The sequence below is a fragment of the Streptomyces sp. S063 genome, assembly GCF_002832675.1.
GTDB lineage: Bacteria > Actinomycetota > Actinomycetes > Streptomycetales > Streptomycetaceae > Streptomyces > Streptomyces sindenensis.
On the sequence record NZ_CP021707.1, the window covers coordinates 1,826,514 to 1,882,255 of the forward strand.

At 72.9% G+C, this 55,742-nt stretch carries 48 protein-coding genes, 1 other RNA gene and 7 pseudogenes (2 of these 56 cut by a window edge); 32 read left to right on the forward strand and 24 right to left on the reverse strand.

The features are described 5' to 3' along the window. The 3 genes from CCZ36_RS08170 to CCZ36_RS08180 all read left to right on the forward strand — a co-directional run. On the forward strand, positions 1-776 hold the 3' portion of the coding sequence (locus CCZ36_RS08170; RefSeq protein ID WP_128817344.1) for an SDR family oxidoreductase. 34 nt of this gene lie to the left of the window's left edge; the window shows 776 of its 810 coding nt (coding positions 35-810); its start codon lies beyond the left edge, outside the window; its stop codon occupies positions 774-776. A 185-nt stretch (positions 777-961) separates the two neighbouring features. Further along, a complete protein-coding gene (locus tag CCZ36_RS08175; RefSeq protein ID WP_069742741.1) occupies positions 962-1,441 on the forward strand; it encodes a lamin tail domain-containing protein in 480 nt (159 codons plus the stop codon). A gap of 185 nt (positions 1,442-1,626) precedes the next feature. Then, positions 1,627-2,481, forward strand: a complete 855-nt coding sequence (locus CCZ36_RS08180; RefSeq protein ID WP_069740381.1) for a PhzF family phenazine biosynthesis protein — start codon at positions 1,627-1,629, stop codon at positions 2,479-2,481. A 98-nt stretch (positions 2,482-2,579) separates the two neighbouring features. Here CCZ36_RS08180 and CCZ36_RS08185 read toward each other — a convergent pair whose 3' ends face one another. Both CCZ36_RS08185 and CCZ36_RS08190 read right to left on the reverse strand, forming a co-directional pair. Continuing rightward, a complete protein-coding gene (locus CCZ36_RS08185; RefSeq protein ID WP_069742739.1) occupies positions 2,580-3,602 on the reverse strand; it encodes a hypothetical protein in 1,023 nt (340 codons plus the stop codon). 86 nt (positions 3,603-3,688) lie between these two features. Further along, on the reverse strand, positions 3,689-4,285 hold the full coding sequence (locus tag CCZ36_RS08190) for a TetR/AcrR family transcriptional regulator (protein ID WP_069740100.1): 597 nt from the start codon (positions 4,283-4,285) through the stop codon (positions 3,689-3,691). A 302-nt stretch (positions 4,286-4,587) separates the two neighbouring features. Between CCZ36_RS08190 and CCZ36_RS35605 the strand changes: the two genes are divergently transcribed. The 3 genes and pseudogenes from CCZ36_RS35605 to CCZ36_RS08205 all read left to right on the forward strand — a co-directional run bounded on the left by CCZ36_RS35605 (position 4,588) and on the right by CCZ36_RS08205 (position 7,249). Further along, positions 4,588-5,976 (forward strand): MFS transporter, encoded by a 1,389-nt coding sequence (locus CCZ36_RS35605; protein ID WP_128817346.1) that lies wholly within the window; start codon positions 4,588-4,590, stop codon positions 5,974-5,976. 15 nt (positions 5,977-5,991) lie between these two features. Continuing rightward, a pseudogene (locus tag CCZ36_RS35610) lies at positions 5,992-6,267 on the forward strand (GNAT family N-acetyltransferase); the annotation flags it as partial. Between the two features lie 79 nt (positions 6,268-6,346). Next, complete coding sequence (locus tag CCZ36_RS08205; RefSeq protein ID WP_069742736.1) at positions 6,347-7,249, forward strand: glycosyltransferase family 2 protein; 903 nt, start codon at positions 6,347-6,349, stop codon at positions 7,247-7,249. Here the strand turns inward: CCZ36_RS08205 and CCZ36_RS08210 are convergent. Next, positions 7,242-7,772 (reverse strand): GNAT family N-acetyltransferase, encoded by a 531-nt coding sequence (locus CCZ36_RS08210; RefSeq protein WP_128817350.1) that lies wholly within the window; start codon positions 7,770-7,772, stop codon positions 7,242-7,244. The two genes, CCZ36_RS08205 and CCZ36_RS08210, sit on opposite strands and share 8 nt — an antisense overlap. A gap of 218 nt (positions 7,773-7,990) precedes the next feature. Between CCZ36_RS08210 and CCZ36_RS08215 the strand changes: the two genes are divergently transcribed. From CCZ36_RS08215 to bglS, 3 genes are all read left to right on the forward strand, one after another. Then, entirely contained in the window at positions 7,991-9,004 is a 1,014-nt protein-coding gene (locus tag CCZ36_RS08215) for a LacI family DNA-binding transcriptional regulator (protein WP_069740094.1), read from the forward strand. A 31-nt stretch (positions 9,005-9,035) separates the two neighbouring features. Then, on the forward strand, positions 9,036-10,250 hold the full coding sequence (gene manD / locus CCZ36_RS08220) for a D-mannonate dehydratase ManD (RefSeq protein WP_128817352.1): 1,215 nt from the start codon (positions 9,036-9,038) through the stop codon (positions 10,248-10,250). A 144-nt stretch (positions 10,251-10,394) separates the two neighbouring features. Continuing rightward, positions 10,395-11,174, forward strand: a complete 780-nt coding sequence (gene bglS, locus CCZ36_RS08225) for a beta-glucanase (protein ID WP_069740092.1) — start codon at positions 10,395-10,397, stop codon at positions 11,172-11,174. Positions 11,175-11,248: 74 nt separating this feature from the next. Here the strand turns inward: bglS and rnpB are convergent. Continuing rightward, positions 11,249-11,656: RNase P RNA component class A (gene rnpB / locus CCZ36_RS08230), an RNA gene on the reverse strand. A gap of 57 nt (positions 11,657-11,713) precedes the next feature. After that, the gene (locus CCZ36_RS08235) at positions 11,714-12,283 is read right to left on the reverse strand and encodes a Uma2 family endonuclease (RefSeq protein ID WP_069740091.1); all 570 of its coding nucleotides are present in this window, start codon (positions 12,281-12,283) and stop codon (positions 11,714-11,716) included. A 179-nt stretch (positions 12,284-12,462) separates the two neighbouring features. On the opposite strand from CCZ36_RS08235, the gene CCZ36_RS08240 reads away from it, so the two are divergent. Continuing rightward, on the forward strand, positions 12,463-13,212 hold the full coding sequence (locus CCZ36_RS08240; RefSeq protein WP_069740090.1) for a MerR family transcriptional regulator: 750 nt from the start codon (positions 12,463-12,465) through the stop codon (positions 13,210-13,212). Then, on the forward strand, positions 13,209-14,168 hold the full coding sequence (locus CCZ36_RS08245) for a hypothetical protein (protein WP_128817354.1): 960 nt from the start codon (positions 13,209-13,211) through the stop codon (positions 14,166-14,168). The genes CCZ36_RS08240 and CCZ36_RS08245 overlap by 4 nt, the downstream gene beginning before the upstream one ends. Here CCZ36_RS08245 and CCZ36_RS08250 read toward each other — a convergent pair. After that, positions 14,119-15,546 (reverse strand): RNB domain-containing ribonuclease, encoded by a 1,428-nt coding sequence (locus CCZ36_RS08250; RefSeq protein WP_128819416.1) that lies wholly within the window; start codon positions 15,544-15,546, stop codon positions 14,119-14,121. The genes CCZ36_RS08245 and CCZ36_RS08250 overlap by 50 nt on opposite strands. 222 nt (positions 15,547-15,768) lie before the next feature. On the opposite strand from CCZ36_RS08250, the gene yaaA reads away from it, so the two are divergent. Then, entirely contained in the window at positions 15,769-16,569 is an 801-nt protein-coding gene (gene yaaA / locus CCZ36_RS08255) for a peroxide stress protein YaaA (protein ID WP_069740087.1), read from the forward strand. 99 nt (positions 16,570-16,668) lie between these two features. Next, positions 16,669-17,334, forward strand: a complete 666-nt coding sequence (gene eda, locus CCZ36_RS08260) for a bifunctional 4-hydroxy-2-oxoglutarate aldolase/2-dehydro-3-deoxy-phosphogluconate aldolase (protein WP_069740086.1) — start codon at positions 16,669-16,671, stop codon at positions 17,332-17,334. A gap of 25 nt (positions 17,335-17,359) precedes the next feature. Here eda and CCZ36_RS08265 read toward each other — a convergent pair whose 3' ends face one another. The 4 genes from CCZ36_RS08265 to CCZ36_RS08280 all read right to left on the reverse strand — a co-directional run bounded on the left by CCZ36_RS08265 (position 17,360) and on the right by CCZ36_RS08280 (position 21,493). Continuing rightward, a complete protein-coding gene (locus CCZ36_RS08265) occupies positions 17,360-18,727 on the reverse strand; it encodes a bifunctional RNase H/acid phosphatase (protein ID WP_128817356.1) in 1,368 nt (455 codons plus the stop codon). Next, the gene (locus CCZ36_RS08270; protein WP_199887466.1) at positions 18,727-19,470 is read right to left on the reverse strand and encodes a zinc ribbon domain-containing protein; all 744 of its coding nucleotides are present in this window, start codon (positions 19,468-19,470) and stop codon (positions 18,727-18,729) included. The genes CCZ36_RS08265 and CCZ36_RS08270 overlap by 1 nt, the downstream gene beginning before the upstream one ends. Continuing rightward, positions 19,467-20,303 carry a Nif3-like dinuclear metal center hexameric protein gene (locus CCZ36_RS08275; RefSeq protein ID WP_128817358.1) on the reverse strand — a complete coding sequence of 279 codons (837 nt, stop codon included), beginning with the start codon at positions 20,301-20,303 and terminating at the stop codon, positions 19,467-19,469. Before CCZ36_RS08275 ends, CCZ36_RS08270 begins: the two co-directional genes overlap by 4 nt. Before the next feature lie 146 nt (positions 20,304-20,449). Continuing rightward, the gene (locus tag CCZ36_RS08280; RefSeq protein WP_128817360.1) at positions 20,450-21,493 is read right to left on the reverse strand and encodes an ABC transporter substrate-binding protein; all 1,044 of its coding nucleotides are present in this window, start codon (positions 21,491-21,493) and stop codon (positions 20,450-20,452) included. Positions 21,494-21,706: 213 nt separating this feature from the next. Between CCZ36_RS08280 and CCZ36_RS08285 the strand changes: the two genes are divergently transcribed. Beyond that, on the forward strand, positions 21,707-23,122 hold the full coding sequence (locus CCZ36_RS08285) for a hypothetical protein (protein ID WP_128817362.1): 1,416 nt from the start codon (positions 21,707-21,709) through the stop codon (positions 23,120-23,122). 392 nt (positions 23,123-23,514) lie between these two features. Here CCZ36_RS08285 and CCZ36_RS08290 read toward each other — a convergent pair. Both CCZ36_RS08290 and CCZ36_RS08295 read right to left on the reverse strand, forming a co-directional pair. After that, a pseudogene (locus CCZ36_RS08290) lies at positions 23,515-23,849 on the reverse strand (short chain dehydrogenase); the annotation flags it as partial. 127 nt (positions 23,850-23,976) lie between these two features. Then, positions 23,977-25,422, reverse strand: a complete 1,446-nt coding sequence (locus CCZ36_RS08295; RefSeq protein ID WP_069740080.1) for an MFS transporter — start codon at positions 25,420-25,422, stop codon at positions 23,977-23,979. Positions 25,423-25,556: 134 nt separating this feature from the next. Between CCZ36_RS08295 and CCZ36_RS08300 the strand changes: the two genes are divergently transcribed. Beyond that, positions 25,557-27,278 carry a BCCT family transporter gene (locus CCZ36_RS08300; protein WP_128817364.1) on the forward strand — a complete coding sequence of 574 codons (1,722 nt, stop codon included), beginning with the start codon at positions 25,557-25,559 and terminating at the stop codon, positions 27,276-27,278. A gap of 19 nt (positions 27,279-27,297) precedes the next feature. Here CCZ36_RS08300 and CCZ36_RS08305 read toward each other — a convergent pair. Continuing rightward, positions 27,298-27,972, reverse strand: a pseudogene (locus CCZ36_RS08305) (thiolase C-terminal domain-containing protein); the annotation flags it as partial. Positions 27,973-28,345: 373 nt separating this feature from the next. Between CCZ36_RS08305 and CCZ36_RS08310 the strand changes: the two are divergent. From CCZ36_RS08310 to CCZ36_RS08330, 5 genes and pseudogenes are all read left to right on the forward strand, one after another. Continuing rightward, positions 28,346-29,914 carry an MFS transporter gene (locus CCZ36_RS08310; protein WP_128817366.1) on the forward strand — a complete coding sequence of 523 codons (1,569 nt, stop codon included), beginning with the start codon at positions 28,346-28,348 and terminating at the stop codon, positions 29,912-29,914. A gap of 148 nt (positions 29,915-30,062) precedes the next feature. Beyond that, on the forward strand, positions 30,063-30,650 hold the full coding sequence (locus CCZ36_RS08315; RefSeq protein WP_234427716.1) for a class I SAM-dependent methyltransferase: 588 nt from the start codon (positions 30,063-30,065) through the stop codon (positions 30,648-30,650). 86 nt (positions 30,651-30,736) lie between these two features. After that, a complete protein-coding gene (locus tag CCZ36_RS08320) occupies positions 30,737-31,639 on the forward strand; it encodes an N-acetylmuramoyl-L-alanine amidase (RefSeq protein ID WP_128817368.1) in 903 nt (300 codons plus the stop codon). Between the two features lie 167 nt (positions 31,640-31,806). After that, entirely contained in the window at positions 31,807-32,655 is an 849-nt protein-coding gene (locus CCZ36_RS08325; RefSeq protein ID WP_069740075.1) for a DUF5336 domain-containing protein, read from the forward strand. A 114-nt stretch (positions 32,656-32,769) separates the two neighbouring features. Continuing rightward, positions 32,770-33,053 (forward strand): annotated as a pseudogene (locus tag CCZ36_RS08330) (LLM class flavin-dependent oxidoreductase); the annotation flags it as partial. 80 nt (positions 33,054-33,133) lie between these two features. Here CCZ36_RS08330 and CCZ36_RS08335 read toward each other — a convergent pair. Continuing rightward, a complete protein-coding gene (locus CCZ36_RS08335; RefSeq protein WP_069740074.1) occupies positions 33,134-33,913 on the reverse strand; it encodes a maleylpyruvate isomerase family mycothiol-dependent enzyme in 780 nt (259 codons plus the stop codon). A 122-nt stretch (positions 33,914-34,035) separates the two neighbouring features. Next, entirely contained in the window at positions 34,036-34,170 is a 135-nt protein-coding gene (locus tag CCZ36_RS36405) for a hypothetical protein (protein WP_257791363.1), read from the reverse strand. 90 nt (positions 34,171-34,260) lie between these two features. On the opposite strand from CCZ36_RS36405, the gene CCZ36_RS08340 reads away from it, so the two are divergent. Next, positions 34,261-34,551, forward strand: a complete 291-nt coding sequence (locus CCZ36_RS08340) for a hypothetical protein (RefSeq protein ID WP_079149745.1) — start codon at positions 34,261-34,263, stop codon at positions 34,549-34,551. Between the two features lie 23 nt (positions 34,552-34,574). Here the strand turns inward: CCZ36_RS08340 and CCZ36_RS08345 are convergent, their stop codons facing one another. From CCZ36_RS08345 to CCZ36_RS08355, 3 genes are all read right to left on the reverse strand, one after another. Next, positions 34,575-35,645, reverse strand: a complete 1,071-nt coding sequence (locus tag CCZ36_RS08345) for a prenyltransferase (RefSeq protein ID WP_128817370.1) — start codon at positions 35,643-35,645, stop codon at positions 34,575-34,577. Further along, positions 35,642-36,373 carry a class I SAM-dependent methyltransferase gene (locus CCZ36_RS08350; protein WP_019764966.1) on the reverse strand — a complete coding sequence of 244 codons (732 nt, stop codon included), beginning with the start codon at positions 36,371-36,373 and terminating at the stop codon, positions 35,642-35,644. The genes CCZ36_RS08345 and CCZ36_RS08350 overlap by 4 nt, the downstream gene beginning before the upstream one ends. An 88-nt stretch (positions 36,374-36,461) precedes the next feature. After that, positions 36,462-37,775 carry a glycosyltransferase family 4 protein gene (locus tag CCZ36_RS08355; RefSeq protein WP_069740071.1) on the reverse strand — a complete coding sequence of 438 codons (1,314 nt, stop codon included), beginning with the start codon at positions 37,773-37,775 and terminating at the stop codon, positions 36,462-36,464. A 263-nt stretch (positions 37,776-38,038) separates the two neighbouring features. On the opposite strand from CCZ36_RS08355, the gene CCZ36_RS08360 reads away from it, so the two are divergent. Next, positions 38,039-38,668 carry a TetR family transcriptional regulator gene (locus CCZ36_RS08360; protein WP_128819418.1) on the forward strand — a complete coding sequence of 210 codons (630 nt, stop codon included), beginning with the start codon at positions 38,039-38,041 and terminating at the stop codon, positions 38,666-38,668. On the opposite strand, the gene CCZ36_RS08365 is transcribed toward CCZ36_RS08360, so the two are convergent. From CCZ36_RS08365 to CCZ36_RS08375, 3 genes are all read right to left on the reverse strand, one after another. Further along, positions 38,616-39,305, reverse strand: coding sequence for a 4'-phosphopantetheinyl transferase superfamily protein (locus CCZ36_RS08365; protein ID WP_128817372.1), 690 nt, complete (start codon positions 39,303-39,305; stop codon positions 38,616-38,618). The genes CCZ36_RS08360 and CCZ36_RS08365 overlap by 53 nt on opposite strands. Continuing rightward, a complete protein-coding gene (locus CCZ36_RS08370; protein WP_030707905.1) occupies positions 39,302-39,553 on the reverse strand; it encodes a hypothetical protein in 252 nt (83 codons plus the stop codon). The genes CCZ36_RS08365 and CCZ36_RS08370 overlap by 4 nt, the downstream gene beginning before the upstream one ends. A gap of 71 nt (positions 39,554-39,624) precedes the next feature. Then, complete coding sequence (locus CCZ36_RS08375) at positions 39,625-40,491, reverse strand: hypothetical protein (RefSeq protein ID WP_128817374.1); 867 nt, start codon at positions 40,489-40,491, stop codon at positions 39,625-39,627. A gap of 329 nt (positions 40,492-40,820) precedes the next feature. Between CCZ36_RS08375 and CCZ36_RS08380 the strand changes: the two are divergent. The 10 genes and pseudogenes from CCZ36_RS08380 (at position 40,821) to CCZ36_RS08430 (ending at position 52,572) form a co-directional block, all read left to right on the forward strand. After that, a pseudogene (locus tag CCZ36_RS08380) lies at positions 40,821-41,927 on the forward strand (phytanoyl-CoA dioxygenase family protein). Beyond that, entirely contained in the window at positions 41,909-43,231 is a 1,323-nt protein-coding gene (locus CCZ36_RS08385) for a DUF6271 family protein (RefSeq protein WP_069740498.1), read from the forward strand. Before CCZ36_RS08380 ends, CCZ36_RS08385 begins: the two are co-directional and overlap by 19 nt. Beyond that, positions 43,228-44,997 carry a condensation domain-containing protein gene (locus CCZ36_RS08390; RefSeq protein ID WP_128817376.1) on the forward strand — a complete coding sequence of 590 codons (1,770 nt, stop codon included), beginning with the start codon at positions 43,228-43,230 and terminating at the stop codon, positions 44,995-44,997. The genes CCZ36_RS08385 and CCZ36_RS08390 overlap by 4 nt, the downstream gene beginning before the upstream one ends. 1 nt (position 44,998) lies before the next feature. Next, entirely contained in the window at positions 44,999-46,279 is a 1,281-nt protein-coding gene (locus CCZ36_RS08395; protein WP_069740500.1) for an MFS transporter, read from the forward strand. A 123-nt stretch (positions 46,280-46,402) separates the two neighbouring features. Further along, positions 46,403-46,516 (forward strand): annotated as a pseudogene (locus CCZ36_RS08405) (MBL fold metallo-hydrolase); the annotation flags it as partial. A gap of 315 nt (positions 46,517-46,831) precedes the next feature. Continuing rightward, positions 46,832-48,082 (forward strand): prenyltransferase/squalene oxidase repeat-containing protein, encoded by a 1,251-nt coding sequence (locus tag CCZ36_RS08410; protein ID WP_069740502.1) that lies wholly within the window; start codon positions 46,832-46,834, stop codon positions 48,080-48,082. After that, positions 48,079-48,813, forward strand: a complete 735-nt coding sequence (locus tag CCZ36_RS08415) for an SCO2322 family protein (RefSeq protein ID WP_176735335.1) — start codon at positions 48,079-48,081, stop codon at positions 48,811-48,813. The genes CCZ36_RS08410 and CCZ36_RS08415 overlap by 4 nt, the downstream gene beginning before the upstream one ends. Next, complete coding sequence (locus CCZ36_RS08420; RefSeq protein ID WP_128817377.1) at positions 48,810-49,994, forward strand: energy-coupling factor transporter transmembrane component T; 1,185 nt, start codon at positions 48,810-48,812, stop codon at positions 49,992-49,994. The genes CCZ36_RS08415 and CCZ36_RS08420 overlap by 4 nt, the downstream gene beginning before the upstream one ends. Then, positions 49,991-51,718 carry an ABC transporter ATP-binding protein gene (locus CCZ36_RS08425; RefSeq protein WP_128817378.1) on the forward strand — a complete coding sequence of 576 codons (1,728 nt, stop codon included), beginning with the start codon at positions 49,991-49,993 and terminating at the stop codon, positions 51,716-51,718. The genes CCZ36_RS08420 and CCZ36_RS08425 overlap by 4 nt, the downstream gene beginning before the upstream one ends. 5 nt (positions 51,719-51,723) lie before the next feature. Next, a complete protein-coding gene (locus tag CCZ36_RS08430) occupies positions 51,724-52,572 on the forward strand; it encodes an ECF transporter S component (protein WP_069743395.1) in 849 nt (282 codons plus the stop codon). On the opposite strand, the gene CCZ36_RS08435 is transcribed toward CCZ36_RS08430, so the two are convergent. From CCZ36_RS08435 to CCZ36_RS08445, 3 genes and pseudogenes are all read right to left on the reverse strand, one after another. After that, on the reverse strand, positions 52,569-53,531 hold the full coding sequence (locus CCZ36_RS08435) for an IS481 family transposase (protein WP_164873491.1): 963 nt from the start codon (positions 53,529-53,531) through the stop codon (positions 52,569-52,571). The two genes, CCZ36_RS08430 and CCZ36_RS08435, sit on opposite strands and share 4 nt — an antisense overlap. Positions 53,532-53,670: 139 nt before the next feature. Continuing rightward, positions 53,671-53,844, reverse strand: a pseudogene (locus CCZ36_RS08440) (steroid 3-ketoacyl-CoA thiolase); the annotation flags it as partial. Between the two features lie 183 nt (positions 53,845-54,027). Next, a protein-coding gene (locus CCZ36_RS08445) for a bifunctional glycosyltransferase 87/phosphatase PAP2 family protein (RefSeq protein WP_069738479.1) crosses the window boundary here: on the reverse strand, positions 54,028-55,742 show its 3' portion. 349 nt of this gene lie beyond the right edge of the window; only the last 1,715 of its 2,064 coding nucleotides appear in the window; its start codon lies beyond the right edge, outside the window; the stop codon is at positions 54,028-54,030.

Genomic DNA, 55,742 nt, shown 5'->3' on the forward strand with positions numbered 1-55,742 from the left:
CCGAACGGACCGGGGACGCCGGGCAGGCCGGCCGGAAGGTCGCCGTCGTCACGGGGGCGGGGTCGGGGATCGGGCGGGCCGTCGCGCTCGCCCTCGCGAGCGGGGGCTGGTCGCTCGCGCTCGCGGGCCGGCGGGCCGAGCCGCTGGCGGAGACGGCGGCCGCCGCCGGGGACACCGAGGCGCTGTGCGTCACCACGGACGTGACGGACGCCGACGAGGTGGCCGCGCTCTTCGCCGCCGTACGGGAGCGGTTCGGCCGGCTGGACCTGCTGTTCAACAACGCGGGCACGTTCGGCCCCGGTGGCGTACCGCTGGAGGACCTGGCCGTCGCGGACTGGCGGGCGGTCGTCGAGGTGAACCTGACGGGCGCGTTCCTGTGCGCGCAGGCGGCGTACCGGTTGATGAAGGAGCAGGACCCGCAGGGCGGCCGGATCATCAACAACGGCTCGATCTCCGCCCACGCACCGCGCCCTCACTCGATCGCGTACACGGCGACCAAGCACGCGATCACCGGGCTGACGAAGTCGCTGTCGCTGGACGGCCGCCCCCACCGGATCGCCTGCGGCCAGATCGACATCGGCAACGCGGCGACGGAGATGACCGAGCGGATGCGGACCGGGATCCTCCAGGCCAACGGGGAGCTGGCGGTGGAGCCGGTGATGGCGGCGGCGGACGTGGCACGGACGGTGCTGCACATGGCGGAGCTGCCGCTGGAGGCGAACGTCCAGTTCGCGACGGTCATGGCGACGAACATGCCGTACGTCGGACGGGGCTGAGCCCGGGCGGGGCAGGGGCGGTCCGGGCCGGAGCCGCGCATGATCACATGCGATCACATCTGACCGAACTGGCCAACCAATAAACGGATTTGCGGATTTCGTCATCTGTGGTCGAGTGAGCGCGTCCTGTCCGTATGATCGCATCCTGTTACGCCTTCACCAGAACACCACAGAAGGAACACCGCATGCGCATACGCATCGCCGCGCCGATCGCCCTGGCCGCCGCCACCGCACTGGCCGGCTCGCTCCTCGCCACGGCGGCACCGGCCACGGCGGCCGCCCACCAGGGCGGGCTGCACTTCGGGGCTGTTCAGTTCGACGGCCCCGGCAAGGACGACCGGTCGCAGAAGTCGCTGAACGCCGAGTGGGTGAACATCCACAACAACAGCAAGAAGAAGGTGCAGCTCAAGGGCTTCAAGGTGAAGGACAACACCGGTTACACCTACACCTTCGGCAGCTACACCATCGGCGCGGGCAAGACGGTCAAGCTCCGCACCGGCAAGGGCAAGAACGTCTCGGGCACCGTGCACTGGAACCGGGGCTCGTACGTCTGGAACAACACCGGTGACAAGGCGCGGCTGATCAAGCCGAACGGGAAGCTCCAGGACTCCTGCTCCTGGGGGAAGTCCACGAAGGCCAACAAGGGCGCCAAGAACTGCCACTGACACATCCGGCGCCTTCGGGGGGAGGAAAGGGGAGGGCTGGTCGCGACCGCGAGGGGGGCCGCGGCAGCCCGCTCCCCCAGACCCTGCCCCCTCTACCACGGCCCGGACCCCCCTCCCCCACGGCGCGCCCCCGCCCTTCTCCACGGGCCGGGAATGGCGAGGGCGGTGGCACGGTTGTCTGCTGCATGACACCTGATCACCGGCCCGAGGTCCTGCGCTACACCGCCTTCTCCGCCGATCCCGCGGGCGGGAACCCCGCCGGGGTCGTCCTGGACGCGGCCGGCCTCGACGAGGAGCGGATGCTCGCGATCGCGGCGGAGCTGGGCTACAGCGAGTCGGCGTTCCTGACGGAGCGGACCGGTGAAGGCGCGTACACGATCCGGTACTTCAGCCCGAAGGCGGAGGTGCCGTTCTGCGGCCACGCCACGGTCGCCACGGCCCTCGCGCTGGCCGAACGGGACGGACCGGGCGCACTGGAGTTCGCGACGCCCGCGGGCCCGGTCCCGGTCTCCGTCGTCCGGGAGGGCGACGAGCTCCGTGCCACCCTGACCAGCGTGGCGCCGCACGTCGAGGAGATCACGGAGGCCGACCTGGCGGAGGCGCTGGCGGCCCTGGACTGGCCGGCCGCCGAACTCGATCCGGCCCTGCCGCCCCGGATCGGCTACGCGGGGGCCCGGCATCTGGTGCTGGCCGCCGCCACCCGGGAACGGCTGGCGGACCTGGACTACGACTTCGCGCGGCTGGAGGCGCTGATGCGCCGGCTCGACCTGACCACCCTGCAACTGGTGTGGCGCGAGGGGCCCGAGGTCTTCCACGTCCGAGATCCGTTCCCGGTGGGCGGGGTCGTCGAGGACCCGGCGACGGGCGCGGCGGCGGCGGCCTTCGGCGCATACGCACGGGAGCTGGGACTCGTACCGGAGACGGCCGCGCTGACCCTGCACCAGGGGGCGGACATGGGCCGCCCGGGCACGCTCACCGTCGAACTGCGCGCGGGCGACGCCCGGATCCGGGTCAGCGGAACGGGCACCCGGATCGGCTGAGACCGGCCGGCCTCAGCGAGCCGTGTTCGCGGCCGGGGCCTTTGGCGTACAGGCCGGGGGCACTCGGCGTACGGGCCGATCCGGGCCGGAAGCCGGCCTCAGCCGGTGGCGTTCTTGGCCGGGGAGATATGGGCGTACCAGCGCTCCGTCTCCTCCGGGTCGAGGGCGCGCTCCAGCAGGACGTCACCGCGCATGCCGGGGAGGAAGCGGCCCGCGGGCCAGGTCCGCCGGTAGGACGGCTCGTCCAGGACCAGCAGCCGGACGCCGTCGGCGACGGGTATGTCGGCGGGGACGCCCTCGTTCCAGATCAGTTCGCCGTCCGGCGCGACCAGGTCGAAGGAGCCCACCGTGTCCACCTGGCCGGGAGTCTCCCGGCAGACGGCCGCCTCCTGCGACGACGGCGCGCGGCCCTCCACATGACCGCCGCCGATGAGCGCGTCGGCGAGCAGGGTGTGCAGCTGGAAGTTGTCCCCGATGCCGGAGATCCGCAGGAGGTAACCGGTACCGCTCGCCCGGTGGAGGGCGACGAGCGGTTCGTCGTCCAGCACCAGGAGGGCGTGGGCGAGGGACTTCAACTCCAGGCCGGAGGCCCGCTCCACCGCGCCGAGCAGCCGCAGCGCGTCGCCCCGGGAGCCGGCCTCGCGCCGTACGCCGGGGTGATTCAGCATGGCGACGGCGGCCATCTCCCACTGGGGAAGCGTCCCCCAGCCGACGGCCGCCTCGAAGCCCGCCCGCTCCACGAGCTCCGGGCCCGGTTCGCCGCCGTCCGGGGCGGGGAACGCGCCGCCCCCGGTCGCGGCCCAGGCGTCGGCGAACGCCACGGCCTGCTCCAGGGCCCCTCGCAGCCCGGCGAGCACCGCCGGGGCGCAGCGCTCGGCGTCCGCGCCGCGCTCGACGCAGGCCCCGACGAGCGCGGCGACGACGGCACGCGGGGCCGGCGGCACCTGCTCCAGCACGGCCGCGAGCCGCGGCCCGCCGTCGAGCAGTTCCGACTCCCTGGCCTGCCCGAAGGTCTCCTGCAACCGGACGAACGCCTTGCCGGACCGCTTGGCGTCCTGCGCCGACACCGCCGCCTCGAAGTCGGCGACGGCTCCCCCGAACCCGGCTTTACCGAATATCATTCCACCACTTTATCGACGGCCCGTTCGGTGTGGTGAAGCCGGTCCCGCGCAGCGGAAACCGGCCCCGCGGCGGGCTCCCGTACCCCTCACCGCACGAACGCTCCCGCCCGCGCGGCGGCGACAGCCGCGGCGGCCGACCGGTCGGCGGCTTCCTCGCCCAGCGGGGCGCCACTGGCGAGCAGCCGGTAGTACAGCGGCGCCGACACCGCCGCGATCACCTCGCCCGGGTCCGTCCCCACGGGCAGTTCACCGCGCTCGACCGCCGCTTCGACGCAGCCCGACCACTCCCCGATCCGCACCGCGTAGAAGCGGTGGAGGGCCTCGGCGGTCCGCGGATCGCAGGCGGCGGCCGCGATGACGGCCACGAAGAGGGGGCCCTGGCGGGGGTCGGTCAGCGTGCGGACCACGAGGCGGGCGTTGGCCCGGAGGTCCTCGGCCAGGGATCCGGTGTCGGTGCGCGGCAGGGACTGCTCCGCCATGTCCGTGAGCAGATCGGCGACCAGCCCGGCCGGGGTGGACCAGCGACGGTAGACGGTCGTCTTGCCGACCTCGGCCCGCCGGGCGACGTCGGCCAGATCGAGCCCGTCGAAACCGTGCTCGACCAGCGCGTCACCGGCCGCGCGCAGCACCGCCTCCCGCACCCGGGCGGTGCGACCGCCGGGGCGTACGGTGCCGGGCTCCACACCCTCGGCCCCCACACTTTCGCCTCCCGCGCCTCCCGCCCCGGCGCTCCCGGCCTCAACGCTCCCGGGCTCCTCACCATCAGTACCTTCCCGAATCATAACGGGTCTCCAGTTCCATTAACAACACTCCCCCTGTTACGGTGACACCACCCTAACGGAACCACAGGACCGTTAGGAGTTTCCCGTCTCCAGGAAGGCGCCCTGCCATGCCCACATCCAGTACCGCGTCCTCGTCCGCCGCATCCTCCGGCATTGCCCCCGTGGCGGGCCCCACGGCAGATCCGCCCACCTCCGCCCCTCGCATGTCCGGCCGTCAGAAACTCGTCCTGGCCCTGCTGCTCGGCTCCCAGTTCATGATCGCGGTGGACTTCTCGATCCTGAACGTGGCGCTCCCCGTCGTCGGGGAGGGGCTCGGCTTCTCCCTCGCCGGTCTCCAGTGGATCGCCACCTCCTTCGCGCTCGCCGCCGCCGGGTTCACGCTGCTCTTCGGCCGGGTCGCCGACCTCGTGGGCCGCAAGAACCTGTTCGTCGGCGGCATGGCCGTCCTCGGCCTCTCCTCCGCGCTCGGCGGCCTCGCCACCTCGCCCGAGGTGCTGCTCACCGCTCGCGTGCTCCAGGGCCTGGCCACCGCGGCCGTCACCCCGGCCGGACTCGCGCTGCTGACCACCGCGTTCAGGGAAGGGCCGCTGCGCGAACGGGCGCTGGGGCTCAACGGGGCCCTGATGTCGGCCGGGTTCACCGCCGGGGCGATCCTCGGCGGGCTGCTGACGGACCTGCTCTCCTGGCGCTGGGCCTTCTTCATCAACGTCCCCGTGGCCGCCCTCGTCGTGATCCTGGCCCCGACCGTGATCACGGACTCCAGGCCGGAGGAACGCCCGAGACTCGACGTGCCCGGAGCCATCGCCGTCACCGGCGGGCTGCTGCTGCTCGTCCTGGGGCTCACCCGGGCCGGCGAGACCGGCTGGACCAAGCCGACCACGCTGGCCGCGCTGGCCGCCGGAGCCGTCCTCCTCGTCGCGTTCGTCCGTATCGAGCAGCGAGCAGCGGCCCCGCTCGTCCCGATCCGCGTCCTGAAGCGGCGCAGCGTCGTCTGGGGCAACACCGCCGGGCTGATCGCCTTCGCCACCGAGACCTCGCTGGTGTTCCTGCTGACCCTCTACCTCCAGGAGGTCCTGGGCTACTCCGCACTCGCCACCGGCCTCGCGTTCGGCGTGCTCGGCGCGGGCACGGTCGTCGGCGGTGTGCTCGGCGGACGGGCGGTGGGCCGCTTCGGCAACCGTCGCGCCATCGTCCTCGGCGGCACCGTCCAGGCCGCCGCCACCCTCTCGCTCGTGGCGCTCGGCACGTCGGGGGCCTGGGTCTGGCTCCTGCTGACGGCGACCTTCGTCGGCGGCGTCGGCAACATGCTGATGATCGTCGGCTTCATGGTCACGGCGACCTCGGGCCTGCCGGACGAGGAGCAGGGGCGGGCCACCGGGCTGGCGACGATGACGCAGCAGGTGGGCATCGCCCTGGGCATTCCGGTGATGAGCGCGGTCGTCACCGCCCGGACGGGGGCCGCGAGCGGGCCCGACGCGGTACTGTCCGGCGTCTCCACCGCGATCCTGGTCAACTCCGCCCTGGTCCTGGCAGGCGCCGTGCTGGCCGGATACTTCCTGGCGGGCGGGGCCCGGACGCCGAAGGACGGGTGAGCCTCCGTCGGCTACTGGCTCACCGTCCCCGCCCGGGGCCAGGGCGTCGCCCGCGCCGCGCTGCGTACGGTGACGACGTGGGCCCTGCGCGACCTCGGCGTCCCGCGCCTCCAGCTCTACGTCGAGCCGTGGAACACCGCCTCCGCCCGGATCGCCGAGGACATCGGCTTCCGGCGGGAGGGGCTGCGGCGCGGCTGGCAGCAGGTGGGCGACGAGCGGCGGGACATGGCCGTGTACGCGCTGCTGAACAGCGACGGACCGGCGGATGGCCGGGCGGTAACCGCACACTGAACACCGAGGCGTTACGATCGCGGGCACCGCTGCCGACCAGCAGCCGGCCACCGGCAGCCGAGTTCCAGGAGTACCGACCGTGTCCGCACCGCGCATCGGCGTATCCATCGTGACCATGGGAGACCGCCCGCAGGCGGTCGAGGCGCTGCTGGCGTCGGTGGCCATGCAGGACGTCCGGCCCACCCGGCTCGTGATCATCGGCAACGGTACGGCCCTCCCGGACTACTCCGCCACGCCCGGTCTGGAGGATCTCGACGGCGGGGTGACCACCATCGAGCTGCCGGAGAACCTCGGCTGCCCGGGCGGCCGGAACGAGGGGCTGCGCAGGCTCGCCGAGATCGGCGACGTGGACGTGGTGATCGAGCTGGACGACGACGGGCTGCTGGTCGACAAGGACGTCTTCCGCCGGGTGCGGGACCGCTTCGCGGCCGACGACCGGCTCGGCATCATCGGCTTCCGGATCGCCGACGAGACCGGCGAGACGCAGCGCCGCCATGTGCCGCGCCTGCGGGCGGGCGACCCGATGCGCGGCGGCCCGGTCACGGCGTTCCTGGGCGGAGGCCACGCGTTCTCGATGACGATGCTGGCGCAGACCGGTCTGTGGCCCGCCGAGTTCTTCTTCACCCACGAGGAGACGGACCTGGCCTGGCGGGCGCTGGACGCCGGCTGGAAGGTGGAGTACGACCCCGAGCTGCTGCTCCAGCACCCGAAGACCTCCCCGGCCCGGCACGCGGTCTACTACCGGATGACGGCCCGCAACCGCGTCTGGCTGGCCCGCCGCAACCTGCCCCTCCCCCTGGTGCCCGCCTATCTCGGCACCTGGACCCTGCTCACCCTCGCCCGCACCCGCGACCCGAAGGGCCTGCGCGCCTGGGCGGGCGGCTTCGCCGAGGGTGTCCGCACCCCGTGCGGGGAACGGCGCCCGATGCGCTGGTCCACGGTGTGGCAGATGACGCTGCTGGGCCGCCCGCCGGTCATCTGACCGGCCGCTCCGGCGTCCAGCGGTACAGCACGTCCGGCTCGTTCTCCTCGTTGCGGCCACCGTCGTCGAACGCGACGGCGGTGAAGGCGTGCCGCTCGTAGAAGGCGCGGGCGGCGGCGTTGCGCTGGAACACGTACAGACTGATCGGCCCGTCCACGGCCGCGCGCACCTCGGCCAGCAACCGGCTCCCGATCCCCCGCCGCAACGCGTCGGGCCGCAGATAAAGGTGATCGAGCTCGTCGCCCCCGGCGAGCGCGGCGAACCCGAGCAGTTCCCCGCCCTTTCCGTCATCGCCCGCCTCTTCTGCCACCCACACCGCGGTGCTGGCGGGCAGCACCACATGGGTGATCCACGCGAGGGTGTCCTCGTCGCTGTGGATCCGCGGCAGATACGGCATGGCGGCGGCCCGGGAGTCCAGGAAGACCCGCGTGACGGCTTCCGCGTCCTCGGGTCTCGCCCGGCGCAGCCGTACCGTGCCCGGCGCCTCGGACCCGTCCACGTACACGTGCTCCGCCACCCGCATCACTCCCCGTCTCAGGGCCGGTACGTTCCCGCGTGGGCGCGCGGGGAACTATGGCCGCGGGCAGCAGACCACGCCAAGGGGCCGGCGCGCACGTGAAATACCGGTGCGGCGGAAGACCCTCCGGCCCAGTCCGTGTGACGGCGGGGCCACGCCGCAGGGGCCACGGGCAGGCCACAATGGAAGGGCTTCCAGATCCGTTGCGAGGGAAGGCCGCGTCCATGGCCGAGGAACTGCCGCACCGGCACGTCACGCTCGACGAGGTGGCCGCGCTGGCCGGTGTGTCGCGGTCGGTGGCCTCCCGGGTGATCAACAACGCTCCCCATGTCAGCCGGGCCAAACGTGAGTCCGTCGAGAAGGCGATCAGGAAACTCGGCTACGTGCCCGACCCGAAGGCGCGCGCCCTGGCGACCCGTCAGGCGGGTGCGGCCGCGCTGGTCATCTCGCGGGACGACCCCGAGGTGCTGACGGACCCGTTCTTCGGGCAGCTCATCGCCGGAGTGGCCGGTGCCCTGGAGGAGGCCGACCTGCACATGATGCTGTGTGTGGCCGCCACCCCGCGCGGCCGGGAGCGGGTGGAACGGCTCGTGCGCTCCCGTGCCGTCGACGGGGTGATGCTGACCGCGTCGCACGAGGACGACCCTTTGACCCTGATCGCCAAGGAGGGCCCGCTGCCGGTCGTCTTCGGCGGGCGCCCGGTGGACTTCGAACCGCGCTGGTACGTGGACATCGACAACGTCGGCGGCGCTCGGGACGCGACCGAGCACCTGCTCGCGCGCGGGCGGACCCGGGTGGTCATGATCTGCGGGCCGCTGGACACCGAGGTGGCCAGAGCCCGGCAGCGCGGCTACCGGGAAGCCATGGCGCTCGCCGGTCTGACGCCGCGTCCACCCGGGATCGGGGACTTCTCCGAAGCCGCCGGAGCCGCCGCCATGACCCGGTTGCTGGAAGCGCATCCGGACCTGGACGGGGTGTTCGCCGCCAATGACAACATGGCGGCGGGCGCGTTGCGCGCGCTGCGCGGAGCCGGCCGGTCGGTGCCCGAGGACGTGGCCGTGGTGGGGTTCGACGACCTCGCCGTCGCGCAGCTCACCGATCCCCCGCTCACCACGATCCACCAGCCCATCCGGGATCTCGGGCGCGAGATGGCCCGGATGCTCGTCGGGATCGTCGCGGGCCGTGCCGTCGGCCCGCTGATCCTGCCCACACACCTGGTGGAACGTTCCAGTACCTGACGGGCCGACGTATCCGGAGAGAGCAGCACCCATGAAGATCATCGACACGAAGGTCGTCGTCACCAGCCCCGGCCGCAATTTCGTCACCCTCCGGCTGACGACCGACGAGGGCGTCACGGGCCTGGGCGACGCCACCCTCAACGGGCGGGAGCTGGCCGTCGTCAGCTATCTGAACGATCATGTGGCCCCGTTGCTCGTCGGCCGCGATCCGCACCGTATCGAGGACACGTGGCAGTACCTCTACCGTGGCGCCTACTGGCGGCGCGGCCCGGTGACGATGGCCGCGATCGCCGCCGTGGACACCGCGTTGTGGGACATCAAGGCCAAGGTGGCGGGACTCCCGCTGTATCAACTCCTCGGCGGCGCGAGCCGGGAGCGGGTGCGCACCTACGGTCACGCCAACGGCCGCGACCTGCCGGAGCTCCTCGATTCGGTGCGCGCCCGCCTCGCCGAGGGTTATCCGGCCGTACGCATCCAGTCCGGCGTCCCGGGTCTGAAGGCCGTGTACGGCGTGCACGGTACGAGCGGCGACGGCACCCCGGTCCTCCACCAGCGGGCCCGCCCGCTGGTGGAGGACTGGGACACCGAGGCCTATCTGCGGCACACCCCGGCCGTGTTCGAGGCGGTACGGGCGGAGTTCGGGCCCGAGCTGCCGCTCCTGCACGACGCGCACCACCGGCTCACCCCGGTGCAGGCCGCGCGCCTCGCCAAGGATCTGGAGCCCTACCGGCCCTTCTGGCTGGAGGACTGCACGCCCGCGGAGAACCAGGAAGGGCTGAGACTCGTCCGCCGGCACTCGACGACGCCGCTGGCGATCGGCGAGGTCTTCAACACCCTGCACGACTACCAGACGCTGCTCACCGAGCAGTTGATCGACTACGTCCGCTCCGCGGTCACACACTTCGGCGGGGTCACACCCCTGCGCCGGCTCTTCGACTTCGCCGCGCAGTACCAGATCAAGAGCGCCGTTCACGGCCCCGAGGACATCTCCCCGGTGGGGATGGCGGCGGCCGTCCACCTCGACCTGGCGATACACAACTTCGGCATCCAGGAGTACTCGGGCCACACCCCGCTCACCGAAGAGGTCTTCCCGCACGCCTACACCTTCACCGACGGCCACCTGCATCCGGGCGAGGAGCCCGGGCTCGGCGTGGAGCTCGACGAGGAACTGGCGGCGGCGCACCCGTACGAGGCGGCGTACCTCCCGGTGAACCGGTTGCGGGACGGCAGCGTCCACGACTGGTGAGCAGGCCGGTCCCGACGGCGGACCGTACACCTGGCATCCCGGTAGCGCTTCCAGGCCGACCGGCGCGCTCGATGCCTTGTCGCCTCCACAGGCCGCTGCTACTTTCTGGAAGCGCTCCCAGTTTCTCCGCCCGAGGAGGCCGAGATGCACTCCCCCACGACATCACGCAGGTTCCCCGCACCGCGCTGGCTGCTCGCACCGCTCGCCGCCCTCGCGCTGATCTTCCAGCCGATGACCACCCCCGCGTACGCCGTCGGCGGCAGCTTCACCGACACCTTCGACTCCCACGACAGCGGCCGCTGGAGCAAAGCCGACGGCTGGTCCAACGGAAGCATGTTCAACGTCGGCTGGCGCGCCGACCACACCTGGTTCAACGGCGGTGTCATGGGCCAGAACCTCGACGTCGCGACCTGTCCCGCCGGCTGTTCGGGCAAGCCCTATGCCTCCGGCGAATACCGCACCAACGACCTGTACTCGTACGGTCGCTTCGAGGCCCGGCTCCAGGCGGTCAAACGGGAAGGCGTCGTCACCGGATTCTTCACGTACACCGGGCCGAGCGACGGCCAGCCCTGGGACGAGATCGACGTCGAGATCCTCGGCAAGAACACCACCCAGATGCAGACCAACTACTTCACCGACGGTGTCGGCGGCCACGAGACCGTGATCGACCTCGGGTTCGACGCCGCCGCCGGGTATCACGACTACGCCATCGAGTGGTGGAACCAGGGCACGATCAACTGGTTCGTGGACGGCAGGCTCGTCCACCAGGAGAACGGCTCCCGCGGCCCGCTCCCCACCCGCCCGATGCGCATCATGACCAACCTGTGGCCGGGGATCGGGGTCGACGACTGGCTCGGCCGGTTCACCTATCCGGGCACCCCGCTGACGGCCCGCTACGACTGGATCACGTACACGAAGTACTGAGGGCCGGCGAAGGAAGCGGGGAAAACAGCCAGGAGCCCCTGACCGGCGTTGAACCGGTCAGGGGCTCCTGGCGGCAGACGAGTCGTGCTGTACGCCGGGTTCTGTCTCCCGGTCGCCTCGCGGCGGCCGGGGAGACGGCCATCCATCTAGGGCCGGCATTGCTGCCGGCCTCGTGCGGTCTACCCGCGAACTCGGGCGAGCAGCCCTCGAACGTCCGCGCAGGGCCGTCCCGTCTCCGGCACGCCCCCTTTTGACCTTGCTCCGGGTGGGGTTTACCTAGCCGCCTGAGTCACCTCAGGCGCTGGTGGTCTCTTACACCACCGTTTCACCCTTACCCGCGACCGAAGTCCCGGGCGGTCTGTTTTCTGTGGCACTGTCCCGCGGGTCACCCCGGGTGGCCGTTAGCCACCACCCTGCTCTGTGGAGCCCGGACGTTCCTCGGGAGGATCCAAAGATTCTCACGCGGCCGTCCGCACGGCTCGTCTGCCGTGATCGCCATCCTACCGGTCTGTACCGGCCGACCGCCCTGCCGGTGGCCCTCAGCCGAAGTCGCCGGTTTCCAGATCGAAGGCGAAGGGCTCGGGGAGCGGGAGCGGCTTGCCGTACGGGATCGTGAGGAGCTGCCGGTAGTCGTCGTTCTCCGGATCGCTGAACAGTGTCACCGAGCGGTCGTCGCGGTCGATGAGCAGATAGAGCGGGATGCCGCCACGGGCGTAGCAGCGACGCTTGGCCTCGCGGTCGGCCTGCGGCTTGGTCGAGGTGACCTCGACCACCAGCGCGACGCCCTCACAGGGCATCCAGGGGTCGGCGCCCCGGAAGAGGCGGAGCTCGGTGGGGGCGAAGGTGCCATCGGGGATGGCGTGGTTCTTGGGGCAGCCGCCCCCGCTGCGGAGCTTCAGTCCCTTGTTCCCGGAGAAGTCCATGTCGGTGCGGGACTTCCTCAGCACCTGCTTCAGGACCAGGCTGATGTAGTCCTCATGGTCACCGTCCGGCGGCGGCGTCACGACAATCTCCCCCTCGATCAGTTCCGCCCGGAAGCCTTCCGGCGTATCCAGGGCCAGGAAGCCCTCCAGAAGGACTTCTGCCTGCGTGAGCGGCTCGTGCGCCATGGCAGTCATGTCACGCTCCTTCCTCGGTCGCTCGCCAGACTGGGACATCGGGGGACCAGCCGTCCGTGAGAGGGGAGTTCTTCCTCCGATCGTGGCACAGGACCGCCCGGCGCGGACGAAAGCGCGGGAAGGAACGTGGTGCTTGACCTTGTCGCAGCGTCAACGTTTCTACTGGCCGCATGCGTATCGGAGAGATCGCCGCGCTCGTGGGAGTCACCTCCCGCGCCGTCCGGCACTACCACCACATCGGCCTCCTGCCCGAGCCCGCCCGGCAGGCCAACGGCTATCGGGCGTACGCCGTCCGGGATGCCGTGCTGCTGGCCCGGATCCGGCGGCTGACGGAGCTCGGGCTCTCGCTGGACGAGGTGCGGGACGTGCTCGCCGATGACGCGGGGCGGGAGCTGGCGGAGGTGCTCGCGGAGCTGGACGCCGATCTGGCGCGGCAGGAGCGGGAGATCCAGGAGCGGCGGCAGGTGCTGGCCGTGCTGCTGGAGGCGCCGCTCACCCCGGACGGGCCGCTCTCGCCCGCCCTCGCCGCGCTCCTGGAGCGCGCCCCCGCCACCACCTCGCCGGCCGCCGCGAAGGACCGCGAGCATCTGGCGTTGCTGGACGCGGCGGACGACCCGGCCGGGGCCGCGGTGTTCGCGGCACTGGGGCCGCTGGCCGAGGACCCGGGTGTGGTCGCGCTGTACGAGCGGCTCGACGAACTGGAGGGGGCCGGGGTGGACGATCCCCGGATCGCACCCCTGGCGGCCGAGCTGGCCGCCGCCGTACCGGACGAGGTCCTGGCGGTCATCCCCGAGGGTGAGCCCTCGGCGACGGGGTTCGGGCGGGTGCTGCTCGACGACTATCCGCCCGCGCAGCGCGCGGTGGTGCGCCGGGTGATGGAGGAGCTGGCCGAGCGGGTGCGGAGGAGGGGGACATCATGAGGGGACGCGCGGGGTTCCCGCGGGTCGCGATGTGGGCCGTGTTGCCCGGGGAGCTGGCCCTGGTGGTCTGCCTGGTGGCCGGGGTGCGGATACCCGGCGCCGTTCTGCTGGGGGCCGAGGCGCTGGTCGTGGGGATGCTCGCGCTGGAGGCGTACGTGATGTGGCCCCTGTACACGGCCCGGCGGCGGGCGGGCGACACGCGGCGGGAGGCCGGGCTCGCCGTGGTGCGTGCGGCGGTGCCGGTCGCCCTGCGGCGGCTGATCGCCCATGAGTTCCGGGCGCTGCACAGCCTCGGGCTGTGGACCGTACGGCGGCGCCACCGGATTCCGGAGGGGGCCCGGCCGTTCTCGTACACCGAGCCGCAGACCGGGGTCATGTGGGCGTTCCTCCTCGTCTCCGTCGTCGAGACCGTGGTGCTGGCCCTGGTGATTCCCTGGCCGCTGGTCCACGCGATCGTGCTCGTGGTGGACGTGTACGGGATCGTCATCATCCTCGCCCTGCACGCCGCCTCGGTGACCCGGCCGCATCTGGTGGGCGCCGACGGTTCGCTGCGGCTGCGGTACGGGGCGTTGTTCGACCTCCGGGTGCCCGCCGCTTCCATCGCCTCCGCCCGGGTCGAGCGGCGCTTCCCGGACGGGGGGCTGGTCCGGGTCGGCGAGGACGGGACGCTGGATCTGGCGGTGGGGAGCCAGACGACGGTGACCGTGCAGCTGACGCGGCCGGTGGAGTTCGTGCGGCCGCTGGAGCGGCGCGGGAGGGCGCGGACGCTCCGGTTCCAAGCGGACGATCCGCGGGCGGCCGTCGCCGCGCTCATGGCTCCCGGGAGGGCAGTGGCGCCCGCGCTCACGCCGGAGGGGGCCGCATCGCCCCCGGCGGCCTCGCCGCTGACTCCGCCGGCGCCCGCGCTCACGCCGGAGCGAACAGCACCGTCCTCGCCGCCGGACCCGCCCGCGTGAGCCGGACCCGTAGCCGCTCCCCCAGCGGCAGCGGGGCCGTGCCGCCCTCGATCCGGCCGACGATCGCCGGGTCCCGGAGGTGGACCGTGCCGACGGCCGGGTCCCGGTCCTGGACGTCGACGACGTACGCGTCGAAGAGTTCGCCCTCGCGCCCCTCCAGCAGCGCCGCCTCGACCAGATCGACGCAGGCCCGCTCCACGGTGCCGGCGCGGCGCGTCCCCTCGGCCATCTCCTTCGGGAGGGTGGGGAGGGCCTCCCGTACCCACTCGGGCGCCTCCTCCCCGGCGGTCGCGGCGAGGCAGAGTTCGGACGCGTACCGGTCGACCAGGCGGCGCAGCGGTGCGGTGCAGTGCGTGTAGAGGTCGGCGACGGCGGCGTGCACGGCGGGGTCGGGGAGTTCGCCGCCCTCGAAGACGGTGTAGCCCGCGCCGCGCAGCAGGGTCGTGCACTCCTGGAGGAACGCCGCGTGGTTGCTCTTCCTCGGGTCGAGGGAGCGGACGACCTCGGCGTACGGGACGTGGTGCGGCCAGTCGATGCGCAGGGCGTGGGCGGAGCGCCGCAGCCGGGCGACGGCCCCGTCCGGGGCGAGCGGCAGGGTGCGCAGGATGCCGGTGCCCGTGTCGGCCATGAGACGGGCGGCGGCCATTCCGGTGAGGAGCGAGATCTGCGCGTTCCAGGCCTCGGCGGGGAGTGTGGCGCGGTAGGCGAGGCCGTAGGCGCCGTCGTGCTCGACGATCTCCTGCTCGGGGACGTCGAGCGAGATGCCGCCCCGGGCCACCTCCTGTTCGGCGCGCAGCCGTCCGATGTCCCGGAGCAGGGCGAGGGGCTCCTCGGCGGTGCCCGTGTCGATCTGCCGCTGGACGCCCGCGTAGTCGAGCTTCGCGCGGCTGCGGACCAGGGCCCGCCGTACGTCGGTGGCGACGGCCACCCCGTCGCCGTCCAGGTCGATCCGCCACAGCGCGGCCGGCCGGGTCTCGCCGGGCAGGAGGCTGGCGGCGCCCTCGGAGAGGACTGCGGGGTGGAGGGGGATCCGGTCGTCGGGCAGGTAGAGGGTGGTGACCCGGCGGTGGGCCTCGGCGTCGAGCGCGCCGCCCGGCCGGAGATACGCGGCGACGTCCGCGATGGCGTAGAGCACCCGGTAGCCGCGCCCGTCCCGGCGGCGTTCCAGGTGCATCGCCTGGTCCAGGTCGGTGGAGGCGGGCGGGTCGATGGTGAGGAAGGGGATGTCGGTGGCGTCCAGGTGGACCGGCACATCCGGGGCCCGCGCCGCCTGTTCCGCCTCCGCGAGCACCTCGGGCGGGAAGGCGCCTGGCAGGTCGAGCTCGGTGCGCAGTGCCCGCAGGGCGGCCCCGAGCGAGCAGTCGGCTGCGCCGGTCATACGCAGGTGGCGGCGGGGCATGGCCCGAGCGTAGGCCGCGAGGGGGCGGGCGGCATCCGGGGCGGTCCCCGGGGCCTCGCGGGACGGTTCCCGGGGCCCCGGGGATCCCGGATCCCATCGGCGTACGGGGCCCCCGCCCCGTCCCCGTACCCTTGCCGAGGACCCGGCGAGCCCGCACGCCCACCGGATCCGCGCTCGCCGTACGTACGAAGGAGAACCGCCGTGCTCGTGCTGTTGCCGCCCTCCGAAGGAAAGGCCGCCTCGGGGCGCGGGGCCTGTCTGAAGCCGGAGTCGCTTTCGCTGCCGGGGCTCGCCCCGGCCCGTGCGGCGGTGCTGGACGAGCTGGTCGAGCTGTGCCGGGCGGACGAGGAGAAGGCCCGTGAGGTGCTCGGGCTGAGCGTGGGTCTCGCGGGCGAGGTCGGCAAGAACGCCGAGCTGCGCACCGCCGGGACCCGCCCGGCCGGGGAGCTGTACACCGGCGTGCTGTACGACGCCCTCGGCCTGGCCACGCTGGAGACGGCCGCGCGGCGCCGGGCGGCCGCCTCGCTGCTGGTCTTCTCGGGGCTGTGGGGCGCGGTCCGGATCGGTGACCGGATTCCGCCGTACCGCTGCTCGATGGGGGTGAAGCTGCCCGGTCTCGGCGCCCTCGGCGCGTACTGGCGCACCCCGATGGAAACCGTGCTGCCCGAGGCCGCGGGCAGCGGGCTCGTCCTGGATCTGCGGTCCTCCGCGTACACGGCGGCGTGGAAGCCGAAGGGCGAGGTGGCGTCGCGGACGGCGAGCGTGCGGGTGCTGCACGCGCAGATCGTGGACGGGGTGGAGAAGCGCTCCGTGGTGAGCCACTTCAACAAGGCCACCAAGGGCCGTCTGGTGCGCGACCTGCTGGTGGCCGGTGCGCGGCCCAAGGACCCGGCGCAGCTGGTGGAGGTGTTGCGGGACCTCGGTTACGTGGTGGAGGCCGCGGCCCCCGCGCGGGCCGGGCGGCCGTGGTCGCTGGACGTGGTGGTGACGGAGATCCACTGAGCGGGCGACACCACCACCCGACGAGCACCCGGTAACCATTCGTTGCGCAGCGCGCAACGCTCGTTGCAGATATTGGCGGCAGCGCGGCAGGATGGCCCCATGACCTCCTCCGTGCCGCCCGCCGTGCCCTCCGCCGCAGTCACCCCCGACGCCTCCGTGCTCGATCTCGCGCCCGTCGTCCCCGTCGTCGTCCTGCACGACGCCGCCGACGCGGTGCCGCTGGCGCGGGCGCTGGTGGCGGGCGGGCTCCCGGCGATCGAGGTGACGCTGCGGACGCCCGCCGCGCTGGAGTCGATCCGGGCCATGGCCGCCGAGGTGCCGGGCGCGGTGGTCGGCGCGGGCACGGTGATCTCGCCGGAGCACGTCCGGGAGACGGTGGCCGCCGGGGCCCGGTTCCTGGTCAGCCCCGGGTGGACGGACGCGCTGCTGGAGGCGATGCGGGCGTCCGGGCTGCCCTTCCTGCCCGGTGTCTCGACCACCTCGGAAGTGGTGGCCCTGCTGGAGCGCGGGGTGCGGGAGATGAAGTTCTTCCCGGCCGAGGCCGCGGGCGGCACGGCCTATCTCAAGGCTCTGTCCGCGCCGCTCCCCCAGGCACGTTTCTGCCCGACCGGCGGCATCTCGCTCGCCTCCGCTCCCTCGTATCTCGCCCTGCCCAACGTCGGCTGTGTGGGCGGCAGTTGGATGGTCCCGGGCGATGCGGTGGCGGCGAAGGACTGGGACCGGGTGGCCCGCCTGGCGGCGGAGGCGGCGGCGCTCGCCGCGTAGCCCGCTCCCCCGCCCGGGCCAGCCGCTAGCGCAGGTGCGAGGTGTCGTTGAGCAGGCGTACGGAGGCGTTGCCGTCCCCGTAGTACGCGACGGTGGAGACCGAGGCCGCCGACAGCTCCATCCGGAACAGCGCCTCGGGCGGGGCTCCGAGGGCGAGCCGGACGAACGTCTTGATCGGCGTCACGTGCGTGACGAGCAGGACCGTGCGGCCCGCGTACCGGGCGACGAGCCGGTCCCGGGCGGCGGCGACCCGCTCGGCCACCTCCGCGAAGCTCTCGCCGCCGCCGGTCGGGGCGGTCTCCGGGGAGGCCAGCCAGGCGGTGAGGTCGTCGCCGTACCGCTCCCGTACCTCCCCGAAGGTCAGGCCCTCCCACGCGCCGAAGTCCGTCTCGCGCAGGCTCTCGTCGATCCTGACGTCGAGGCCGAGGCGGGCGGCGACGGCGGCGGCGGTCTCGCGGCAGCGGCGCAGCGGCGAGCTGACGATCTCCTGGACCGTGCCGAGGGCGGCGAAGTGCTCGGCGGCCCGCTCGGCCTGGCCGCGGCCGACGGCGGAGAGCTCGGGGTCGGTCCCGCCGCTGCCGGAGAACCGCTTCTCGGGCGTGAGGGCGGTCTCGCCGTGCCGGAGCAGGACGAAGGTGGCGGGCGCGCCCAGGTCGGGGGCCGAGCCCCAGCCGGTCTGCGGGGTCCCGGCGGGCTGCCGCGTGGCGGAGTGGGCGTCTGTCGGCTCGCCGCCCGGTCCCGTCGTCCCATCGGGCAGCGGCGCTTCCGCCGTCTCCCCGGGCAGGGCGAAGAGCGCGTCGGCCGAGGCAGCCGCACCACGGGCCGCCGCCAGTGCCGCGCGGGCCTTGGCGGCGCCCGCGGCCTGGTCGCCCGGCGGGCCCTGCACGGGCGGCGAAGCGCTCGGGGTACGGGCGGACGGGCCGTCCAGGGCGGCCGTCGAGGCGGACGCCTCCCACTGCCGGCCGTCGCGGCCCGCGTCCATCGCCTCGTTGGCGAGCCGGTCCGCGTGCTTGTTCTGCGCGCGGGGGATCCACTCGTACGTCACCGAGGACGGCGGCAGGATCGCGGCGGCCCGGGCCGCCAGCGGCTTCATGTCGGGGTGCTTGATCTTCCAGCGCCCCGACATCTGCTCGACGACCAGCTTGGAGTCCATCCGGACGTGGACCCGCAGCGCGTCCCCCGCGTCCGGGAACAGCGCCTTCGCGGCCGTCAGACCGGCGATCAGCCCCCGGTACTCGGCGACGTTGTTCGTCGCGACGCCGATGTACTCGGCGGCCTCGGCGAGGGGCTCCCCGGTGGCGGGGTCGATGACGACCGCGCCGTAGCCGGCGGGCCCCGGGTTGCCCCGGGAGCCGCCGTCGGCCTCGACCACCACCTGGCGGGCGACGCTCATTACAGACCCGACTCCGCGGTGCGGACCAGGATGCGGTGGCAGTTCTCGCAGCGCAGGACCGTCTCCGGGGAGGCGGCCTTCACGTCGTTGACCTCGGCCATGTTCAGCTCGAGGCGGCAGCCCTCGCAGCGGCGCTGGTAGAGCCGGGCGGCGCCGACCCCGCCCTGCTGGGCGCGGAGCTTGTCGTACAGCTTCATCAGGTCGGCGGGGACGACCTCGGCGACGACCTGGCGGTCCTTGGTCACCGTGGCGGCCTCGGCGTCCAGCTCGGCGGTGGCCGCGTCACGGCGGGCGGTGGCGTCGTCGACCTTGGCCTGGACCGCCGAGACCCGCTCGGTCAGTTCGGCGACCCGCTCCTGGGCGGCCTCGCGGCGCTCCATGATCTCCAGGACGACGTCCTCCAGGTCACCCTGGCGCTTGGCGAGCGAGGCGATCTCGCGCTGGAGGCTCTCCAGGTCCTTGGGCGAGGAGACCGCGCCGGAGTCCAGGCGCTGCTGGTCGCGGACGGCGCGCTGACGCACCTGGTCGACGTCCTGCTCGGCCTTGGTCTGCTCGCGGGCGGTGTCGCTCTCCTCGGTGGTGGAGGCGACCAGCAGGTCGCGCAGCTGCGCGAGGTCGCTGCTGAGCTGCTCGATCTCGGCGTGCTCCGGGAGCGAGGAACGCTTGTGGGAGAGCTGGGCGAGACGCGTGTCGAGGGCCTGGACGTCGAGAAGTCGGATCTGGTCGGCGGGCGCGGCGTTCAGTTGGGGGCTCCAGAGGAATGGTGGGTGGTCCAGGGGTCGGTGACCTGCTTCGAGACATGGACCCGCAGGTCCCATCCGTGGCGGTCGGAAAGCGCGTCGAGCTGGGCCGCCGCCTGCTCGCACCAGGGCCACTCGGTGGCCCAGTGCGCGGCGTCGACGAGGCCGAGCGGCGAGTGCTGCACGGCCTCGGACGCCGGGTGGTGGCGCAGGTCGGCGGTGAGGAAGGCGTCGACGCCCGCGGCGCGCACGGCGTCGAAGAGGCTGTCGCCGGAACCGCCGCTGACGGCGACGGTGCGGACGAGCGCCTCCGAGTCGCCGGCCAGCCGGATGCCCTGCGCGGTGGCGGGGAGCCGGGCGGCGGCCCGGGCGGCGAAGTCGGCCAGGGTCTCGGGGTGGTCCAGCTCGCAGATCCGGCCGAGTCCGCGCCGCCCGGCGGGGTCGGTGGGATCGGGGACGAGCGGCCCGGTGACGCGCAGGTCGAGGGCGCCGGCGAGGGCGTCGGAGACGCCGGGGTCGGCGGTGTCGGCGTTGGTGTGCGCGACGTGGAGGGCGATGTCGTGCTTGATCAGGGTGTGGACGACCTTGCCCTTGAAGGTGTCGGCGGCGACCGTCGTCGTCCCGCGCAGATAGAGCGGGTGGTGGGTGACGATCAGCTGGGCGCCGAGCTCCAGGGCCTCGTCGGCGATCTCGCGGACCGGGTCGACGGCGAACAGCACCCGGTCGATCTCCGCGTCCGGATCGCCGCAGACCGTCCCGACCGCGTCCCAGCCTTCGGCCCGCTCGGGGGGCCAGAGGGCGTCGAGGGCGGCGATGACTTCAGACAGACGGGGCACGGGGGAAAGGCTACCTGTCCGGGGTGGCCCCCCGCCCCTGGCCGCCGGACCCCGTACGCCGGGACCGGCGGCCGGACACGAATCGTTACGTCGGACCCCTCGGCGGGCCCGCACGGAAGACGTCCGCCGGGCCCGTACAGAAGGCGCTACTTCACCAGGTCCGCGCGGAGGTCGTCGAGGACCAGATCGGCCGAGGTGACGCCGAGGCCGAGGTACCAGGTCTCGTCGGAGACGTCCTTGGCCCGGCCTTCCTTCACGGCCTTCAGGTTCTTCCACAGCGGGTTGGAGCGGGCGGTGTCGCGCTGGGTGGCCTTCGGGTCGCCGTAGACGCCGGTGAAGATCCAGTCGGCGTCCGCCTCGTCGATCTTCTCCGGGCTGATCTCGGCGGCGAGGTCGTCGATCTGCTGGTTCTTCGGGCGCGGCAGGCCGACGTCCTCCAGGATCGTGCCGATGAACGAGGCCTTGGCGTAGAGCCGGAGACGGTCGGGCATGTAGCGGACCATGGAGACGGTCGGCTTGTCGGGGCCGATGTCCTCGCCGAGCTTCTCGGCCTTCTTCTCGTACGCGGCGAGCGCGGTCTCGGCCTGCTTCGTGCGGTCCAGCGCCTGGGCGTTGAGGAGGTAGTTCTCCTTCCAGGTGAAGCCGGGGCGGATGGAGAACACGGTGGGGGCGATCTTGGACAGCTCGTCGTACTTGTCCGCGGCGCGGAGCTGGCTGCCGAGGATCAGGTCCGGCTGGAGGCCCGCGATGGCTTCGAGGTTGAGGCTGTTGATGGTGCCGACGCTCTTCGGCTCGCCCGCGTCCTTCTCCAGGTACGAGGGGATGGCCGCGTCGCCCTCGCTGGGGGCGTAGCCGACCGGCTTCACGCCCAGCGACACCACGTTGTCGAACTCGCCGACGTCCAGCACGACCACGCGCTGGGGCGCGGCCTTGATCTCGGTCTTCCCCATGGCGTGGGTGACCGTCCGGGGGAACTCGCCGGCCTTCGCGTCCGTGCCGTACGAGGCGGTCTTCCTGACCGCGTCCGCGAAGTCCTTGCCGCCCGTGGCGACGGCGGCCTTCTTGCCGCCGCCCGCGTCGGACTTCGCCGCGTCCGCGTCGCCGCCGTCACCGCCCCCGCAGGCCGACAGCGAGAGGGCGGCCGCCACGGCCAGGGCGACTGCGGCGGTACCGCGGGGGCGAAGGGACATCACTTACTCCAGCTTGTCCGCGTGCGTGCGGGGGAGGCACGGACGTTTGGTTAGGGTCGCCTCACCATAGACACGCCCCTCTCCGACAGCACACTCACCCCTGCCACCTCAGGAGAATCCGGGCATCGCCACCCTTATGTGTGAAGTGCGGTGGCTCGTGTTGTTCGGCTGGAAGTGCGAAAACTAGCTTTCGTAGCCGGAGGTGACGAGTCCATGACTGCCTGTGCCATCGAGGGTGGATCCGCCGGGGCCGCCGCGACGGCGAACCCGGAAGCGGAACCCGAACCGGAAGAACCCGGAGAGTCCGGGGAGCCCGGCATGACCGGGCCCGCCGGGGCGGACAGCTCCGGCCCGCTGCCCGCGTCCATCGCGGACGGACGCATCGCGGACGGAGAAGGGGAAGGACAAGCGGACGAGGAGGGCCGGGAGCAGTACGGCGAGCGGTACGGGGGAGCAGGAGCAGCATCGCCCACGGGGACCGACGCGCGGTCGTACGCCGACGGCGCGCCGCCCCCCGGCCGCTTCACGCTCACCGCGGACGGCGCCTATGCCGCCCGGCTCACCGCCGCCCCCGGGCCGCCGGGCGAGCGCGCCTGGTATCCCGAGCGGTGGACGCTGGACGGACCCGAGCCGTACGCGGTGCCCCTCCCCCTCGACCAGCCCGAGGAATCGGACTCCGAGGTGGCCCCGCTCGCCGACGGGCGGGTGCTGATCCGGCGGCGGGTGGCGGACCGGCACATGTTCTCGCTGCTCTACCCGACCGGCCCCGGGACCGGCGAACTCCTGCTGGGCGCGGTCGGGTGCGCGGAGATGACGCTGCTGCCACCGTCACCGGACGGCCGGTGCGTGTACGCGTTGGCGGCCGGTGAGTACCACGCCTCGCTGTGGCGGGTGGCGGGCGGCGCGTCCGGGCCCGAGGAGGTCGCGCGGATTCCCGGCCGCTGCTCGGGCGGGGTGTGGCTGGACCGGGCGGGCCGGATACTGGCACTGGACCGGCAGGAGCCGGGGGGCGGGCCGGTCAAGGCCGTCGCCGTCGACCTCGGGCGGCAGGGCGAGGTGACGGCGCTGCTCCAGATCGCACCGGAAAGCAACGACCGGCTGCTGCTCGCGGACGCCGACAGCGGGCTGCTGCTGCTCCGCTCCGACGCCCCGGGCCACGACCGGCTCGGCTGGGGGGTGCTGGGAAGCTGCCTGCCCGTCAGGTTCCCCGAGTGCCTGCGCCTCCCGGACGTGGCGGTGACGCCGTTCGCGGTGCAGCCGGGCCAGATGCTGATGCCGGAGAGCTGCGCGGTGGCGCTGCGGATCGACGGGGCGCCGGGCAGCTGGGTGGGCGTCTGGCGCCCGACGGGCCGGCGACTGCACCAGTTCGCGGCACCGTTGGGCTGGGTGCCGGGGGCCGGCTTCTGGAGCCGGGACGGCGTGCTGCGCCTGCCGTACGCGAACGGGGCGACGCCCTGCGGCGTGGCGCTGCTGGACGCACCCGAGGACGTGGAGCCCTCCCCCGTGGCCGGCCGTACGGGCGGCGGGGAGGACGGAAGGGAACCGTCCGCCGCCGACACCGCTCCTGCTGTGTGTAAGCCCGTTCCGTTGGGGCAGGCGCCTCTGCACCAGGCCGCCCGACCTGATTGAATTCGGGGCCTGGGCTACGCGACCGTTCCGGGCGGGTACCGACGGCGACCGGGTCGGGCGACGGTGGCGGGGCCGAACGACACACGTAGGTGCGACACACGCAAGCGATCACAACGGGGTGACTTCCCACATGTCCGAAGCACGGACCGACACGACCCAGCAGCGCCCGACGGGGGCGGACGAGGGGACCGGAATCAGGGGTTCCGGAAGGCACCGCGGGGGTGCGTCGACGGAGAACACGTCGGTGCGGCCGCACGGCCGCCACCGCCGGCCCGCGGAAGCGGAATCCGCGGCGGCCTGAGCCGCCGACCGGCGCGGTGCGGGAGGCCCGGACCGGCGGACGTCCGCCGGTCCGGGCCTCCCGTGCGTCCAGGGGTACGGCTACCGCCGTTTCAGCCCAGCACTTCGGCGGCGGCGAAGGTCTCGTTCGGCGGCCGGTCCGCGTAGTACGGGGTGAGCAGCTCGTCCAGCTCCGCGAAGGTGAACGCCTCCTTCGCCGCGCCGAACCGGGCGGACACCCGGGGCCGTTCGACGACGGCGACCATCCCGCCGTGGACGACGAGCCGTTGCCCGTTGACCCCGGCCGCCGCCGGTGAGGCGAGACAGCCGACGAGCGGGGAGACGTGCTCGGCGCCAGCGGGTCGAGGGTGCCGTCCGCCGGTTCCTGGAATCCGGCGAAGACGTCCTCGGTCATCCGGGTCCGGGCGCGCGGGCAGATGGCGTAGGCGAGACCGGCAGGGCACACCCCTTCTAGAACGCGTTCCAGCTGACGCCCGATGACCCATGCATAACGCAGGCCCCGGAAGTCGGGAAGAGTTCTGACTTCTTGTCAAGTCACGGGTGGGGAACGGGTCCTACGCCGTGGGGCGGGGCGCGCGGTGGTTCGGCAGCCAGAGCAGCATCACGATCGCCCCGGCCAGCAGCACCCCGCTCGCGGTACGGAACGCCATGGCGTATCCGGCGGTGATCTCGGCCGTGTCGCCGGAGCCCGCAGTGCGCGCGGCGGCGACGGTGGAGAGCACCGCGAGGCCCAGCGCGCCGCCCATCGTGCGGGAGGTGTTGACCAGGCCCGAGACGAGTCCGGCGTCGCCCGGCTCGGCGCCGGAGGTGGCGAGGGTGGCGAGCGGGGTGGAGGCGAGACCGGCGCCGCCCATCATCAGGACGCCGGGCAGGCAGATCGCGGTGAGGTAGGAGCCGTCCACGCCCATCGTGGACTGCCAGCCGAAGCCCGCGGCGGTGATCAGGACCCCGGCGACGGCGAGGGACTTCGCCCCGGTGCGGGCCATGAGGCGCGGGGCCAGCTTGGAGCCGATGACGACGGCGGCCGAGGTCGGGATCAGCGCGAGGCCGGCCTGCAACGGCGTGTAACCCAGGACGTTCTGGGCGTACACGGTCATGAAGTACCACATGGAGAAGGTCGCCGACCCCATGAGCAGCATCGATACGTTGGCCGAGGAGACGGCCCGTACGGAGAAGACGCGCAGCGGGACCAGCGGGACGGCGGTCCGTGCCTCGACCACCACGAAGGCTGCCAGCAGCGCGAGTCCGGAGAGCAGCGGCACGAGGGTCGCGGCGGCGGTCCAGCCCTCGGCCTCGGTCTGGACGACGCCGTACGCGACGGCGGCGAGGCCCGCGGTGACCAGGACCGCGCCCAGCAGGTCGATCCGGCGGCGGTCGCCGGCGCGGCCCTCGGCGACGCGCAGGGCGGCGCCGATCAGGACGAGCGCGCCGATGGGCACGTTGATCAGGAGGACCCAGCGCCAGGAGAGGGCGTCGGTGAGGACCCCGCCGATGAGCCCGCCGGCCGCGCCGCCGCCCGCCCCGACCGCCATCCAGGTGCCGATCGCCTTGGTGCGGGCGGGGCCCTCGGGCACGGCCGCGGTGAGGATGGTGAGGGTGGCGGGCGCGAGGACGGCGGCCCCGAGCCCCTGTGCGGCGCGGGCGGCGAGGAGCTGCCAGCCCTCCTGGGCGAGGCCGCCCGCGAGGGAGGCGGCGGTGAAGAGGCCGAGCCCGACGAGGAACATCAGCTTGCGCCCGTAGATGTCGGCGGCCCGCCCGCCGAGCAGCATGAACCCGGCGAACGCGATCGAGTAGGCGTTCACGACCCACTGGAGACCGACCGCGCTCAGCCCCAGGTCGGCCCGCATGGAGGGCAGCGCCACATTGACGACGGAGACGTCGAGGACGACCAGGAACTGGCCGGTGCAGGCGGCGAGCACGACGGCCCAGGTGCTGGGACGTATGCGGGAGGAGGCGGGCGGGGCGGAGGCGGGAGCGGAGACATCGGGCATGTCGGCCATGGTCGCAGGCGGCCGGAGGCCCGTACATCGGGCATGGGGCCCAGGTCTCGGGACCCGGTGGCCGCGGCCATGGTCGTCGGTCCCGGCGTGGCACATCACCTACAGCAGGCCGTACGCCACCATAGTGGTGCGCTATGAGTACGGAGAACGCCCATGTGCCCCCCGGCCCCACGGATTCCGGTGCGGAACCCGGTCACGGGGCGGACTCCTCGCCGGACCGGGTGGTGGTGGCCGTCGGGGTGCTGGGCGTCATCGGGATCGTGCTGTGGGCGGCCTTCGGGAAGAAGTCCTTCCAGAGCGCCTCGAGCGCGGCCCTTCCGTGGGTACTCGAAAACTTCGCGTGGCTCTTCGTGATCGCCGCCGACGTCTTTCTGGTGCTGTGCCTCCTGATCGCCTTCAGCCGCTTCGGCCGAATCCGGTTGAACAGGGACGACTCTCCACCGGAGTTCTCGAACTTCCCGTGGATCGCGATGATGTTCAGTGCCGGCATGGGCATCGGACTGATCTTCTACGGTGTCGGAGAGCCCGTCGCGCACTACTTGAGCCCGCCGCCCTCCAGCGGGGCCGAGCCGCAGTCGAACAGCGCCGCGAGCGCCGCCATGGAGTACTCCTTCTTCCACTGGACCCTCACCCCGTGGGCGATCTACGGCATCGTGGGCCTGGCGCTCGGCTACGCGAGCTTCCGGCAGGGCAGGGGCAACCGGTTGAGCGCCGCGTTCGTCCCCCTCATCGGCGCACGCCGGGCGAACGGCGTCTTCGGCAGGGTCCTGGACCTGCTCGCCGTCTTCGCCACCGTCTTCGGCACCGCGACGAGCCTGGGTCTCGGCGCTCTGCAGATCGCCATCGGGCTCGATCTGACGGCGGGCCTCGACCAGAGCACCGGCGTGCAGCTTGTGATCATCGCCGTACTCGGCGCGGCCTTCGTGATCTCCGCCTTCACCGGCCTGCACGGCGGAGTGAAATGGCTCAGCTCGATCAACCTCGTCGTCGCCGCGACCCTCATGGTCTTCGTCTTCGTCACGGGTCCGACCGTCTACCTCCTGGACGTGCTGCCATCCTCGGTCGGCGGCTATCTGGACCAGCTTCTCCCCATGGCCTCACGCACCGGCGCGTTCGGCGGCGAGAGCTGGCTGGGCATGTGGACGATCTTCTACTGGGCCTGGTGGCTGTCCTGGGCCCCCTTCGTCGGCACCTTCCTCGCACGCATCTCCCGGGGCCGCACGATCCGCGAGTTCCTCCTCGCCGTGCTGCTCGTACCGAGCGGGGCGACCGCCCTGTGGTTCGTGGTGCTCGGCGGAACCGGAATCCGTCTCGCCGAAACGGGCGTCGTCGACATGGCCGAGAAGGCGAAGGAGGGGACGGAGGCGACGCTGTTCGCGATGCTCGACGGCCTGCCGTTCAGCGCGGTGACGTCCTGGACCGCGATGATCCTGATCATGATGTACTTCGTCACGAGCGCGGACTCCGCCTCCCTGGTCATGGGTTCGCTGACCAGCAGGGGCGCCCTGCACCCGCGGCGCTGGCTCGTCGTCACCTGGGGGCTCCTGATGGCGTCGGTGGCGGCGGCCCTGCTGGTGGCGGGCGGGCTGGAGTCGCTCCAGAGCGCGACGATCCTGGTGGCGCTGCCCTTCGTCGTGGTGATGCTCTTCCTCTGCTGGTCCCTGCTCAGGGAGCTGCGCACCGATCCCGGCGGCGGCCCCAGGCGCAGCGAGGGGCTGCACGGCATGCGCGACGCCGTGCGGGTCATGGTCGGTGAGGAGTTGAGCAGCCAGCCGGCCCCCCGCCACCGCCATCTGCGCCGCGCGGCCGCCGCCCGTACGACCAGTACCGAGGACGACCGGGACGCGGAGGGCTGATGCCGTGGCGCGGCACGGTTCAGCCGCGCCGCAGCAGCGTGACCACCGCCGCCCCTCCGAGGCCGATGTTGTGGGCGAGGGCGGTCCGGGCGCCGGGGACCTGGCGGACTCCGGCCTCGCCGCGCAGGTGCCAGGTCAGCTCGGCGGCCTGGGCGATGCCGGTGGCGCCCAACGGATGGCCCCGGGAGATCAGCCCGCCGGACGGGTTCACCACCCAGCGGCCGCCGTAGGTCGTGGCCCCGGACTCGACGAGCTTTCCGGACTCCCCCTCGCCGCACAGTCCCAGCGCCTCGTAGGTGAGGAGTTCGTTGACGGAGAAGCAGTCGTGCAGCTCGATGACGTCGAGGTCGTCGGGTCCCAGGCCCGCCGCGGCGTACACCTGCTCGGCGGCGGCCATCGACATCGGGGCGCCGACCGCGTCGATGCAACTGCCGGAGGCGAACGACGCCTCGGTGTCGGTGGTCAGGGCCTGGGCGGCGATCTCCACGGCCCGCTCTCCCAGACCGTGCCGCTCGGCGAACCGTTCGGCCACAACGGCCGCCGCCGCACCGTCGGAGGTGGGCGAGCGCTGGAGCTTGGTGAGGGGGCGGTGGACGGTACGGGCGGCGAGGACCTCCTCGACCGTGTACGGGTGCTGGAACTGGGCGTACGGGTTGTCGACCGAGTGCCGGTAGTTCTTGGCCCCGGCGGCGGCCGGGCTCCCCGCGTCGAGGAGTCCGCGCACCTCACCGGGGGGTGCGGCGCGGGCCAGGCACCCCCGAACGGAGTGCGCCGGCGCACGGTGCTCCTCGGTGATCCCGATGCCGGTACCGACAGCCGTGCCCCTGCCCGTGCCCCTGCCCATGCGCGTCTCCGGCGGTCGCAGCCACTGGAACGGCGCAAGAGTAGAACACGTTCCCACCCGACGGAAGGTCAGGAGACGGGCGGATCCGGCCCGGAAGCCGGAATGCGGAGCCCGGACCGGAGTGCCGGGCCGGGCCGGAATAGAAGCGCCACCCAGAAGCGTTCACCCTGCACACACTTGGGGGGAGCCCGGGTGACCGAAGGCTGCCCGGGAGGCCCCACGCATGCGACGGACGCGACGGATACGGCACGCACAGGAGCTTCCCGAGCCGCCGAAGGCGCGGCGTTCCGGCGGCATCGTGCCCGTCCTCGCGTTCGCGGGCATCACCGTCGCGGTCATGCAGACCCTCCTCGTCCCGGTCATCAAGGACCTGCCGGTCCTACTGGACACCACCCCGGCCGATGCCACCTGGGTGATGACCGCCACCCTGCTCGCGGGCGCCGTCTCGACCCCGATCATGGGCCGCCTCGGTGACCTGTACGGCAAGCGCCGGATGCTGCTCGCCTCGCTGGCCGTGATGGTGATCGGCTCACTGATCTGCGCCTCCACCGACAACCTGATCGTGATGATCACCGGCCGCGCGCTCCAGGGCTTCGCCATGGGCGCCATCCCGCTCGGCATCGGGATCATGCGCGACGAACTGCCGCGCGAGAGGCTCGGCTCGGCGATGGCGCTGATGAGCTCCTCCATCGGCGTGGGCGGCGGGCTCGCGCTGCCCGTCGCCGCACTGGTCGCCCAGCACGCCGACTGGCACGCCCTGTTCCTCGGGTCCGCCGGGCTCGGCCTGCTCGCGATGGCGCTCACGTACGCGCTCGTCCCCGAACCCCCGCTGCGCGCACCCGGCTCCTTCGACCTCCTCGGCGCCCTCGGACTCTCGCTCGGCCTGGTCCTCCTTCTCCTGCCGGTCACCAAGGGCAGCGACTGGGGCTGGACCTCGGCGCCGACCCTGGGGCTGCTCGCCGCATCCGTGGCCACCCTGGTGCTGTGGGGCCTGTTCGAACTGCGCACCCCGGCTCCGCTGGTCGACCTGCGCACCACCGCCCGCCGCGAGGTGCTGCTCACCAACCTCGCCTCGATCATGATCGGGGTCGCCTTCTACGCGGTCTCCCTGGTCCTGCCGCAACTGCTCCAGCTGCCCACGTCGACCGGTTACGGCCTCGGGCAGTCCATGGTGGTCGCCGGCCTCTGCGTGGCCCCGCTGGGCGTGACGATGATGTTCGTCGCCCCGCTGTACGCCCGGATCTCGGCCCGCCGCGGCCCCAGGACCACGCTGATGCTCGGCATGCTGGTCATCGCGATCGGTTACGGGGCCGGGCTCGGCCTGCTCTCCGCCGCCTGGCAGACCGTGCTGATCGCGGTGGTGCTCGGCGCGGGCATCGGCCTCGCCTACTCCTCGCTGCCCGCTCTGATCATCGGCGCCGTCGACCCGTCGGAGACCGGCGCGGCCAACGGCCTGAACACCCTGATGCGGTCCATCGGCACCTCGGTGTCGAGCGCCGTCATCGGCATGGTGCTGGCCAACACCTCCGTGACGATGGGCTCGGTCGAGGTGCCGTCCATGGAGGGATTCCGGATCTCGTTCCTGATCGCCACGGGCGCGGTGCTGATCGGCCTGGTGCTGGCGGCGTTCCTGCCCGCGCAGCGGCCCTCCGCACATCCGGTGCTCCTGGCGAGCAGCGCGGGCACCGGACCGGGCCCCGCCCCCGCCGACGCCCCGGTCGCCGCCACGGCCCCCGCCGAGGCCGTCGGCCGGGCCGTACGGCACGATGGGTCGCCGTCGACCGGCCCGTGAGCCGTCCCGCCCCACCTGGAGGAACCCCGTGACCGCCGAGTCCGCCGCCGCTTCCGCTTCCGCGTCCGCCGCCGGACCCGCCGCACCGACCGGACCCTCCGGCCCCGGGCCGGAGATCCTCGCCGCGTTCGAGACCGCCAAGGGCTTCATGCCGGTCCACGAGGGCCTCGCGCTGTACGCCGCCGCCAGCGAGGCCGGCGCGCTCGGGCTGCCGCTGCTGGAGGTCGGCACGTACTGCGGGCGCTCCGCCATCCTCCTCGCGGACGCGGCGCGGGGAGCCGGGGTGACCGCGCTCACCGTGGACCACCACCGGGGCAGCGAGGAGCAGCAGCCGGGCTGGGAGTACCACGACCCGAGCGTGGTGGACCCGGAGGTCGGGCTGATGGACACGCTCCCGACCTTCCGCCGCACTCTGCGCCGGGCCGGCCTGGAGGACCACGTGGTGGCGCTGGTCGGGCGTTCCCCGCAGGTCGCCGCCGTGTGGAGCGGACCGCTCGGGCTCGTCTTCATCGACGGCGGGCACACCGACGAGCACGCGAACGCCGACTACGAGGGCTGGGCCCCGCATGTCGTCGAGGGCGGACTGCTGGTGATCCACGACGTGTTCCCCGACCCGGCCGACGGCGGGCAGGCCCCGTACCGGATCTACCGGCGGGCGCTGGTCTCCGGGGCGTTCACGGAGGTGTCGGTGACGGACTCGCTGCGTGTGCTGCGCCGCACGGACGCCGGGATCTGAGCCGTACGGCACCGGGCATCCGAGCGGTTCGGGGCCGGGGCGCGGGCAGCGGGCCGCCCGGACGGCCGGGTGGATAGCATCGCCGCGTGCCGTACGACGACAGCCCTCCCCCCACCCGCCGTGCCCGGCCCCTGCCCGTGGCCGCGGCGCTGGCCGCCGTATGCCTGACCGCCGCCGGATGCGGTGGCGGTCCGGAACCCGGCGAGACCGGTGCGGCCTCGCCCCGGCCCGGCGCGAACGCCACCACCTCGGCGGCCCCCACGCCGGCCGGGAAACAGCCGGAGCCGACCGCTTCCGCGAAGCCGCTGCCGAAGGGCGCGCTGACCGGCCGGACCGTGGTGATCGACCCGGGGCACAATCCGGGTAACCGCGACCACACCCGGGAGATCAACCAGCAGGTCGATATCGGCACCGGCCGCAAGGAGTGCGATACGACGGGTACGGCCACGAACGACGGTTACGCGGAGGCCCGGTTCACCCTCGACGTCTCCCACCGGCTGCGGGCGCTGCTGGAGGCCGAGGGTGCCCGGGTCCGGCTGACGCACGACGCGGACCGGCCGTTCGGGCCGTGCATCGACGAGCGGGCCCGGATCGGGAACGAGGCGGAGGCCGACGCGGTGGTCTCGGTGCACGCCGACGGATCCGCGGTGGGCAACCGGGGCTTCCATGTGATCCTGCCCGCCGAGGTCAAGGGCGGCGGGGCGGACACCTCGGAGATCGTGAAGAGTTCCGCCGATCTCGGCGCGAGGATCGCGGGACACTTCGCCCGCACGACCGGAAGCGCGCCTTCCAATTACATCGGCGGACCTACCGGCCTGGACACCCGGGATGATCTCGGTGGACTGAATCTGTCGACCGTGCCCAAAGTGTTCGTCGAATGCGGCAATATGCGTGATCCGAAGGATGCCGCACTGCTCACCAGTGCGAGCTGGCGGCAGAAGGCGGCCCAGGGACTGGCCGACGGCATTACCAGCTACCTGCAGGGGTAGTTGTGCGGTGATATTGGGGGGATACCCGCTCATGGCCCGGGCTCCGGAGCAACCCGCCCGGGCAGACGATAGATTCATCCGTACGATGGGGAGCCGCTCCCGAGCTTCGAGCCGCACCGGCGGCAGCGACGACCGCCCCGACGAGACGACCGACTAAGGACCTTCACGTGAATATCCGATCCCTCACACGAGGCGACGGCGTGGTGATCGGAGCAGCGGTCGTGCTGTTCATCGCCTCTTTCCTCGACTTCTCCAGCTACGACTGCCCGCAGGGCGTCGACTGCTCCCGGTTCGACAGCCCGAACGCCTGGGACGCGCTCGGCATCCTGATGAGCGTCTACCTCGCCGGCGTCATCGCGGCGGCGCTGGTGATCGTCAGCCGTGCGCTGCCGGGCCGCAAGGTCGCCGGGCTGGACCTCGGCCAGTTCGGCGTGGCGCTCGCCGTCTTCGCGCTGTGGACCGCCTTCTGGACGATCCTCGACATCAGCAACGCCGGGGCCGGTATGATCCTCGGCCTGCTCGCCACCATCGTGCTCGCCGGCGCCGCGATCGCCGGACCGCTGGTGCCCTTCCTCAAGGCCCCGCTCCTCAGCCCGGCGAGCCCGGCGCAGGGTGTGCAGGGCGGCCAGCCGCCGTACGGTGCCCAGCCCGGCCAGGGCTACGGCTACCCGGGCGGCCAGCAGGCGCCGTACGGCGCCCAGCCGAGCCAGGGTTACGGCTACCCGGGCGCGCCCCAGCAGGGCCAGCCCGCCCCGGCCGACCAGGCGCCGCAGGCCCAGGCCCAGCAGCCCGCGCCGGGCGGCGCGGCCCCGGCGGGTGACTTCACCCCGTTCTGGTTCGCCGTTCCGGTGGCGCGCCCACTGTACGGCGAGGACGGTTCGCCGAACCCGATCGCCGAGCTGGCGCCGGGCACCTGGTACCTCGCGGTGGAGCAGCGCGGCCAGAGCCTGATCGCCCAGACGCAGGACGGCCGTCGTGGTGTCCTCCAGGACACCACGGGCATCCAGCGCGGCTGATCCTGACGCACACACCGCGGCCCCTCGCCCTTCCGGGCGGGGGGCCGTTGTCGTACAGCCCCACCCGCACCGCCCACATTTGACGTACTGTCAGCCATTGCTGGAGGGAACGGTATGCGGCTCGGACTCGCGCTCGGGTACTGGGGCCGCGGCCCGGAGCCCGGCCAGCTCGCCCTGGTCCGGGAGGCGGAGCGGCTCGGCTACGACTCGGTGTGGACGGCGGAGGCCTGGGGCTCGGACGTCTTCACACCACTGACCTGGATCGCCGTCGGCAGGCGTTGGCGCGGCAGGGGCCGGTCGAGCTGGCGGGCCGCTTCCACTCCCATCCGTACGACCTGCGCGCCTCGCTGGCGGTGCTGCTGGGGGCGGAGGGCCCGAAGAACACGTCTGCGACGATGTGGCCGAGGGGGCTGTGGCAGGTGAAGGCGATGCTCGGCTGCGGAACTCAACTCCTGGGCGGGGCCGATCGACAGGGTGCTCAGCCGAACGAGGACCGGTCCAGCCAGAAGTCCAGCAGTGCCGCGTCGCCCAGTACCTCCACGCGCGGGTCGGTGGGCTTCAGGCGGCGGTTGAAGACGAGCATCAGATCGGTGAGCGTGCCGCGCAGCGCGACCGTGGCCTTCTCGTGCGCGTGCCGCCAGGTGAAGCGGTCGTCGCCGAACTCGATCAGCCACTCCGCACCGGGCACGTCGGTGGCGTGCAGATGCAACGAGCGCCCGCCGCCCCGCAGTTCGGCCGCCTCCGGATCGCCTTCCTCCTGGGCCAGGGCGACGATGCCGAGCCATTCCTCGATGGTGTCGGCGGCCACCTCCGCGTCGACCTCGTACGGGGCGCGGGCGGCGAGCGCCGCGTCCGCCCGGTGCACGGCCGTCTCGTGCGTCATGCGGCGCGCCCAGAAGGCCGTGCGCTGCTCCGTCACCCAGGTCCACACCTCGGCGTCCGGCCCGGCCTCCCGCAGCGCGGCCACGGTGGCGGCCGCGCCTTCGGCGAGCCAGGCGTCCAGCGCGGCCGGGTCCGCGCCGTCCGGCCCCTCCAGGCCGGGCACCTTGTCCTCCGGGACCTCCTCGGTGGCCCGGGTGCGGACTGTCTCGCCGACCCAGCGGTGGGCGCCGCCGACATGCACCGCGAGCTCGCGCAGCGTCCAGTCGGGGCAGGTGGGTACGGTCACGCCGAGATCGGCACCGGTCAGCACCGCGCGCAGGGCGTCGGTCTGGGCCAGGATCTCGTCGCAGTAGCGGTCGTGGGAGAGAGACGTCATGCGGCACCCTAACCGGCGGACCCCGGGGTGATCTTCCCGATTTCCGACCGCTGCCGTCCGGCCGGCGCCGGCCACCAGCCACCAGCCACCAGCCACCAGCCACCAGCCACCAGCCAGGGTCGCTATCCGGTGAGCAGCGAGGTCGAGGGGACCTTGTCCGTCACCTCGGCGCCCGCGTCCCTGCCCGCGTTCTTGATGCTGTCGGTACGGAAGGTGCACGGCGGAGCCTCCTGACCGAGAGTGACGGACCTCGGCACTCCTGCTCACACTCGCCCGCTCCCCCAAGGGTCGCCACTCCGTGCGGGCCTTCCGGGTTTCACCGTGCGTAAAGCGGCAACCAGAGTTCCATGTCTCCCAGAACCCGTTCAGGAAGCAGCTCAGCGGCACGCGTCATTGCCGTCGTGGCCGACGTCTTGGCCTTCATCATCATCCTCTGGATCCTGATGTACCTGCTGGACGCCAACCGGGGCAACGACTTCGTGCAGTGGGTGCACGACTCGGCCCGCTGGCTGGCCGGCTGGTCGTACGACCTGTTCACGTTCGACCGGACATGGGCGAACGTCGTCGCCGGTTACGGTCTCGCGGCCGCGGTCTACCTCTTCATCGGGCACGCCGTGGCGGGCCGGCTCCGTCGCTGAACCGGCCCCGCTCCTGGCGGTGTTCAGCAGCAGTCCGGGTCCAGGCCGACCGGCAGCCGCTCGCCCCCGAAGACCGCGGTGGTCGCCTCGTCCCCTCCGAGCGCGGCCACCGCGAGCAGCAGGGAGCCCGCCGTCCAGGTGGTCAACTCCTCGGGCCAGACGGCCTTGTTGCCCTCGAAGACGTACCCCGTCCAGTACAGCCCGTCCTCGGCGCGCAGGTGCTGGATGGACTGGAGGATCTCCAGGGCCCGGTCCGACTCGCCCGTCGCCCAGAGCGCCAGGGCGAGTTCGCAGCTCTCACCGCCGGTCACCCAGGGGTTGGGCAGCACGCAGCGCACCCCGAGACCGGGGACGACGAAGCGGTCCCAGCCCTCCTGGATGCGGGCGGTGGCCTCGGCGCCGGTGACCGCGCCGCCGAGGACCGGGTAGTACCAGTCCATCGAGTAGCGGTTCTTGTCGAGGAAGCGCTCGGGATGGCTGCGGATCGCGTGCGCCAGCGCCCCGGTCGCCAACTCCCAGTCGGGCTGCGGCTCCTCGCGGCGCTCGGCGATGGCGAGCGCACAGCGCAGCGCCTGGTGGATCGAGGAGGAGCCGGTCAGCAGCGCGTCGTTCACCGGGGTGCCGTCGGGCTCCCGCTTCCAGCCGATCTGGCCGCCGGGCTGCTGGAGCCGGAGCACGAACTCGACCGCCGCGTAGACCGTGGGCCACATCCGGTCGACGAACGCGTCGTCGCCGGTGGCGAGGTAGTGGTGCCAGACGCCGACGGCCACGTACGCGCAGAAGTTGCTCTCCAGACTCCGGTCCGTCGGCTGCTGCGGATCGCCGTCGTGGTAGGCGGCGTACCAGGAGCCGTCGGCGTTCTGGTGGCGGGCGAGCCACTCGTAGGCGCGGGCGGCGGCCTCGTGCTCGCCGGCCGCGTCCAGGGCCATCGCGGCCTCGGTGTGGTCCCACGGGTCGAGGTGGTGCCCCCGGAACCAGGGCAGCGCCCCGTCCTCCCGCTGTACGGCGGCGATCGCGGCGACCGTCTCGGCGGCCTGGGACGCCGTCAGGACACCGGGCAGGACGAGGTGTTCGGTCTGTTCGGGGGTGCTCACGCCTCGGCCTTCGGAAGGTGCGGCTTGGTGGCGTACGCGACGAAACTCTTGCCGACGACCGGGTTGAGGAGCTGCTCGGCGACCCGGGTCGCCAGCGGCTTCTTCATGATGTCCCAGACCAGCAGCTTGTGGTACGCCCGCACCGGCAGCGCCTTGTCGTTGTCGACGCCGAAGGCGCACTTGAGCCACCAGTACGGCGAGTGCAGGGCGTGCGCGTGGTGGGTGCCGTACGGCTTGAGCCCGGCCTCGCGGATCCGGGCGAGGAGCTGGTCGGCCTTGTAGATGCGGATGTGGCCGCCCTCGACCTCGTGGTACGCGTCGGAGAGCGTCCAGCAGATCTTCTCGGGGCCGTAGCGCGGGACGGTGATCGCTATCCGGCCGCCCGGCTTGAGCACCCGGACCATCTCGGCGAGGACGCCCTTGTCGTCCGGGATGTGCTCCATGACCTCGGAGATGATCACGACGTCGAAGGAGTCGTCGGGGAAGGGCAGGTTGAGGGCGTCGCCCTCCATCGCGGTGGCGGTGGCGCCCTCCGGGGCCTCGCCGGCCTCCTTCATCGCGGCGAACCACTTGGCGACCTCGCGGATCTCCTCGCCGTTCTGGTCGAGGGCGACGACCTGCGCCCCGCGCCGATAACACTCGAAGGCATGCCGGCCGGCACCGCAGCCCAGGTCGAGCACTCGGTCGCCGGCGGCGAGCGGGAAGCGGGTGAAGTCGACGGTCAGCACGAGGGCCTGCCTTCGAGGTCGGAGGTACGGGTTGCGACGAGCGGGTCCGCGGCGGCCCGGGGGCGCGCGGCCGCCCGGGGGTCGGCGGTCACCTGCGGACTCCGCGGGCAGCGATCGCCTGACGGTACAGCTCGGCCGTTCCGGCGGCGGCGCGGGCCCAGGTGAAGTTGGCCAGCACCCGGTCGCGGCCCGCCGCGCCGAGCCGGGCGCGCAGCTCCGGGTCGGCCAGCAGCCGGGCCAGCGCCCCGGCCAGCGCGTCCGCGTCGCCCGGCTCCACCGCGAGGCAGGTCTCCCCGTCGCGGCCGGAGACCTCGGGGATCGCGCCGCCGGTGGTGGCGACGAGCGGGGTGCCGGTGGCCATGGCCTCGGCGGCGGGCAGCGAGAACCCCTCGTACAGCGAGGGCACGCAGGAGACCTGGGCGCTGCGCACCAGGTCGACCAGCTCGGCGTCGCTGATGCCCTTGACGAACTCGACGGCGTCCGCGAGCCCGTGCCGCTCGATCGCGCGGGCGACCGGCCCGTCCTCGGCGCGCTTGCCGACGACGACGAGGTGGGCGGCGGGGTTCTCGGTGCGGAGCTTGGCGAGCGCGTCGACGAGGTGGACGAGCCCCTTGAGGGGGACGTCGGCGCTGGAGGTGGTGACGATGCGGCCCGGGACCTCGGGGACGGAGGGGTCGGGCGACCACAGGTCGGTGTCGGCTCCGATGTGGACGACGCTGATCCGGTCCTCGCGTACGCCGAGGTCCTCGACGATCTCGTCGCGGGAGGAGCCGGAGACGGTGAGGACGGTGTCCAGCTTGCGGGCGACCCGCTTCTGCATCCGGGTGAAGGCGTACCAGCGGCGTACGGAGGCGCGTCGGCGGCGGCCGACAGCGGCGGCCAGGTCGAGCCTGCGGTCCACGGTGATCGGGTGGTGGATCGTCGTCACCAGCGGGGCCCCGAGGTCGCCGAGGAGCCCGTACCCGAGGGTCTGGTTGTCGTGGACGACGTCGAACTGGCCGCGCCGGGAGAGCAGGTGGCGGCGGGCGCGCAGGCTGAAGGTGAGCGGTTCGGGGAAGCCGCCGGTCCACATGGTGGCGACCTCGGCGAGGTCGATCCAGTCGCGGTACTCGCCGCGCTTCGGGGTGCGGAAGGGGTCGGGCTGCCGGTAGAGGTCGAGGCTGGGCAGCTCGGTCAGCGGGACGCCCTCGTCGAGCACCGGGTAGGGCTGGGCGCCGATGACCTCGACGCTGTGCCCGAGCCGCGCGAGTTCCCGCCCGAGGTGGCGAACGTACACACCCTGGCCGCCGCAGAACGGATTGCCCTTGTACGTGAGGAGTGCGATGCGCAACGGCCGGTCACCGGTCCCGGCGGTGCTGCCGTCGCCCGTGCGGGGGCCTGTCTCTATGGCCTCAGCGGTCACACTCGGCCCCCTTCTGACTGCGTGTTCGCCGGAGCGTAACCGGTCGCGCTAATCTAGAACAAGTTTCAGACTTGCTAGAACAAGTTTCATACTTGATCGCTCGACGTGCGTCGAATCTACCGGCAGGTAGCGTCTGCGGAACGGGCGGATCAGGTGATTCGCGCCACGACGGACGCCCTGGCATGCTGTGCGCGCCCGGACGGCCCGCTTCGCCCGTCCGGGTGGATCAAGCCATGGATCGTGGATCGTGGAACGGGGACAGCATGACCGCGGACGCCCGACCGGCAGCGCCTGCGCTGACCGAGCGCCAGGAAGCCCGTCGCCGCCGCATCCTGCACGCCAGCGCCCAGCTGGCCGGCCGGGGCGGGTTCGAGGCGGTGCAGATGCGGGAGGTGGCCGAGGCCGCCGGGGTCGCGCTGGGCACCCTCTACCGCTACTTCCCGTCCAAGATCCATCTGCTGGTCGCGACCATGCAGGACCAGCTCCAGCACCTGCACACCACGCTCCGCAAGCGCCCGCCGGCCGGCGAGGACGCGGCCCAGCGGGTGGCGGAGACCCTGATGCGCGCCTTCCGCGCCCTGCAACGCGAACCGCACCTCGCGGACGCCATGGTCCGTGCCCTCACCTTCGCGGACCGCAGTGTGAGCCCCGAGGTGGACACGGTCTCCCGGCTCACCACGGCGATCATCCTGGACGCGATGGGGCTGGAGCACCCGACGCCGGAGCAGCTCTCGGCGGTCCGGGTCATCGAGCACACCTGGCACTCGGCGCTGATCACCTGGCTGTCGGGACGGGCGTCGATCGCCCAGGTGAAGATCGACATCGAGACGGTCTGCCGCCTCATCGACCTGACGGCGGAGCCTGGGCGGCAGACGGAGACGGAGCGGGGCTGAGTGCCCTGCGGGCTCCGTCCGCTCCGGCGAGCGCGACGACGGCCGCGCGGCGCCGGTCCGTCCACTCGGCCAGCCGGACATCGTCCCGCCCGGCCTTGAACAACGCCTCCCGCCGGACCCACAAGCGCAGCAGCGCCGGACCGGGATCCGGCTCGGCGCCGGCGGCGTCCACCTCGTCGTGCGGCAGCAGCCTCCGCAGTACGGAGACGGGCCCCGGCCGACGCGTCAGGGGCTCCACATCGATTCCGACCGGGCCCGGCCCGACCGCCGCCGCGGCGAGTCCGTCGGCATGGCTGTAGCTGACGCCGACGCCGGGGTGGTCCGGGAGGTACGGCCGGCCGTGCCCGTCCCGCCCGCATCCGGGGCAGCGCTGGGCGGGCCCGACGTCCCGGGGCGACAGCCCGGTGGCCCGGGAGGCGCACAGCCGCAGCAGCAGCCGGGCCGCCAGCACGTCGTCGCGCCGGGTGGGCACCCGGATGCCCGCGAGCCGGCGCCGCTCCCACGGCGCGAGCAGGCCCTCGTCCAGCTCGGGGTGGGCCAGCACCTCGGCGGTGGTGGCGACGAGCGCGACGGCGGCGGCACCCTCCCCGTACGCAGCGGCAGGCTCCACGCCCACCCGGCCGGGGCCCGCGCTCACCCGGCCGGGACCTCCGCGTGGCCGGCGGGGTCGAGGAAGCGCTCCTTGACGCGGGCGAGGGTGCGGAAGTCGTCGATGGTGACCTCCTGCAGATCGATGCTGCTGCCCGAGATCTCCTCCAGCAGATCGACGAACTCCAGGAAGTCCATCGAGTCGATGAGGCGGGCCTCGATGAGGTCCTCGTCCACGCCGATCGGGCCGTCGAGGCCGGGGTTCTTCTCGTGGAGCCACGCTGAGACCTGGTCCATGGGGGAAACGCTCCTCTTGCTGTTCTGGTACTGAACCGTTCCGGTGCCCGACAGACGGGGTGCGGTGGAGATCAGGAACCGGTGGCGGCGACGGCCCGGAGCCGCTCCAGCGCCTGCTCGGCCGTGCCGTGGGCGAGGATCATCGCGTGCACCCAGCGCTCGACACCGAAGGCCACGCAGGAGCTGTACGCGGGGCCGTGGGAGCCGGCCCGGATGCCGAGCCGCTCACCGAAGAAGTTGCGGTGCCGGTTGACGGAGGCGATGGCCGTGCCGTCGGGGGCGCTGTACTCGTACTTGACCGGGTCCAGCGCCATCAGCCGGGCCCGGGACCCCCCGTTGTCGTAGAACGGGTCGTCGGCCGCCGCCCGGGTCAGGGCCAGGCCGAGCCGCCCGGCCACCTCCTGGACGAACTCCCCGCCGCGCGCCTGGTGTTCGGAGGCTCCGTCCTTGGTGCCGAGGTAGAGCACCTCACGCATATGGAACCCCCAGAGGCGGCGCAGGCCGTCGTAGTGGGTCTCGTTGCGGAAGCAGCGGCCTGCCGCCGAGAGCCGCAGCCCGTCCTCGCCGACGTCCTCGCCCTCCAGGGAGAGCAGCAGGCCGTAGCAGGTGGCGGACGGCAGTACATGGCCGGTCGGGTCGAGCGGAAGGTCCTGGGGCGAACCGCCGGAGGCCAGGCCGTCCAGCACGTCCGGGCCGAACCGGCCTGCGGATACGCCGAGATGGGGGAAGTTGCGGAAGAAGTCCAGCCGCGCCAGCCCCTCGACGGAGAGCAGCGGCGGCCCCACGACCTCGGGGGCGGAGAGCCGCGCGGCCAGACCGGTCAGCAGGTCGTCCAGACCCCGCAGCAGGGCGGTGCGGACCGGGTCCAGCGTGATCAGCCCGGCACCGGGGCTCTTCAGCTCGATGTCCGGCAGGGCGGTGATGCTGGATGTGTTCATGAAACCGCGTCTTTCTGAAAAGCGGGTTGACAGGCCGTCACGAACACGACCATGCCCCTGGACACTAGGCCCGTCGCTCGCTTGTTGTCTAGACCAAAAAAACCGAACACCAGGTATCACTTCCATGGCCACCGAGCGCGGGACGGCATGCCATATGCCCATATGTAACCGGCACTTGACAGTCCGGGCGGTCTGGACCAATCCTGCTGATCGACGTGGTCACGGCTCCTCGCACCACGGCGCTGCCATCCGTCCCGCCGACCGCGGCGACCCCGCTCCCCCGGGGTCGCCGCGCGGCCGGCCGAGGAGAAGAACCTGCCATGAACCTCATGACCACCCCCGCCCCTCGCCGTCGGCCCCGCCTGCACCGCGCGGCGTCGGACATCCCGTACTTCAGCGCGGACGGCGAGGCCTACCTCGCGCAGACAGCCCTGCGGGAGCTGGACAAGTCGCGCCCGCTGCGGGTGCTGTCCGAGGAGGACTTCGCCCACTGGCAGACGTACGGCTACGTCATCGTCCGCGAGGCGATACCGGCGGCGACGGCCCGCCGACTGCTGGACTTCACCTGGGAGTTCCAGGGCCTGGACCCGGAACGACCGGAGAGCTGGTACGAGGACCGGCCGCTGCGCTCGGAGCTGGACCAGCAACTGCACATCTACGGCTTCGTGGAGGCGTACCACCACCAACTCCTCTGGGACAACCGGCAGTAGCAGCGGGTGTACGACGCGTTCGTCGACGTGTGGGACTGCGAGGAGCTGTGGGTCACCCTGGACCGGCTCAACCTCAACCCGCCCAACCGGGGCAACCGGGACCGTGCGCTGATCGAGCCGACGGACCGGGGCTTCGACATCGAGCTGCACTGGGACATCGACACCACGCTCGCCGTGCCGCCGCAGCGGGTGCAGGGCATCATCGCGCTCAACGACACCCGGCCGGAGACGGGCGGCTTCCAATGCTGCCCGGAACTGTTCCGGCAGTTCGACGCCTGGAAGGTCGCCCAGCCCGCGGACCGGGACCCGTTGCGCCCCGCCGTCGACCGGAACGAACTCCCCGTCGTACGGCCGGATCTGCGCCCCGGTGACCTGCTCATCTGGAACGGTCTGCTGGCCCACGGAGTGGCGCGCAACCTCTCCGAGAACGGGGTGCGGGCCGTGCAGTACCTGTCGATGATGCCCGCACTGGAGGAGCACGAGCGGCTGCGGAAGTCCCGGGTGGAGTCCTGGCGTCATCTGCGCACCCCGCGCTGGAACCGCACCCTGGTCGGCGACCCGGTGCTGCACGAGTCCCAGCGCTACCCGACGGCCGAGCTGAACCCGCTGGGCAGCCGGCTGCTGGGGCTGGCCTCCTGGCAGGACCCGGTCGAGGACGCCGGGAACGGCGAAACCACCGCACCCGCCGCGCGGAGCGGGGAGCCTTCGTGCGCCGCGTCTGCCTGACCCTGCCCACGCACCGGGCGTGCACCGGGACGATCACGGCCATCGCCGACGAAGCGGCTTACGGCGCGAGGGAGTTCGGGTCGGAGATACACCTTCTGATCCTGGACTCCTCACCCGCCCCGGTGCTCGCCGAGCACCGGAAGGCGGTAGCCGCGCTGCCCGCGTCGCCCGGGGTGACCGTCCACCACCTGGATGAGGACGAGCAGCGGGCCTTCCTGCGCGAGGTGCTGGACCGATCCGGCGAAGCCTCGGCCTCGGCCTCGGCGGACCGGCTGCTGGAGCTGATGCTGCCGTCCCGGGTCTCCTACGGAGCCTGCACCAACCGGGCGTTCCTCATCGCCCAGGCCCTCGGCTGCACCTCCGTGCACCGCCGGGACTCCGACAGCCGCTACCAGTACGTCGACGGCGAACCGGTCTTCCCCCTCCACCAGGAGCTCACCTACCTGGGCCAACGGGCGGAGGACGTGCGGAACTCGGCGACGAGGAGCAAGCTGCCTCCGGGCTCGGGCGAACGACGGGTGGCGGTGGCGGGCGGCTCCTTCGTGGGCGAGATGTCGGTGGACGTGGCGGAGATCCGCGACCAGGACCCGGGCACGTACGACGACCTGGTCGGGCTGTCGCTTCCCGGGGGCTACCCGGAGATCTGGCGCCGGCACCTGATCGACGCGTCGTTCCGGGGTGCGGGGGCCGGGACGTTCGACGGCGACCGCACCGCACTCGCCCCCATCAGCCCGACCCAGGTCGACATGTGCAACGTCGGCTTCGACCACGAGGTCTACAGCAGGGTTCCGTTGCCGCCGGCGCGCGACACCATCGGCACCGACTACTTCCTGCTCCACCTCGTCCACAACGCCCGGCTGCCCGGCCTCCAGCACAACCGGCACATCGTGAACTTCCATACGCAGGAGCGGCGTACGGACACAGGGTTCCTCGCCTACCAGGTCCGGTTCGCCAAGTTCCTTCTCGCGACGGCGTATCTGAACACCGTTTACGCGAGGACGACGGCCGCAGGTGACACGCTGCTCGACGACGAGGGCCACATCAGGGCGTCCGTGGTGGCCGGTTTCGTCCGGGACAGCATCGATCTCGACCGTACGGAAGTCGTCCGCCGACTCGACGTCATCGACGGGGCCTACCGCCGGCTCGGCGGCCGCTACACGAGGGTCGCGGACACGATCGCCGAGCGCCGCCCCCGCCTCCTGGACGAGGCCCGCGACGACATGGCCGACTTCGCGCACCTGATGGACCACTGGGAGGCCCTGACGCGTGCGAGCGCCGGAACGGGCCCGGCCGTTATCCGATGACCCCCGCCGTCGGCAAGGACACCATGCACCCGAACCTCCCGCACCCCACCACCACGACCACGGTCACCGTCGCCTACGCGGGCGGTGACGAGCGCCGCGGCCCCCTCACCATGGGCCAGGCCAACATGATCCGCTGCATCCTGCGGGACGACCCCACCCACATCAACATCCACGATGTGTGGCCCGTCCCCGAGGGCACCACCGTGGTGGCCGTCACCGACGCCCTGCGCGCCCTGGCCGTACGGCACGAGGGGCTGCGCACCACCTTCCCGCACCCGGCAGGCTCGGCACCGGTCGACCAAGTCGTTGCGGCGGAGGGCACGTTCACGGTGACCGTCCTCGACCACACCGAACTCCCCGACGACGCTGCGGGGTACGCGGAGTCGGTGGCACGGGCGGCGCGGTCCGGGCGCTTCGCGCTGGATCGGGAGTTCCCGCTGCGGATCACCCTGCTCACCGTGGCGGGACAACCGGTCTACGTGGCACTGGCGTTCAGCCACGCGGCGGCTGACGGCAGCGCGATGGCCATCCTGCGCGAGGAGTTCGCCGAGCTGCTGGCGGGCAAGGAGCTGCCGGGGCTCGCCTCCCTGCCCCCGGTCGACCTGGCCGCCGTGGAGGCATCCCCGGCCGGGCTGCGGAAGTCGGAGGCGTCCCTGCGGTACTGGGAGCGGATCCTCCGCACCGGCCCGCAGGAGATGTTCGCGGAGCCGCGCGGCAGGAGGCCGGGGACCGACGAGGAGGCCCGGCAGCTGACGCTCCGCTCCCGCCGGGGCGGCCGGGCCCTCGCCGGGGCGGCCCGCCGCACCGGGCACCCCGAGGCCACCGTGCTGATGGCCGCCTGGTGCTCCCTGGTGGCCCACCGGGCGGGCCAGGACAGCTGCGTCACCGCCGTCCCGAGCGCCAACCGGTTCCACGCCCGGGTGGCCCGTTCGGTGACCACCACGTCCCAGGACGCGCTGCTCCACCTGGACGTCCGGGTACCGACGTTCGACGCGCTGGTCGCCCGGACCTGGGGGGCGGTGCTCAACGCCTACCGGCACAGCCAGTTCGACTCCGTACGGCTGTGGGAGATGATCGACCGGGTCACCGCCGAACGCGGCAGCCACTTCGGCCGGGACGTGGTGTTCAACGACGTGAGCGCCCTGCCCGCCCCGCTCCTGGGCACCGACGCGCAGGACCGCGACGACGCCGAGCAGGAGCTGGCCTGGGGGCCGCCGCAGACGCTGCCGACCCGGATGCTCGCCTTCACGTACCGGACGGCGCCCCAGCTCCACATCTCCCTGTGGGCAGCCCCCTCGCTCTTCACCCCCGAGGAGGCGGAGGGTTTCCTCGCCGGGCTGGTCCTGCTCCTGGAGGCGGCCGCTTCCGGGGACGTGCCGATGGAGGCACTGGCCGAGGTGACGGGCGTCCGCCCCGCCGAACGCGGCACCGGCTGGCTCCGGGTGGACGGCTGCTGGGTCTCGCCGGACGCCGTGCGCGAGGCGCTCGGCCGGGCGGTGGGCGGGCTGCCGGTGCGGGTGCAGGTGACCGAGGCGTCCGGCGCGGAGCCGCACCTGACGGCGTACATCGCCTGCGGCGAAACCCCGTTGACACCCGCCGAGGCCCACGGGGCACTGACCGCCCGCATCCCGTCCGCCGGTTCGGGGGTCCTGGCACCCCACCGCTACGTACTGGTCGAGAACCCGCCCACCGAGCCGGACCGGAGCGACGCATGGCGTCGGCTGGAGATCATCGAGGAAGGGACCGGCAGAAGCCGGCAGGTGTGACATGAGCGTTGACGACACGGCCCTCCCGCAACAGCAGCCGGCCGCGCTGCCGAGCCCTTGGCGGTCGACCCGGTTCCGGCTGTTCTTCACGGCCCGCAGCGCGTCGCTGCTGGCCGACGGCATGCTGATGGTCTCCCTGACCACGGCGGTGCTGGGGGCGGGCCACGGGGCGAGCGGCGTCGGCTACGCGCTGGCGGCGTGGATGACCCCGATCGTGCTGCTGGTGCTGTTCGGCGGGGTGCTGGCCGACCGCTTCACCCCTCAGCTGATGATGATCTGCGCGGACGTGGCGCGCATGCTGGCCATGCTCACGCTGGCGACTCTCCTCTTCTCCTCCGACAGCGTCCCGCTGTGGCAGATCATGGGGCTGATGGCGCTGAGCGGGGCCGCGACGGCGATGTTCCAGCCCGGGATGGCGAGCATGGTCCCCCGGGTCGCGGAGGACATCCAGAAGGCCAACGCGCTGCTGCGGATCTCCGAAGCACTGAGCACGCTGCTGGGCCCGGGCCTGGCGGGCATCCTCGTCGCGTACTGGCAGGTCTCGGGCTCGTACGTGGTCATCGCGGCGGCGTACGCGCTGAGCGCCCTGGTCCTGCTCCCCCTGCGCAAGCTGCACACGGAGCGCGACGAGGGCGACGCCCCGATGTGGCGGAGGCTGGCGACGGGCTGGCAGGAGTTCCGGTCCCGCCAGTGGCTGTGGGGCGTGATCGCGGTCTGGTCCGTGTACGGCCTGTTCGTGTTCGGCCCGGCGCTGCCGCTGGGCGCGGCGCTGATGATCGAGCAGCACGGGGCGAGCGGGTACGGCTGGATCGCCTCGGCGGACGGCGCGGGCACGATCATCGGCGGCCTGATCGGCATGCGGGTCCGCCCGCGCCGCCCGCTGGTGGCTGGCGCCCTGGCCATGCTCTGCTTCGCGCTCAACCCGCTGGCTCCGGCCCTGGAATGGTCCTTCGCGGCCACGGCGGTCGCCCACGTGATCGCGGGCTACGGCTTCGCGTTCTGGGGCGTGATGTGGGCGACGAGCGTCCAGTCCCACATCCCGCTGACGGTCCTGAGCCGCGTCTCGGCGTACGACGTGGCGGGCTCCATCATGGTCATCCCACTGGGCCGCGCCCTGGCGGGCCCGGCGGCGGACGCGTTCGGCGCGAACGAGGTGCTGATCTTCTCGTCGGTGATGTCGTGCGCGCTGCTGGCGGTGATGCTGAGCGTCCCGGCGATCCGGGCACTGCGGCGGGCACCGGAGGGCGTACTCCGGAAGACGGAGGGCGAACCGGCGGTCTGAACGCGTGCGATCAGCCCCGGACAACTGTCACGTCGTACTACGGGATCACGGCGTTACGCGTGACGAGAGCCGGCCGATGGGCCTGCGCCTGCGCGACGAGCGGCCGGTCGAAGGGGTTCTCGCGGACCACGGTCCATCGCCGTGTCGGAGGCCGAGTCCCATCTGCGGCGGCTCGCGAAGCTCGGCCGCGCGGAGGCCGTCCCGGGCGGGGCCCCGGTGTCGTACATCGCCGTGTGAGCCTCACCCGGCCCGGGTGGGCCCAGGACCCCGGTGACGTACATCGCCCCGTGCGGCCCCCGGCCCCTCCCCTACGGCCCGGTAGAGTGGGCAGGTCGTCATCATGCCCGTACAGGGGGACGCCGGAGACCGTCCGGCGCAGCGCCCCAGCCGTGACCCGTCCGTCCGACGGCAGCCGGACCGCCCTCCGCGGAGCGTGACCGGCTCGGGCCACCGGAACCCCGGTGGCCGGCACCGTCGAGGCATACGGGGCCGGAGCCCGGTGCCCTCGTGCGCCCGGGGAGTCCGGCCCTCGCAGGAGAGGCCCAGCCAGCCATGACCGTACGCCGCAGCGCAGCCGCGCTCGCGACCACCGCCGTGCTCCTGGGCGTCGCCGCCCCCGTGGCGGTCGCCGCACCGAGCCCTTCTCCGTCGGCGGATCTGCCGGCCGGGCTCTACGGCACCACGGACCCCACCTATGACGGGGTGTGGCGGCAGTCGCTCGCCTTCCTCGCGCAGAAGATCGAGTACGTCACGCCGTCGACGCAGGCGGTCGACTGGCTGGTGGGCCAGCAGTGCGACAGCGGGGCGTTCACCTCCTACCGGGACGCCTCCAAGCCCTGCGACGCGTCGACGGTGATGGACACCAACGCCACCGCCATCGCCGTCCAGGCCCTCGTCGAGATCAACCAGCGCCGCGAGGACGCCAACAACGGGGCCGACTGGCTGAAGTCCGTGCAGAACGAGGACGGCGGCTGGGGCTACAACCCGGGCAGCCCGTCCGACGCGAACTCCACCTCCATCGTCATCGGCGCCCTGGCCCGCACCGGCGTCCCGGTCAACGAGCTCACCACCAAGAACGGCAGCACCCCGTACACCGCGCTCCAGTCCCTGGCGATCGCCTGCGGGAAGAAGGACGGCGGCGCGTTCGCCTACCAGCCGGGCAAGAAGGGCGAGCTGACCGCCAACACGGACGCCACCGCGGCCTCCGTGCTCGGCCTGATGGGCAAGGGCATCGCCTCCGGCACGTCCAACGCGGTCAAGGACCCCTCCTGCACGAAGGGCGACGACCTCAGCCCGGAGCAGAGCGCCCAGAACGGCGCGTCCTTCCTGGCGGACACGCTGAAGAAGCAGCCGTATCTGGAGCAGGCCCCGATGCCCGGCGCCGAGGACTCCGCCCCGCAGCCCGACTACGGCAACACCGCGGACGCCGTCGTCGCGCTCGCCGCCTCCGGGCACACGGACAAGGCCGAGGCGTCGGTGGCCTGGCTGGAGAAGAACGCCACGGGCTGGGCGAAGCAGGGCGGTCCGGCCGCCACCGGGCAGCTGATCCTCGCCGCGCACGCCACCGGCGCCGACGCGCGCAGCTTCGGCGGTGTCGACCTCGTCAAGCAGCTCAACTCGATGGGGCCCGCCCCGGCCGCCACCGCCCTCCCCTCCCCGACGCCGACCGGTCCGCAGCCTTCCAGCGGCACCGACAGCGACGACAGCGGGCTGAGTCTGGGGTGGCTGATCGGCATCGGGCTGCTCGCCGGCACCGGCATCGGTTTCCTGCTCAGCATGCGCCGGAAGAAGCAGCAGCCGTGAGCCCTGCCCCGCCGGACGAAGCAACGGGCGTAAGCCCTGTACGGGCCGCCGCCCGGCTGCGCGCCCCCCTCGTCGCTCTGCTGGCCGCCCTCGTCACCGCCTCCGCCGTCCTGCTCGGCGCGGGGAGCGCCCAGGCCGCCGGGTACCGCTACTGGTCCTTCTGGGAGGGCAACGGCAAGAACTGGGAGTACGCCACCCAGGGGCCGTCCCTCCTGCGTCCGGACGACGGTACGGTCCAGGGCTTCCGGTTCGCCGTGAGCGAGGACTCCGGCGACGCCGACCGGCCGCGCCGCGCCCCCGACTTCGGGGCGATCTGCGCGGACACCCCGGCGGAGGACGGGAAGAAGCGGGTGGCGCTGGTCATCGACCCGGGGACGACCGCGGACGCCCCGGACGGAGAGAAGCCGCCCGCCCTGCGCACGGTCTGCGCCCGGGTCGCGCCGGACGCCAGCAGCGCGGAGGCGCTCGCCGCGGTGGCGAAGCCGCTGCGGTACGACGACAGCGCCATGCTCTGCGCGATCTCCGGCTATCCGAGGACGGGCTGCGGCGAGCAGGTGTCCGGCGACACCGGCAGCGCGAAGCCGTCCGAGCCCGCAAAGACGGTCGAGGACCCGGACGAGGACGCGGACGGGGGCAGCGGCGGCGGTCCCTCCGCCGGGCTCCTCGTCGGCCTCGGCGCCGTCCTGCTGCTCGGCATCGCCGCCGTCGTCCAGGCCCGCCGCCGCCGGTGACCGCCGCACCGGCCCCGGCATCGGCCCCGGCCAGGCTGCTGCGCCGCGCCCTGTACGCCCCGGAGGCGGACCGTGCCAACGCGCTGCCCGCCGGGGCGTGGTGGCTGTGGGCACTGGGGCTCGCCACCGCCGCGTCGCGGACCACCAATCCACTGCTGCTCGGGCTGCTGGTCGGGGTCGCCGGGTATGTGGTGGCGGCGCGGCGTACGGACGCGCCGTGGGCCCGTAGTTACGGCGCGTTCGTCAAGCTCGGATTGTTCGTCGTGGTGCTGCGGCTGCTGTTCTCCGTCTTCCTCGGCTCGTCGATCCCCGGCTCGCACACCGTGCTGACCCTGCCGGAGCTGCCGCTGCCCGACTGGGCGCAAGGGGTGCGGTTCGGTGGCCGGGTCACCGCCGAACAGCTGGTCTTCTCGCTGTACGAGGGGATGAAGCTGGCCACCCTGCTGATCTGCGTCGGCGCTGCGAACGCGCTGGCCAACCCGGCGCGGCTGCTGAAGTCGCTGCCCGGGGCGCTGTACGAGGCAGGGGTCGCCGTCGTGGTCGCGATGACGTTCGCGCCGAACATGGTGGCCGACGTGGTCCGGCTGCGCACCGCGCGCCGGCTGCGGGGGCGGCCGACCGGCGGGGTGCGGGCGGTGGCACAGATCGGGCTGCCGGTGCTGGAGGGCGCGCTGGAGCGGTCGGTGGCGGTGGCCGCGTCGATGGACGCACGGGGGTACGGGCGTACCGCCCAGGTCCCGGCGGCCGTCCGGCACACCACGAACGTTCTCACCCTGGGCGGGCTGCTCGGGGTGTGCGCCGGTACGTACGGGCTGCTGGCCGCGCAGGGGGCGGTGTACGGGCTGCCGTTGCTGCTGGCCGGTCTGGTCACCGCGATGGCCGGGCTGCGGCTCGGCGGGCGGCGCTCGGTGCGGACCCGCTATCGCCCGGACCGGTGGGGTGTGCGGGCCTGGCTGGTGGCGTGCTCGGGTGCGGCGATCGCGGCGGTGATGATCTGGGCGAGCGCCGTGGATCCGCAGGCGCTGCGCCCCGGGGTCGTACCGCTGACCGCGCCGGTGCTGCCGCTGTGGCCCGCGGTGGCGGTGCTGATCGGGCTGCTTCCCGCGCTGGTCGCGCCCGTACCGCCGTCGAACCGGGCGGCGGCCGACAGATCAGCGCAACGCGGCAAGGAGCAGGTGTGATCAGGTTCGAGCGGGTCTCCGTGCGGTACGAGGGCGCGGAGCGCCCCACGCTGTCCGGGGTCGACCTCACGGTCCCCGAGGGCGAACTCGTGCTGCTCGTCGGACCCTCCGGTGTCGGTAAGTCGACTCTGCTGGGTACGGTCTCGGGGCTCGTCCCGCACTTCACGGGCGGGCTGCTGTCGGGCCGGGTCACGGTGGACGGCCGCGACACCCGTACGCACAAGCCGCGTGAACTGGCCGATCTGGTCGGGACGGTGGGTCAGGATCCACTGGCGCACTTCGTCACGGACACCGTCGAGGACGAGCTCGCGTACGGCATGGAGTCGCTGGGTCTCGCCCCGGACGTGATGCGCCGCCGGGTCGAGGAGACCCTCGACCTGCTGGGCCTGGCCGAGCTGCGCGACCGGCCGATCGCGACCCTGTCGGGCGGCCAGCAGCAGCGGGTGGCGATCGGTTCGGTGCTCACCCCGCACCCGAAGGTGCTGGTGCTGGACGAGCCGACCTCCGCGCTGGACCCGGCGGCGGCCGAGGAGGTCCTCGCGGTGCTCCAGCGGCTGGTGCACGACCTGGGCACGACCGTGCTGATGGCCGAGCACCGGCTGGAGCGGGTGGTGCAGTACGCGGACCAGGTCGTCCTGCTGCCCGCCCCGGGCGCACCCCCGGTGATGGGGCCGCCCGACGGGATCATGAAGGTGTCGCCGGTCCGGCCGCCGGTGGTCGAGCTGGGTCTGCTGGCGGGCTGGGACCCGCTGCCCCTGTCGGTACGGGACGCCCGGCGCGGGGCGGGCGGGTTGCGGGAGCGGCTTTCGGGGGCGGCGGTGCCGGTGGGGACCGGCGTTGCACCGGTTCCGGTGGCGGGGCCGGCACCGGTGCCGGTGGTCCCCGCGGAGCGCTCGCGCCCCGGCCGCCTCGCCCGGCTGCTGGGCCGGGGGCCCGCCGCCCCGGTCGCCCCGGCCCCCGCCGATGCGGTCACCCGGGTCGACGGGCTCGGGGTGCGGCGCGGCCGGGTCGAGGCGTTGCGGCGGGTGACGCTCACCGTGGCGCCGGGCGAGACGGTGGCCCTGATGGGGCGCAACGGGGCCGGCAAGTCCACCTTGCTCGGTGCGCTCGTCGGGATGATCGAGCCCACGGCGGGCACCGTGCGCGTCGGCGGCCTGGCCCCGGCCCGGACGGACCCGCGGGCGATGGTGCGCCGGGTCGGCCTCGTACCGCAGGAGCCGCGCGATCTGCTGTACGCGGACACGGTGGCCGCCGAGTGCGCGGCCGCCGACCGGGACGCGGGGGCGGCGGAGGGCACCTGCCGGATGCTGGTGTCGGAGCTGCTGCCGGGGGTCGGGGACGACACCCACCCCCGGGACCTGTCCGAGGGGCAGCGCCTCGCGCTCGCCCTGGCGCTGGTCCTGACGGGGCGGCCGCCGCTGTTGCTGCTGGACGAGCCGACGCGCGGCCTGGACTACGCGGCCAAGGCCCGGCTCGTCGGCGTACTGCGGGGGCTCGCGGCCGAGGGGCACGCGATCGTCCTGGCGACGCACGACGTGGAGCTGGCGGCGGAGCTGGCCCACCGGGTGGTGATCCTCGCCGACGGGGAGGTCGTCGCGGACGGCCCGACCGGTCAGGTGGTGGTCTCCTCCCCGGCGTTCGCCCCGCAGACGGCGAAGATCCTGGCCCCGCAGGAGTGGCTGACCGTGTCCCAGGTGCGCGGGGCGTTGGAGGCGGGAGCGTGAAGGCGATGACGGACGCCACCGAACGGGCTGCCCGGCCCGTGCGGCTCGGGCCGAAGTCGGTGGCCGTGCTGCTGCTGACCGGGGCCGTCGGCGTGGTCGCCTTCGGGTGGCCGCTGCTGGCCGACGGCGGGTCCGGGCTCGCGCACGCGCAGGACGCGCCCTGGCTGTTCGCGGCGCTGCTTCCGCTGCTGGTCGCGGTGGTGGTGGCGACGATCTCCGAGTCCGGGATGGACGCGAAGGCCGTCGCGATGCTCGGCGTGCTGGCGGCGGTCGGGGCGGCCTTGCGCCCGCTCGGCGCGGGGACGGCGGGGCTGGAGCCGATGTTCTTCCTGATGGTGCTGAGCGGCCGGGTGCTCGGTCCCGGGTTCGGCTTCGTGCTCGGCTCGGTGACCATGTTCGCCTCGGCGCTGCTGACGGGCGGGGTAGGACCGTGGATGCCGTTCCAGATGCTGTCGATGGGCTGGTTCACGATGGGCGCGGGCCTGCTGCCGGGGCCCGACCGGCTGCGCGGGCGGACGGAGCTGGCGATGCTCGCGGTGTACGGGTGCGTGGCGGCGTTCGCGTACGGCACGGTGATGAATCTGCAGGGCTGGGTGATCCTCACCGAGCTGGGTTCGGGGATCTCGTTCGTCCCGGGCGCCCCGGTGCACGAGAACCTGGTCCGCTTCCTGGCCTACTGCGCGGCGACCTCGCTGGGCTGGGACCTGGGGCGGGCGGTGCTGACGGTGGTGCTGACCCTGACGCTCGGCCCGACGCTGCTGAAGGCGCTGCGCCGGGCCACCCGCCGCGCCGCTTTCGACGCGCGGGCGGCGTTCGAGGAGCCCGGGGCGGACGGGGCAGCCGACACCCCCTAGGTGTGTTGTCCGGACAGGTTGGTGCCGCGGCTGGCGGGTGTTTGGCCTGCGATGCCGGTGTGGGGTCGGTGGTAGTTGTACCAGTGCAGCCAGTCGGTGAACGCTTCCATGCGTTCGTGGTCTGAGGTGTAGGTCCGCTGGTAGGCCCATTCGTCGAGCAGGGTGCGGTGGAAGCGTTCGACCTTGCCGTTGGTCTGCGGACGCCAGGGCCTGGTCCAGCGGGGGCTGATGCCCAGGTCGCGGCAGGTGTCGCGCCAGGTGTTCTTGCTGTAGGCCCAGGCGTTGTCGGTCAGGACCCGTTCGATGCGGATGCCCAGGGACGCGAAGTGGGCGGTGGCCCGCACGAGGAAGGCTGCACAGGTCGGGGCGGTCTCGTCGGGAAGGTCTTCGGTGTAGGCGATGCGGCTGTGGTCGTCGAGTGCGGTGTGGAGGTAGGCGTATCCGGCGCCGTTGCGTCGGTCCTTGTTCGGGCTGCTTGCTGCCCGGCCGAGGACTTTGTGGCCGCCGCCGTCGGGAATCCGGCCCAGCTTCTTGACGTCGATGTGGACCAGTTCGCCGGGTCGGGCGCGTTCGTAGCGGCGGATGGGCTCGCCGGTCGCACGGTCCAGGGCGGCCAGGGGCGGCTGGCCGTGTCGCTGGAGGATGCGGTGAGCGGTCGAGGCCGCGATGTGGCACCGGACGGCCAGCCGGAGCGGGCCTATGCGGTGTTCGCGCCGGAGGCGGAGGACTTCCGTCTCGATTTCGGCCGGTGTCCGTCGGGGCTGGTGGTGGGGCCGGCTGGAGCGGTCACTCATTCCGGCGACGCCGAGCTGCCGGTAGCGGGTGGCCCATCGGGCGGCGGTGGTGTGGCTGACCTGGAAACGCTCCGCTGCCCGGCGCAGAGGCCATCCGTCCTCGACGACACAGCGGGCCAGGCGAAGACGCCCGGTCTCGGTCAGCGGGGCGTTACGGTGGACCACGAGGGCCTCCTCGGATCGGTGCAGATGTCGCAATCCACACCGAACCCGGAGGCCCTCACCTCTTTCAAGAACACCAGCACGCGTGTCACCAACGTCCCCGGACAACACACCTAGGCCTCCCCGGGCACGGGTGCCGTGCTCACAGCCGCTGGATGATCGTTCCCGTCGCCAGGGCTCCTCCCGCGCACATCGTGATCAGTGCGAACTCCTTGTCGCGGCGTTCCAGTTCGTGCAGGGCCGTGGTGATCAGCCGGGCGCCCGTCGCACCGACCGGGTGGCCCAACGCGATCGCGCCGCCGTTGACGTTGACCCGCGGCGGCTGCGGTCGGCCTGGCTCAACGGGATCAAGCAGCTCCAGGTGACCACGGCGGCGGCATCCTGATCCGCCCCGCCGAGTGGCGGGGCGGGCGCGACGGGCGGACCATGGACGGACGCGGCGATCCACGCCGAAGGGGTGCCGGGACGGTGAACGCCGCCCGGCACCCCTTCGGCCTGCTCACCCGCTGTGTGCCGCCTCCTGCTTCCCGGCCGGCACGGGCTCGGCGCCGGGGCCGGGGTCGAGGTCGACCGCGGGTTCCGCGGGCGGCGCCTCCACGGGTTCCGCCGACGGTTCCCGCTCCTCGTCGGTCACCAGCTTCCGTGGCCCCGACAGCACGTACGTCAGCCCGAAGCCCGCCGCCACGACCAGTGCGCCGCCGACCGCGTCGAGCACCCAGTGGTTGGCGGTGGCCACGATCGCGGCGATGGTGAAGAGGGGGTGCAGCAGACCGAGCGCCTTCATCCACAGCCTGGGGGCCAGCATCACGATCACCACACCGCACCACAGCGACCAGCCGAAGTGCAGCGACGGCATCGCCGCGTACTGGTTGGTGACGGTGGTCAGCGTCCCGTAGTCGGGTTTCGCGAAGTCCTGCACCCCGTGGACGGTGTCGATGAAGCCGAGGCCGGGCATGAGCCGGGGCGGGGCCAGGGGGTAGAGCCAGAAGCCGACGAGCGCGAGGAGCGTGGCGAAGCCGATGGAGGAGCGGACCCAGCGGTAGTCGGCGGGGCGGCGCACGTACAGCACGCCGAGGATCGTCAGCGGGACGATGAAGTGGAACGTGGAGTAGTAGTAGTCGAAGAACTCCCGCAGCCAGGTGATCCCGACGACCGTGTGGTTGACCCAGTGCTCGATGTCGATGTGCAGCCACTGCTCGATGGCGTGGATCTGCCGGCCGTGCTCCTCGGCGAGCGGGCGACCCGCGCGGGCGGCGAGGCGGACCTGGGCGTAGGCGTCGTAGACGACCCGGATGAGCAGGAGTTCCAGCAGCAGGTTGGGGCGGGTGAAGACCCGGCGCCAGAACGGCAGGAGCGGTACGCGTCTCCAGCGCGCCGCGACCGGTTTCGCGTACTCGGTCGGGACCGGGTGCTGCCAGTACGGCGAGGTGCGGGGCAGGAACGGGGCGAGGCAGGCCGCGCCGAGCGCCGTGAGGAGCAGGATGTTGTCGCGTACGGGGAAGAGCGGCTCGATGTTCGGCAGCAGCATCGTGCCCGGCAGGGTGACGGCGAGCACCACCACGGACGGCCAGACCAGCCGGTCGGAGGCCCGCTTGCCGACCTTGCCGACGACCGCGAGGAGCACCCAGAGCAGCTGGTGCTGCCAGGCGGTCGGCGAGACGGCGACCACGACGCACCCGGTCACGGCCACCGCGAGGAGCACCTGCCCGTCCGCGGCGTACCGCACCGCGCGCCGCAGCCCGATGACCACGACGGCGGCGGCGAGCACCAGGAACAGGGCGATCTCCACGGGCCCTTCGAGGCCGAGCCGGAGCAGCGCCCCGTGCAGGGACTGGTTGGCCAGGCTGTCGGGCCGCTCCCCCAGTCCGGAGCCCGCCAGATGGTGCACCCAGTACGTCCATGAGTCCTTCGGCGCCGCGGCCCAGGCGACGGCGGTGGCGAGGGCGAAGGCCGCGCCCGCGCTCACCGACGCCTGCCGTCTGCCGGTCAGCCAGAGCAGGGCGGCGAAGAGCAGCAGCACCGGCTGGAAGGCGGCGGCGACACCGACAAGGACGCCCGCCGCCCGGTGCTCCCGGACGACGAACCAGGCCAGCAGCACCAGCAGGACGGGCAGGATGCTGGTCTGGCCCAGATGCAGGGCGTTGCGGACCGGCAGCGACAGCATGAACAGGCAGATCGCGACGGGGGCCGCGAGCAGAGCAGTCCGGCGGCCCA

Excerpts from the sequence above, each read along its gene's own strand:
- CCZ36_RS08390 (WP_128817376.1), top strand. The coding sequence starts at position 43,228 with ATGACCCCCGCCGTCGGCAAGGACACCATGCACCCGAACCTCCCGCAC.
- CCZ36_RS08335 (WP_069740074.1), bottom strand. The coding sequence starts at position 33,913 with ATGACGTCTCTCTCCCACGACCGCTACTGCGACGAGATCCTGGCCCAG.
- CCZ36_RS08175 (WP_069742741.1), top strand. The coding sequence starts at position 962 with ATGCGCATACGCATCGCCGCGCCGATCGCCCTGGCCGCCGCCACCGCA.
- CCZ36_RS08180 (WP_069740381.1), top strand. The coding sequence starts at position 1,627 with ATGACACCTGATCACCGGCCCGAGGTCCTGCGCTACACCGCCTTCTCC.
- CCZ36_RS08360 (WP_128819418.1), top strand. The coding sequence starts at position 38,039 with ATGACCGCGGACGCCCGACCGGCAGCGCCTGCGCTGACCGAGCGCCAG.
- CCZ36_RS08315 (WP_234427716.1), top strand. The coding sequence starts at position 30,063 with ATGCCGGTCCACGAGGGCCTCGCGCTGTACGCCGCCGCCAGCGAGGCC.
- CCZ36_RS08210 (WP_128817350.1), bottom strand. The coding sequence starts at position 7,772 with ATGCGGGTGGCGGAGCACGTGTACGTGGACGGGTCCGAGGCGCCGGGC.
- CCZ36_RS08300 (WP_128817364.1), top strand. The coding sequence starts at position 25,557 with ATGAGTACGGAGAACGCCCATGTGCCCCCCGGCCCCACGGATTCCGGT.
- CCZ36_RS08375 (WP_128817374.1), bottom strand. The coding sequence starts at position 40,491 with ATGAACACATCCAGCATCACCGCCCTGCCGGACATCGAGCTGAAGAGC.
- CCZ36_RS08285 (WP_128817362.1), top strand. The coding sequence starts at position 21,707 with ATGACTGCCTGTGCCATCGAGGGTGGATCCGCCGGGGCCGCCGCGACG.
- bglS (WP_069740092.1), top strand. The coding sequence starts at position 10,395 with ATGCACTCCCCCACGACATCACGCAGGTTCCCCGCACCGCGCTGGCTG.
- manD (WP_128817352.1), top strand. The coding sequence starts at position 9,036 with ATGAAGATCATCGACACGAAGGTCGTCGTCACCAGCCCCGGCCGCAAT.
- CCZ36_RS08430 (WP_069743395.1), top strand. The coding sequence starts at position 51,724 with ATGACGGACGCCACCGAACGGGCTGCCCGGCCCGTGCGGCTCGGGCCG.
- CCZ36_RS08215 (WP_069740094.1), top strand. The coding sequence starts at position 7,991 with ATGGCCGAGGAACTGCCGCACCGGCACGTCACGCTCGACGAGGTGGCC.
- CCZ36_RS08310 (WP_128817366.1), top strand. The coding sequence starts at position 28,346 with ATGCGACGGACGCGACGGATACGGCACGCACAGGAGCTTCCCGAGCCG.
- CCZ36_RS08235 (WP_069740091.1), bottom strand. The coding sequence starts at position 12,283 with ATGGCGCACGAGCCGCTCACGCAGGCAGAAGTCCTTCTGGAGGGCTTC.
- CCZ36_RS08245 (WP_128817354.1), top strand. The coding sequence starts at position 13,209 with ATGAGGGGACGCGCGGGGTTCCCGCGGGTCGCGATGTGGGCCGTGTTG.
- CCZ36_RS08370 (WP_030707905.1), bottom strand. The coding sequence starts at position 39,553 with ATGGACCAGGTCTCAGCGTGGCTCCACGAGAAGAACCCCGGCCTCGAC.
- CCZ36_RS35605 (WP_128817346.1), top strand. The coding sequence starts at position 4,588 with ATGTCCGGCCGTCAGAAACTCGTCCTGGCCCTGCTGCTCGGCTCCCAG.
- CCZ36_RS08395 (WP_069740500.1), top strand. The coding sequence starts at position 44,999 with ATGAGCGTTGACGACACGGCCCTCCCGCAACAGCAGCCGGCCGCGCTG.
- CCZ36_RS08185 (WP_069742739.1), bottom strand. The coding sequence starts at position 3,602 with ATGATATTCGGTAAAGCCGGGTTCGGGGGAGCCGTCGCCGACTTCGAG.
- CCZ36_RS08265 (WP_128817356.1), bottom strand. The coding sequence starts at position 18,727 with ATGAGCGTCGCCCGCCAGGTGGTGGTCGAGGCCGACGGCGGCTCCCGG.
- eda (WP_069740086.1), top strand. The coding sequence starts at position 16,669 with ATGACCTCCTCCGTGCCGCCCGCCGTGCCCTCCGCCGCAGTCACCCCC.
- CCZ36_RS08295 (WP_069740080.1), bottom strand. The coding sequence starts at position 25,422 with ATGGCCGACATGCCCGATGTCTCCGCTCCCGCCTCCGCCCCGCCCGCC.
- CCZ36_RS08250 (WP_128819416.1), bottom strand. The coding sequence starts at position 15,546 with ATGACCGGCGCAGCCGACTGCTCGCTCGGGGCCGCCCTGCGGGCACTG.
- CCZ36_RS08240 (WP_069740090.1), top strand. The coding sequence starts at position 12,463 with ATGCGTATCGGAGAGATCGCCGCGCTCGTGGGAGTCACCTCCCGCGCC.
- CCZ36_RS08410 (WP_069740502.1), top strand. The coding sequence starts at position 46,832 with ATGACCGTACGCCGCAGCGCAGCCGCGCTCGCGACCACCGCCGTGCTC.
- CCZ36_RS08280 (WP_128817360.1), bottom strand. The coding sequence starts at position 21,493 with ATGTCCCTTCGCCCCCGCGGTACCGCCGCAGTCGCCCTGGCCGTGGCG.
- CCZ36_RS08340 (WP_079149745.1), top strand. The coding sequence starts at position 34,261 with ATGTCTCCCAGAACCCGTTCAGGAAGCAGCTCAGCGGCACGCGTCATT.